This is a genomic window from Halomonas sp. H33-56 (assembly GCF_040147035.1).
Classification (GTDB): domain Bacteria; phylum Pseudomonadota; class Gammaproteobacteria; order Pseudomonadales; family Halomonadaceae; genus Halomonas; species Halomonas litopenaei.
Window position 1 is genome coordinate 167,565 of record NZ_JAMSHP010000001.1, and the last position, 57,671, is coordinate 225,235.

The window sequence follows — 57,671 nt, forward strand, 5'->3', positions numbered from 1 at the left end:
GGGCGACCGCCACCGCGGAGCCGGAGCTGGACCCGCCGGGGGCCCTGGGCTCGTTCTCGTTTCTGCTTTCGTGCTCGTGCTCGCTCGAGGTGGGGGGAGGGGTATGGTGCGGCGTACCGTAGTGGGGGTTGAGGCCAAGCCCCGAGTAGGCGATCTCGGTGAGGTTGGTCTTGCCGATGCAGACCATGCCCGCGCCGGCGGCGTGGTGTACCGCCTCGGCGTCGCGATCGGCCGGCGTCTTGCCCAGCACCTTGCCGCCGGCGGTGGTGGCGGTGCCGGCGATGTCGAACAGATCCTTCCAGGCCAGCGGCACGCCGTCCAGCGGCCCGCGCAGGGTGCCCGAGCGCTGACGCTCGGCACAGGCCTCGGCCTCTACCAGGGCGCGTTGTTCGGTCAGCGAGATAAAGACGGCGTCACTGTCGGCGGCCCGGGTCAGGCATTGGCGGGTCAACGAGACCGGATCGAGTTCGCCGCGTCGGATGGCCTCGCCGATGGCCAGGGCGGTGAAGGGTTGTGCAGGCATGCACGTCTCCTGTAGCGGGTGGTGGGCGCCGCCGCGGGCGGCGCCAGACGACGACTCAGCGATCCTCGCGCTTGAGCGCGGAGTCGGGGATGTCACCGGTTTCCAGGCGTTCGAAGCGTCCCTTTTCGGTGTAGACCCAGTTGCGGCCCACCGAGGTGGCGAGGAATCGGTCGTCGTAGCCGGAGGTGATCTCCTCCTGAGGATAGCGCCGCAGCACCCAGGCTTTCATCAGTACGATATAGACCACCAGGGCCGAGCCGAAGCCTACCGCGTAGGCGTACTCGAGGAAGATCAGCGCCAGGCCACCGCCGATGATCCAGGCGATGAGGCCGGCGGGGTTGAAGCCGCCGCTGAAGCGGAACTGGCCGTTGGGATCGTACAGCGCCGGAACGTTGAGGCGACGCCGACGCAGCAGGTAGTAGTCGGCCACCATGATGCCGCCCACCGCCGACAGCACGGCGCCGTAGTAGCTGAGGAAGGTGAACAGGTTGTTGAGGATCAGCCAGGGCATCGAGGCGGTGCCGATGATGCCGGCGATGACCAGGGCGACCGGGTAGCTGACCCTTGGCGCGCCGGCGTTGACGAAGGTCAGCGCCGCCGGGATCAGGTTGGCCGCGTTGTTGGTCGACCACTGGGCCAGGATCACCATCGCCAGCAGTGCGATCAGGGTGAGGCCGCCGCCCTGTCCTTGGATGACGGTGACCGGATTCCAGTCACCGGCGGCGATGAAGGACACGCCGCCGATCAGCGCGATCCAGGCCTGGGTGGCCGGCAGCGCCAGAAACTGGGCGACGAAGACGTTCTTGTTGCGCTGAAAGAAACTGCGCTCGCCACCCTTTGTCTTGAGGAAGCGGGTCAGGTTGGGGATATCCACCGCCAGCGCCGACCAGAACGCCATGTTGGCGAAGAACAGGCCGAGCGCGGCCACATTCTGGTCGCCGACGAAGGTCCAGATATTGATGCCCTGGGTCTCGGCGAGCACGTCGAGGGTGAAGTACATCCACACCGAGATGGCCACGATGCAGGGGGCGGCGATCGACGCCAGCAGCTCCACCGCGCGGATGCCCAGGGCGGTGTTGACGATCTGGACCACGGCAAACAGCACATACCACAGGATCCAGTTGTCCAGGCCCCACAGGTACTCGACGATGCCGTTCAGGGCCAGCGCACCCAGGTAGGTCTGCACGCCGAACCAGATGGCCGCCACCACCCCGCGGGATACCGCCGGCAGGTGGGTGCCCTTGAGGCCGAAGGGCGCGCGCAGGTAGACCGCGAACGACAGTCCATGTTCGGTACCGATGTCGGCGGTCAGGCTCATCACCACGCCGAGTACCAGATTGGCCAGAAAGATGATGGCGACGACCTGTATCAGCGGAAGGCCAGCGACCCCGCCGGCCCCCAGTTGGAAGGTGGCGATGATCACCGCCATGCCGATCCATAGCCAGATGAAGCCAAAAAAGCCGATGGTGCGTTGATTCAGCCAGACCGGCAGGATCGCCGCTTCCAGCAGGTGGTCGCCGCTGTCGCGGGCTGCCGCCGAAGTGGCGGGGGTGGGGGCGTCTTGTGGTGTGGCCACGGGAGCGCTCCTTGAATGTCGTTGGTTGTTGTTGGAGGCGATAGCGACGTCGGACGAAGAGATATCTCCGTTTCGCATAAATGCAGTATGGATACAAAAATCATTTTTTGGCAAGGGCCGTCCTGCGCCTTAAGCCGCATAGGGGGCGAGGACAATCTGTAATAGGCTGTTTTCCGGTAAAAAGGCTTTTTTGTGTTCGTGCAGACGGGAATGGATCTTGTGAAGTTGGCAACAAACGTCATTTCCGAGTGGCTCGAAAGGGTCCTGAAGAGGTGTCAAGATGGGCGCTTGTTGCCCGGCTGCCGGGCCTTGGATCGTGGCTGCCGGACATCGGTGGCGTGTAAGCGAGAGGTCAGGTGATTGGACGTCAGGGAGGAACGGGTGCTGAGTACGCCAGCTAGGTCGAGGCAGGAGGGCAGTCGCGCCCCCCGCTACGCGCTGATCCAGGATTCACTGCGAGAAGCCATCGAGTCGGGGCGGGTGCCGCCCAATCAGGTGTTGCTGGAAGGGCCTATCGCACGGCTGTTCGGCACCAGTCGTGGGCCGGTGCGCAAGGCGCTGGAGCTTTTGCACCAGCAGGGCCTGATCAGCCGCTTTGAAGGGCGCGGCTTTCTGGCGACACCCGATCCCGGAGCGGTGGAGCCGGCGCGGGAGGCGCTGACCCCTGAGCGTCTTGGTCTCGGCATCGATGAGTCACCGGTGGTGGATACCCGTCCGGCGGCCGAGCGCATCCACGCCGAGGTCGAGGAGGCGGTGGCCACCTGTCTGGCGTTTGGTCACTTCCGCATCGTCGAGACCAGCCTCAGCGACTACTACGGCGTCAGCCGCACCGTGGCGCGAGAGGTGCTGGGACGGCTGCGCAGCCAACGGCTGATCGAAAAGGATCGCCACTCCCATTGGCTGGCGGGGCCGCTGACCGCCCAGGCGGTGGCCGAGGACTACGAGATTCGAGTGCTGCTGGAGCCGGCGGCGCTCAAGGCCTCTGGCCCGCTGATCGAACGTGAGGAGCTCGAGCTGATGCGCGACCGGGTGCAGCGACTGATCGACCACCCCGAGCAGCAGTCTGCCGCGACCATCGCTCGACTCGAACGTGACCTGCACCAGGGTTGCCTGCGTCACTACCGCAATCGCAAGGCCGGCGAGATGATTGCCCAGAGCCAGTTGCCGGTCATCGTCAATCGCATGTTCTTCCAGACGCTGGGGGTTCCTCGGGACGAGCCCCTGTTGATGGAGCACAAGCTGGTGATCGATCACCTGCTGTTTGGCGCCTTCGACGCCGCCGCCTCGAGTCTGCAGTCCCACCTCCAGGCGGCTGCCGAGCGCACCCGCCGTCGGCTCAAGGTGCTGTCGGTATTCCCCGAACCCGACCTTCCCCCCTACCTTCAGCGTATCGTCTGACGCAAGCGCAGGGCGCAGGGCGAGCGTCGGCGCCGCCTTGCGCTCCGTCCTCGGCATGTTCCTTTGTTTCCGGTCTCTTGCCTTTTGCGGCCTTTCCTCAAGTCTAGCGGTCGGCCTGCCGCAGGCCGGTGTGCTGTCCTGCCCCCTCCTGGTCTAGAAGTAAAAAATGTCAGTTGGATACCGCGCCCATAAAAAATGACGTTTTATTCGATCGGCATTTTTGGGGCTCGTCTGTTCTCACCCATTGGTCGAAGAAGGTTTGCACTTTTGGCTGTTGCTGAAAGCCTGAATGGTCGGCCTTGTATCGCCAGTCTTGCCTATAACCTGGCTTGGGCCGCAGGTTTTGGTCATTGGCGAGCGTCGCGACGCGCTGCTCTACGCCTGAAATCTCCGTCTTGACAAAAATGACCTTTGTATCCAGTCTTCAATTGATGGCGGTCGACACAACCGCTGACGCCGCAGGACCGATGGCACGTCGGTAGTCCAGCAAGCGCACGACCGACACCAGGGCCAGCGGCGCCACCGCAAGCCCCAACAAGACCAAGCAACAAGACGAGGTGTTCAAGATGGCGAAGAAAGAGATTCTCTGTGCATTTGGTGTCGACGTGGACGCCGTGGCCGGCTGGCTCGGTTCCTACGGTGGCGAGGACTCCCCCGACGATATCTCCCGCGGCCTGTTCGCCGGCGAGGTCGGTGCACCGCGCCTGCTCAAGCTGTTCGAGCGCTACAACCTGAAGACCACCTGGTTCATTCCCGGGCACAGCATCGAGACCTTTCCCGAGCAGATGAAGGCGGTGGTCGACGCCGGTCACGAGGTCGGGGTCCACGGCTACAGCCACGAGAACCCCATCGCCATGACCCGCGAGCAGGAACGCGACGTGCTCGACTACAACATCGAGCTGGTGACCCAGCTGTCGGGCAAGCGGCCGACCGGCTATGTGGCGCCCTGGTGGGAATTCAGCCCGGTGACCAACGAGCTGCTGCTCGAGCGTGGCATCAAGTACGACCACAGCCTGATGCACAACGACTTCCACCCCTACTACGTGCGCGTCGGTGACTCCTGGACCAAGATCGACTACTCCAAGCCGGCCAAGGAGTGGATGAAGCCGCTGGTGCGTGGTGAAGAGACCGACCTGATCGAGATCCCGGCCAACTGGTACCTCGACGACCTGCCGCCGATGATGTTCATCAAGAAGTCCCCCAACAGTCATGGCTTCGTCAGCCCGCGTCAGTTGGGCGAGATGTGGCAGGACCAGTTCGACTGGGTCTACCGCGAGAACGACTACGCGGTGTTCACCATGACCATCCACCCCGACGTCTCCGGCCGTCCTCAGGTGCTGATGATGCTTGAGCGACTGATCGAGCATATGCAGAGCCACGAAGGCGTGCGTTTCTGCACCTTCGACGAGATCGCCGACGATTTCGCCAGCCGCCATCCACGCGGCTGAACGCGACGCCATCGCGCCTCCCCTGACAACCACACCACAACGATAACGAAAGAGGGTGACGTCAATGACCGAGCCAACCCAAACCGCGCCCTCCGGGGCCCGTCCCGACGCGGACGAGCCCTGGAACGCTGTCATCACCAAGAAACAGATCGGCTACGCCTCGCTGGTCTGCTTTATCGCCTGGGTGGCGTCGGTCTACGACTACACCCTGTTCGGCACCCTGTTGCCGGTCATCGCCGAAGACTTCGGCTGGACCACCGCCAAGGCCACCGCGGTCAACACTTGGGCCACCATCGGGGTGTTCCTGGTGTCGCTGGTGGTCGGCACCATGCTCGATCGCTTCGGCCGCAAGAAGACGCTGATCCTGCTGGTGATCGGCGGCGCCGTCAGTTCCGGCCTGTCCGGTATCGCCATCGGTGCCGCTTCCATGGTGATCATTCGCGCCTTCTCCGGCTTTGCGGTCTCCGAAGAGGTGGTCAACGCCGTCTATCTCAATGAGATCTACAAGAAGGCCAAGGGCCGCGGCTTCATGTACAGCCTGGTGCAGAGTGGCTGGCCGGTCGGTGCCCTGCTGGCCGCCGGCATGACCTCGCTGCTGCTGCCGATCGTCGGCTGGCGCGGCAGCTTCTTCGTCGCCGCCTGCGCCTCGATCATCGTCATCGTGATGGCGGTCCGGCTGCCCGAGTCGCCGGTCTTCGCCGCGATCAAGGAGGTCGAGCGGCGGCGCAAGGCGGGTGACGCCGAGGGTGCCGCCCAGCTTGCCGCCGAGCACGACGTCGAGGTCAACACCGGCAGCAACCTGGGCCTCAAGGGCGTGTTCACGCCGGAACTGCGTCGTCACACCATCTCGCTGTCGCTGGTCTGGCTGTTCAGCTGGATGGCGATCCAGGTGTTCGCGGTGCTGGGCACCACGGTGCTGGTGGAGGCCAAGGGCGTCAGCTTCGAAAGCTCGCTGTACGTGCTGATCCTGGCCAACGCGGTGGGCTTTGTCGGTTACCTCAGCCACGGCTGGCTGGGCGATCGCATCGGTCGGCGCAACACCGTGCTGATGGGCTTTCTGCTCGGCGGCGTCGCCAGCATCCTGATGCTGCTTGGCCCGGCCAGCGACGGTTTCGTCTACCTGATGTACGCCGTCACCCTGTTCTTCCTGCTCGGTCCGTTCGCCGCCATCCTGTTCTACATGGGTGAATCCTTCCCGCCCCATGTGCGCGGCACCGGGGCCAACGTGGCCCACGTCATGGCGCCGGTGGGGGCCATCGTCGGCTCCGGTCTGGTGTCGGTGCTGCTGACCGCGGGTGTCAGCATGACCTGGTCGGCGATCCTGGCGGGCTCGCTGCCGCTGGTGCTCAGTGGACTTTTGATGTTCGGCACCCGTCATGTGGACCATCGTGAACACGACACCCTCGAGGAGGCGGTGGCATGAGTGCTCTGACACGCGACGATGGCCTGGCCGGCAAGGTCGCCATCATCTCCGGTGCCGCCAGTGGCATCGGCCAGGCGCTGGCGGTCAGCTACGCCAGGGCAGGCGCCAAGGTGGTTGCCGGCTACTACCCCGGTGACCCCCATGACGTCGAGGCGACCGTCTCGGCGGTTGCCGATGCCGGCGGCGAGTGTGTGGCGGTGGCGCTGGACGTGCGCGATGGCGCCCAGTGTGACGCCCTGGCCCAGGCCGCCATCGACCGCTTCGGCAGGCTCGATATCGCGGTGGCTGGCGCCGGCATCCTGCGTCAGGCAGCGCTCGAAGATCTGACCGACGACGCCTGGAACGACATGCTGTCGGTGGACCTGACCGGCGTGATGCGGATATTTCGCAGCGCGGCGCGGGTGATGACGGGGCCTGGCGCCATGGTCGCGGTGTCGTCCATCGCCGGCGGCGTCTATGGCTGGGACGAGCACGCCCACTACGCCACCGCCAAGAGCGGGCTGATGGGCCTGGTCAGGTCGCTGGCGGTGGAGCTTGCCCCTCGGGGCATCCGCGTCAATACCTTGATCCCCGGGCTGATCGAGACCCCGCAGTCACTGGACCCGGTCAACTCCCTGGGCCCGGATGGCCTTGCCGCCGCAGGCAAGGTGATCCCCGCCGGCCGGGTCGGCCACGCCGATGAGGTCGCTCGCACGATACGTTTTCTGACCAGTGACGACGCCTCCTACGTGACCGGCCAGCAACTGATCGTGGACGGCGGCTTGACCGTGCGCTGGCCGAGCTGAGGCCAGCCGTCAAGGCGCCGGCCAAGGCGCATCCAAGCCAGCGACGCGAGGCGAGGGCGGCGGCCCTCGCCTCGTGCCCCCAGCGAGTGGAGAGAATCCCATGTCACAGAAACTTCAGGGCAAGGTTGCCCTGGTGGTGGGCGGCGCCAGCGGTATCGGCCGTGCCATCGCCAACCTGTTCCACGCCGAAGGTGCCACCGTTGCGGTGGCCGACCTCAACGCCGATGCCTGTGATCAGGTGGCCCGCGCGCTGCGCGCCCGGGTCAGCACCCATCGCGTCGATGTTTCCGACGAAGCCTCGGTGAAGGCCATGGTCGATGAGGTGATCAGCACCCACCAGGTGATCGACGTGCTGGTCAACAGCGCCGGCATCCTCGACGAGACGCCGTTTCTCGAGATGACCAGCGAGACCTTCGACCGCATGATCGGCATCAACCTGCGCGGGGTCTTTCTGGTCAGCCGCGCGGTGGCCCCGCATATGGTCGAGCGCAAGGCCGGGCGGATCATCAATGTTGCCTCGCAGCTGGCGCTCAAGGGCGGCATGGGGCTGTCCCACTACTGCGCCGCCAAGGCCGGCGTGCTGGGGCTGACCAAGTCCATGGCGCGGGAGCTGGCACCCTTCAACGTGCTGACCAATGCCATCGCGCCTGGCCCCATCCTGACCCCGATGCTCGAGGGACTGAGCCCGGAATGGATCGCCGACAAGGAGGCGGAATTGCCGCTCGGACGCTTCGGCAGGGCCGAGGAAGTGGCGCCTTCGGCGCTGATGCTGGCGGCGTCTCCGGATGGTGATCTGTACCTGGGCCAGACCCTTGGTCCCAATAGCGGCGACGTGATGTAGCGGCCAGACAGGAGTCCGTGAATGCTCACCCTGCTGCTGGTCAAGTGGCTGTCCACCGCCCTGGTAGTGATCGGCGTGTCGGTGGCGGTGGTGCGCCTGGGGCCACGCCTGGGCGGGGTGCTGGCCGGCACCCCGATCGTGCTGGGGCCCGGCTACTTCTTCATGCTGGGCGAGCAGCCCGGCGCCTTCGTTGCCGAGGCGGCGCTGGGCTCGCTGCACGCGATGTTCGCGACCCTGGCGTTCTGTCTGGCGTATGTGCTGCTGGCGGGGCGACAGGGCGCGCTGGCGGCTGTCGCCCTGGCCGCCGTGCTATGGCTGCCGGTGGCGGCGCTGGCTGCCGTCTTGCCAGGCGGCACGGGTCTCGCGCTGGTGCTGTTCATCGCTTGCCTGGCCCTGGCGATGCGGCTGATGCGCGCGCTGGGCTTGTCGCGGACGGCGGTGTCGGCGCCGCTAGTCTGGGCCGACCTGCTGATACGCGGCACCCTGGCCGGGGGCATCGTGTGTCTGGCGACCGTGGTGCTGGCGGATATCGCCCCGGCGCTGTCCGGCGTCGCCCTGAGCTTTCCCATCGGCATGCTGACCATCGCCCTGACCCTGCACCAGCGCTACGGCGCCGAGGTCGCTCGGGCCACCCTGGCCGACACCCAGCTTGGCATGCTCAGCCTGGTGGCCTTCAGCGCCGTCCTTGCGGCAACCGCCGCCCATCTTTCCCCCGTGCTGTCCTTTGGCCTCGCCCTGGCTGCCTCGCTGGGCACCAGTAGCGCCCTGTGGGCGTGGCAGAGGCGTCTGCACAGCCCGCGTCACGCGTGAGACCGGAAGGGGGGCGCGCGCCCCGCCCGGGCTCTTGTCGGGCCTTGCTCCAGGCAAGGTGCGATGAACCAAAAAAAGCCCCGCCGTAGCGGGGAAATGCCTCACGAATATCGCTACTGCGCTACTGCGGCCCAGCCGCCGCTGTCGACCGAGGCGAAGATGGCGTCGATCACCCTGAGATTGGCAATGGAATCCTCCAGCCCATAGAGCCCGACCTCCTCACCGCGCAGGGCGCGGCAGAAACGACTGACCTCCTGTTCGTACTGGTCCATGGGCGGGAAGGTTTCCGTCTTGGGGTCGCTCTGATAGAGGTCGAAGACGTTGTCGTGAACCACCCGGGTCGGGCGCTCGACCGGAGCGATAAAGGGCTCTGGCAGATCGATGGCACCTTGGCTGCCGACGATGTGCAGGTGCTGGGCGGCACTGGTGGCGGTGGAGACCATCAGGCTGGCGTGGCGCCCCTCGCCGTAGTCGAGCAGCACGCTGGCGACGACGTCCACGCCATGTTCCGGGTCGCGGCTTGCGTGGGCCATCACCCGCCGGGGTTCGCAGCCAAAGGCGAAGCGAGTCGCCATGGCCGCGTAGCAGCCGACATCATAGAGCGCGCCACCGCCGAACTCCGGGCGCATGCGGTAGTTGCCGGGGTCGTCGAGACCGAAGGTGAGCATGGCCTGAACCATGCGGATGTCGCCATAGGCGCCGGCCTTGATGCGCTCCTTGACCGCCAGCCAGCGCGGCTGGTGGCGCACCATGAAGGCCTCGCAGAACAACAGTCCCGGCGGCACCCTGAGGCTCGCCGCCTGTTCGGCGGTAAGCGCCAGGGGCTTTTCGCACAGAACGTGCTTGCCCTTGTCCAGCGCCTTCTGGGCCAGCTCGATATGCAGATGGTTGGGCAGCGGGATGTAGACTGCCTCCACCTCCGGGTCGTCGATCACCGCTTCGTAGCTTGCGTAGGCGCGCGGAATATCCATCTCGTCGGCAAACGCCTGGGCCGATTCCTGGTTGCGTGACCCCACCGCCAGAACCTCGGCGTGGGCGCTCGCCCGCATCGCCGGTATCAGCTTGATGCGCGCAATATTGGCGGTGGAGAGGATGCCCCAGCGTACCGGTGCGTCGATCATGGTCGGGTTCCTTGCGGTCAGGGTGTGAGTTGTGCGGATGAGCGCTGCTGGGGGGCGGGCACCGATACCCAGCGACGCTCCTGGCAGGAGACGTCGATGGCGGTGAGGATATTCTGGTTGTGGCGGCCGAAGGCGAAGTCGGGGAAGCAGCCGGCAGATGAGGCGATGCCCTGGACCAGGTCGTGGACCTCGATCACCTTGACGTCGAAGTAGCCGATGCCGCCACCACCGTAGTCGAACGGAAAGAAGGCGCGGAACTGCGGCACCTGGGAGCCCGCCAGCAGGGTCTTGAAGCCGCGATCCTCACGCCGGTCGGCGTAGCGGAAGAGCTTGAGCTCGTTGAAGCGCTCGCCGTCCATCACCAGGGTGCCCTCGCTGCCGCTGACCTCCCAGCCGATGCCGAAGACCTTGCCGGCGGCCACCCGAGAGCTTTCGATCACGCCGCCGGCACCACTGGCGAAACGCACCAGCGCCTGGGTCTGGTCGTCGTTCTCGACCTCGCGACGCTCGGCGCCTGCTGTCGCCTTGCTGGCGTAGCCAGCGCCCTCGCCGGCTCCATCCACCACGGGCCGGGTCGCAAACAGGATCTGGCTCTGGGCGCAGACCTCCTCGATATCGCCCATCAGGAACTGGGCGACGCTGATGGTGTGGGCGCCCAGGTCGCCCAGTGACCCGGTGCCGGCCTGCTGGCGCGAACAGCGCCAGGACCAGGGCAGCTCGGGATCGTTGAAGAAGCCCTGGTCCAAGGTGCCGCGAAAGCGTATCGGTGTGCCGATGGCACCCTCGTCGATCAGTCGCCTGGCGAGCAGGGCCGCCGGCGTCTTGATGTTGTTGAAGGCGACCATGGTCTTGACCCCGCGGGCGCGGGCCGCCTCGGCCATCTTCGCCGCCTGGTCATCGTTCATGGCCAGGGGCTTTTCGCAGTAGACGTGCTTGCCATGGTCGATGGCGGCCATCGCCATGTCGAAGTGCAGGGCGTTGGGCGAGGTGATGTCCACCACTTCCACCTGCGGGTCGGCGACCAGCTCCCGCCAGTCGCCGTAGGCGCGCTCGACGTCCAGCCGTTCGGCGGCGGCCCTGGCGGCCTGATCGCCCTGGTCGGCGATGGCGACCAGGCGAGGACGCAGCGGTAGATCATGGTAGAGCGTGCGGGCACGGCGGTAGGCATCGGCGTGGGCCTGACCCATGAAGCCGCTACCGATCAGGCCAATGTTGAGCGCCTTGGGCATTCGCTTGTCTCCGCTGGTGGGTCACGTCGCCCGGGGATGGTGAGGCTGGTCGAGCCGGGCGATCACCGGCGTGGCCTAGTTGGCGTTGGGCAGCTCGTAGTCGGGCTTTTCGCTGGGCATGCAGGCGCGCAGCAGTTCCACCGAGCGCACCACGCCCTCCCGGCGCGACAGGTTGATATCCTCGTGCTCGATGCTCAGCACGCCGTCCTGGTAGCCCCCGGCCTGCAGCCAGTAGCAGAAGTCCTTCCACCACTCGAGTTTCTGGCCGTACCCTAGGGTCACGTAGGACCAGCCGCGATCACGGAAATCGCCCATTGGCTGATTGTCCAGACGGGAGGTCAGGCCCACCGCCGCCGGGTTGAGCGCGGTGTCCTTGGCGTGAACATGGTAGATGTGGCGGGCGTAGCGCTGGACCACCTCGATGGGATCGGCGCCCATCCACAGAAGGTGGCTGGGATCGAAGTTGAGGCCGACGATGTCGCCGATCTCGCCATGCAGGCGCAGGAAGCCCGGCAGGTTGTAGACCAGCTGGTTGCCATGCATCTCCAGACATAGTTCACGAATGCCTTCGCCGCGGGCGTGGTCGGCCAGCTTGCGCCAGTAGGGCAGCGCGACCTCGTTCCACTGGTAGTCGAGCATCTGGGCGGTTTCCGGTGGCCAGGCGGCGGTCACCCAGTTGGGGAAACGGTCATCCGGGCCACCGCCAGGCAGGCCTGACATCAGATTGACCCGGGGCACCTCGAAGTGACGGGACAGCGCGATGGCCTGCTCGACCACCCTGTGCTGGCGCTCACCATCGGTGGGATGCAGCGAGTTGCCGTTGGCGTTGAAGGCGGAAATCGTGACGCCATGGTGGGCGAGCCTGGCCTTGAGGTCCTGGCGTGCGGCTTCGCTGTCGAGCAGTGCTGCGGCGTCGAGGTGGGGCGAGTCCGACCAGTTGCCGATGGAAAATTCCACGCACTCGATGCCCTGTTCGGCGCAGAAGGCGAGCAGGTCGTCCAGTGACATATTGGCCAGGCTGTCGGTGACGAGGCCGATTTTCATGTGATGCTCCTGTCAAGCGAACCCGCCCATGAAGGGCGGGCGAGGTGTGGATGATCAGTACCGACAAGGCCTGCTCGGTGAGTCGCCGGCCTTGCCATGGTGGCGGATGGCCATTGGGTGAGGTGGCCGCTTAGCGATAGCCCTGCTGAGTCAGCTCGATGACCTGTTCGGCGTTTTCCTGGGTGATGAAGTTTGGCCCGGTCTGGATATTGTTGGTGGGCTTGAGGCCGTAGCGGTTGTACAGCGCCAGCGAGATGATCGGCAGGTAGCCCTGAAGGTACTGCTGCTGATCCATGGCGAACAGCATCTCGCCATCGCGAACCGCTTCCAGCGTCTCGGCGGACAGGTCGAAGGTGGCGAAGGCGATCTGGCCCATGGCGCCCTGGCTGCGGAATTCGTTGATCAGCGGGTCGGTGGCCAGCGATCCCAGGCTCAGCACGCCGTCGGTGTCCGGGCTCGAGTTGAGGTGGGCAAGCACGGCATTGGTGATGGCGGTGGGATCCTGGGTGGTGGAGATCTGTTCGGCACTGCCGTCGAAGGCGTCGGTAAAGCCCTTGCAGCGGGCGTCAAGCTGCGACTGGCCGGGGGCGAAGTTGATACAGATGGGGCTCTCGACGCCGGCTTCCTTCATGCGCTCACCGGCCATCTTGCCCGCGCGGTACTCGCTCTGACCGACATAGTTGAGTGCGCCGATCTCACCGGCGATCTCTTCGCCGGTGTTGAGCACCACCACCGGAATGCCGGCGGCGATGGCCTCGCGCACCGGCTCGGCGAAGGCGCTGGCATCGGGCATGGTCAGCGCCAGGCCATCGGGTTGGGTGGCAATCGCCTGCTCGATCATCCTCAGCATCTGGGAGGTGTCGTACTGGGCCGGAGAGTTATAGAGAAGCTCCACTCCCATCTCCTCGGCGGCATCCTCGAAACCGCGCTTGAGAACGTTGCCGAAGGGGTCCGCCGCGACGATATGGGTGATCGCCACGAACTTCAGCGGGTCGGCGTCCTGGGCAACGGCCGCCTGGCTCGCCGACAGCGCCATGGCGCCAGCGACCAGGGCGCCGGTGATGGCTCTGGAGAACGGATTGGGGCGCTTGATCCCGGTGTGTGTTGCGCTGGTCTTGTCGGTGGTCTTGCTCATGGCTGTACTCCGATTGTTGTTGGTGTTGCGGGTGATCGTGCTCAGGGGTGTCACGTTGATGCAGCGATTCAGGCGCGTCGGTCCTGCGCCATCCGGTCGAGTGCCCGGTCCAGGCGGTCGGCGTCCCAGTCTTCGTCCAGGGCCTGTGTCAGCAACTCGCATTGGCTCTGGGGGGCCAACCCGCCCTGGGGTGGGGTGCGATCAAGATTGGCCGGGAACGGGTAGGCCTCGGCCAGGGCGGTCACACCTGCGCGGATCGCCGCTGTCCAGCCATCGCGCTGGAAGCGGGCCTTTAGCGCGGGAAAGCCGGCGCGCACCAGGCGTGTGTTGTCGACGCTCTCCATGGCACGGCCAAAGGCCGAGGAGATCTGCAGCAGGTTGGCCATGCGCCGCAGGTCCTGGCTGTCGTTGTCGCCAGCGGCGTGAAACAGCGCCGGGTTGAAGAACAGGCCGTCGCCCCTGGTCAGCGGAAGCTGAACGCGATGGCGGGCGAACACTTGCTGGAAGGCCGGGTCGCGGTAGGCCAGATAGCCTTCGGGGTAGCGCTGGGAGTGAGGCAACAACTGGGTTGGCCCGCTTTCCAGCGGCATGTCGTCGTGGGCCACGGCGCCCTGCAGCGTCAGGTGTTGTGAGGCGACCTGCAATGACAGCGGGTAGCCCAGCGCCTGTGCCTCGCTCAGAAAACCCAGGTGATAGTCGCGATGAGGCAACTGAGCGCGCCCGCCCGGTTTAACCACATTGACCTGGGAGGTGATCTGGTAGCCCGGGCCAAGCCAGGCTTCGGCCACCAGCGCCAGCACCGGGTTGGCGTAGTAGTCGACGAAACCGTCCGGGTCGGCCTCGCCGTGCTTCTGGAAGGCATTCCACAGGCGATCATTGGCACCCGGCGCAGCAAAATGGTCGCCCTGCTGGCCGTGTCCCCGTTCAGCTTCGATCAGCGCAAGAAAGCTCTCGCTGGCGCGGTCCACCGTGGTCCGCTCCATCATTCCGGTGATCGCCAGCACCCCGGGACCGTCCAGCAGGCAGTGATGCCACTCGTCAAGCAGCGTGCGCCGCCGCTGCGGGTCGGCGAGACAGTCAAGGGCATGGCTTGCGCGGTAGAGCGGGATGCCGGAGACGATGCGCTCGGCCTGGGGCAGTTCTTCGGCATTGGTCGTCGATTGGACCAGGGCCTCGAAGGCGGCCACATCAAGCTGGGTTCGATCGATGAAATGCTCCATCGTCTGTCCTCCTCAGTCAGGCCAGCGCATGGCGGCGGGCGGCTGCGGCGCGCTGTCGTGACAGCCCAGCACGCTCTGGTCCATGTCGACGATGGTCCCGGTCATCATTCCCGAGGCGTCGCTGGCCAGGAAGGCCACCGCGCTGGCGACCTCTTCCGGTTCCAGCAGGCGCCCCATGGGCTGCGTGCGGGCGGCCGCTTCCAGCCAGTTATCCTCGGCACCGTGGGTATCCGTCTGGATGCGGTGTTCGCCCGGGGTGTTCATCCAGCCGATGTTGAGGCCATTGACGCGGATGCGATTGCGCAGCAGCGAGTAGGCGGCGTTGCGGGTCAGGGTGGCCAGCGCCCCCTTGCTGCCGCTGTAGGCGCAGATGAAGGGCTGGCCGCCGTGGCCGGACATGCTGAGGATATTGACCACGCGGCCTTCGATACCGTCGCGGATCATTCGCCGCGCAGCTTCCTGCATCAGGAAGAAGGGCGCCTTGGTGTTGACCGCGAACAGTCGGTCGTAGGCGGCCTCGTCGGTGTCGAGCAGGGTGCCGCGCTCGGTGTTGCCGGCGCAGTTGATCAGCATGTCGATGCGCCCGAAGGCCTCATCGGCCTGGGCCACCAGCCGGCGGCAGTCGTCGACCCGGGTCATGTCGGTGGGCACGAACAGCACCTTGGCGTCCTCACCTAGACCCTCGAGCTCGCGAGCCAGGGCCTCGCCCTTGTCCCGCTGGCGCCCGCAGATGACCAGGCCGGACAGGCCACGACCCAGCAGGTGGCGAGCCACCGCCTCGCCCAGTCCCTGGGTGGAACCGGTGACGATGGCCACCTGACCTTTGAATGAACGATCTTGCATAGTAACTCTCCCTGTTCAGGCCGCCTGGCCGTTGCCATCGGCGCGCTGAAATTCGGCAAGCTCAGCGTCCAGGCTCTCGAGCTCGGCGCCACCGGCCATCATGTTGAGCACTTCCTCACGGCTGACCTCGTCCTTGCGGAAGGTACCGAAGCTGGAGCCGCGCTTGAGGATGGTGAAGGCGTCACCCACCGGATAGGCGTGGTGCACGTTGTGGGTGATGAAGATGACCGCCAGACCATCGGCGCGGGCCTTGGCGATGTAGCGCAGCACCACCGAGGCCTGCTTGACCCCGAGCGCCGAGGTGGGCTCGTCGAGGATCAGCACCTTGGCACCGAAGTACACCGCCCGGGCGATGGCCACGCACTGGCGCTCGCCACCGGAAAGGGTTCCGACCGGCTGAGCCGGATCGCGCACATCGATACCGATCTTGGCCATCTCTTCCTTGGCGACGCGATCGGCGAACGTCCAGTCGACGCGACGGGTCGGTCCCCAGCCCCTGGTGGGCTCGCGGCCCATGAAGAAGTTCCGGGTGATCGACATCAGCGGGATCATCGCCAGATCCTGGAAGACCGTGGCGATGCCGGCGTCGAGGGCATCCGAGGGCGAGCTGAAGTGGGCCTCCTTGCCGTCGACCAGGAACTCGCCGTGGGTCGGTACGTGGACCCCCGAGAGGGTCTTGATCAGGGTCGACTTGCCGGCGCCGTTGTCACCGAGCAGGCACATGACCTCGCCGGAGTGAACCTTCATGGAGATGCCGCTCAGGGCGATCACGCTGCCGAAGTGCTTGGCTACGTCGCGCATTTCGATCATCGGGACGGGAGCGTTCATTACTTGGCCTCCAGCGCCTTGCGACGCACGTAGTTGTTGAACAGCACCGCGATCAGCAGCATCGCGCCGAGGAATACCTGGAACCAGTCGGTGTTGACGCCGGTATAGAAGATGCCCATCTGCACCATGCCGAAGATCAGCGCACCGAAGCTGGCGCCGATGGCGGAGCCATAGCCACCGGTGAGCAGGGCGCCGCCGATGACCACCGCGATGATCGCCTCGAGCTCCTTGAGGATGCCGCGGATGGAGTCGGCCGAGCCGGTGTCCATCACCTGCAGGGCGGCGAACACGCAGGCGGCGAAGGCGGTGAACATGAACAGCACGATCTTGACCAGATTGACCGGGACACCGACGTTGCGTGCCGCTTCCTTGTCGCCGCCGCAGGCGAAGATCCAGTTGCCGAAGCGGGTGAACAGCAACACCCAGGTGGCCAGCGCGGTCAGGCCGAGCCACCACACGATGGAGACCGGGATGCCGCTGACGGTGGGATTGCCGGCGAAGTTGGTACCGATCACGCCGATCTCGGACAGCCAGAGGAAGAAGCCCTCGCCGACCTCGCCGCTGAATAGCGCCGCGAACCAGTCGTTGCCGATGACGTCATGGACCCCGCCGATCTGAGTGCGATCCGCCATCAGGCGGGGAATGCCGATAGCCACCCCGCGCAGGATGAACAGAAAGCCCAGGGTGACAATAAAGGAAGGCAGTCCGGTCTTGACCACCAGCCAGCCGTTCAAGGCGCCGATCGCCAGGGCGCAGCCGAAGGCGAAGGACAGCGCCGCCCAGATGGGCCAGCCGTACTGCACCGCAGGGATAGCGATCAACATGCCGGCGAAGCCGATCATCGAACCGATCGACAGGTCGAACTCGCCACCGATCATCAACAGCGCCGCCGCTACGGCCAGGATGCCGAGCTGGGCAGAGACTTCGAGGAAGTTGATCACCCCGGCGCCGGAGAACATGCCGGTGCCCGAGGCAACCAGGGCGAAGAACACGATGACCAGCAGGGCGCCGGCGACGGAGCCGAACTCCGGTCGGTGCAGGGCTTTCTTCAGCGGACTGACGTGGGCAAGACGCTCGTCCTTATCTTGGCTGGTGGGAGAGGCGGTGGTGCTCATGGTGACTCCTTGTGAGGGTCGTCTTGTTGTAGGGGCGGAGACGTCCGCAGTGTTGATGGACGTGTTTCGAACTCGCGGACGGATGTTTCGATTCGTCGTGTTATGAAATGTAGATTCCAAGGGAGAAATTAACAATTCAAAAATTCTATACTTTGGTCTATGCGGAATGTTTGTTCCTTTTTGCGTAGGCTGGGCAACAGGCTTGGGGGCTGCCGGGGTCTCACTGTCGATCGACGATTGATCGTGGTAATCCCGTTCGCCTGAAAGCCACCAAGGCATACCCCTTCGCGGCAATGCACATGGATACAAGGAGCAGAGGATGAAACTGGCATTGATCGGAGCAGGAAGGATCGGCAGGGTGCACGCACTGTCCATCGCCGCCCATCCCGAGGTCACGTTGGCGGCGGTAGTGGATGCCTACCCCGAGGCCGCCGAGACCCTGGCGCGGGACTTCGGCTCCCGGGCTCGGGACATCGATGACGTGTTCGAGGACCCTGAGATCGACGCCGTGCTGATCGCTTCCAGCACCGCGACCCATATCGACTACCTGGAGCGCGCCGCATCGGCAGGCAAGGCAATGCTGTGCGAGAAGCCCATCGCCCTGGACCTGGCGGCTTCACGGGCGACCGCCGAGCGCGTGGCGCAAAGCCTCTGCGCCTTGGCCTTCAATCGTCGCCATGACCCGCAGTTCTCGGCGCTCAAGGATCAATTGGGGCAGGGCCGCATCGGCAAGCTGGAGACGCTGGCGATCACCAGTCGCGACCCCGAGCCGCCGCCCCTCGAGTACGTCAAGGGTTCCGGTGGGCTGTTCCGCGACATGATGATCCACGACTTCGACATGGCCCGCTGGCTGCTCGATGAGCCCATCGTCAGCGTCTACGCCAGCGGCAGTTGTCTGGTGGACCCGGCCATCGGCGAGGCCGGGGATGTGGACAGCGCGGTGGTGGTGATGAAGACCGCCTCGGGGCGCTTGTGCACCATCAGCAATTCTCGGCGTGCGGTATACGGCTACGACCAGCGCATCGAGGCCTTCGGCAGTGACGGCATGTTGCAGGCCCAGAACGAGTGCGACACCCGACTCAAGTTCGTCGGCAAGCAGGGCCAACTGGAGGACGCGCCGCGCTGGTTCTTTCTCGAGCGCTACGCCGAGGCCTATCGCCGAGAGCTCGACGACTTCTACCAGAGCTGGCGGGAAGGCCGCGCGCCCCGCGCCGGCATCACGGACGGTGTCGAAGCGTTGCGGTTGGCCGAGGCGGCGGATATCTCACGTCGCGAGGGGCGCACGGTCTACGTCGAGGAGGTGTGAGCCCCGGGGCTCTGGGCTTGTGACTCAATCTTTTCCAGCAAAGCGATGAGAGTCACGCACCACCAGCCGGCCTGGGAGCAGCGTTGGGTCACCTGGGATACGTCGATCGAGCAGGTGTGTGATGGCGCTGTCCACCACCGCATCGAGGTTCGGCTGGTAGCTGGTCAGACGGTAGCGCGGTGAGGCGGCCAGCTCGATATCGTCGAAGCCGACGATCGCCAGCTGTCCGTCGAGGCCGGCCTGGTGCAGGGCATCGAGGGCGCCGATGGCAAGGATGTCGTTTTCGCAGAACAGCGCATCCAGGCGCTGTGCCGCCGGTGTCCTTTGCAGGTAGTCGTGCATCGCCTGATACCCCAGGGCGTGGCGATAATCCGTGGCAGCCAGCGTGGCTGCCAGGGTCAGGCCGTGATCCTCAAGCGTCTGGCGATAGCCGTCGAGACGGGGCAGTCGTGATCTGCCGCTGTCGGGGCCGGCCAGATAGCCCAGCCGTCGATGACCTTCGCCGAGCAGCAGCCGGGCGATTTCGGCGCCAGCCGCATGCTCCTGAATTGCCACGATCTGCACCCCGTCCACCTCGGTGGTGCGAAACAGCTGCACCAGTGGCACGTGCTGGCGCTCGGTGGCAAAGCGCACGATGTCCTCGCTCAGCACCGTGCCGAGAAACAACAGCCCGTCGACCTGGAAGCGCTCGGCGATATCGAGCAGCTCACCCGAGCGCACCGGTGGCGAAATATTCAAGAGTATCGACAGCTGGCCCCGCTGTTGCAGCGCCAGGGTGGCGGCATTCAGCATCGCCTGGGTATGCGGGTTGGCGAATTGATCGACGACGACGCCGATCAGTTGAGTGCGTCTTGTGGTCAGGCTTCGTGCCAGCAGGTTGGGGCGATAGCCCAGGGCTTCGGCGGCCTCCATCACGCGCTGTCGGGCATTCTCTGAGATCGAGGCGCCGGGAGTGAAGGCCCGCGACACCGTCCACTTGGAGACACCGGCCCGTTCGGCCACCTGGGCGGAGGTCACCTTGCGACCTTGGTCGCGATCGGAACGAATATTCATCGATGCTCCTTGACGGAATTTTTCATTCCATACTAGGCTCGTGCTGGCCTGTTTGCAACCGGTTGCATCGGGTCGGGTGACGGTGTTGACCCTATTGCGATTTTTGCATAAGCCGTCGCCGGAAGAGCCCTTTGTACCCGCGCCGCCGCCTATGCGTCCACCCGAGCAACGGCGAAACCACACAGCCATATGACAAGGACAATGCCATGAAGCTCTCCATCTGTACCGATGTGATGGCGGACCTCAGCTTTACCGAGATGCTCGACAAGTGCGTGGCGCTCGGGGTGGAAGGTATCGAGATGACCGGTGGTGGCTGGTCGCCGGCGCCGCATTTTCGTGCCGACGAACTGCTCGCCGATAGAAGCCTGCTGGCCTCACGCCTGAAGGAGATCGACGCCCGGGGACTGAAGATCGCCGCCTTGAACTGTTCCGGCAATCCGCTCGACCCGGGGAAACTCGGCGAGCGCCACCGAGGTGAGATCGAACAGACCATCCGGCTCGCCGGTGAGATCGGGGTCAAGCGCATCGTCACCATGTCGGGCCTGCCGGCGGCGGCGCCGGGGGACAGCGTGCCCAATTGGCTCGTCTACACCAAGAGCTGGCCCGATGAGATGCCCGAGCGCGATCGGTACCAGTGGGAAGACTGCGCCTTTCCCTACTGGCACGGCCTGGTGAGGCTGGCCGATGAGGTCGGTGTCGAGCGATTCGCGCTGGAAAATTTTTCGGCGATGCTGGTGTGGAACCCCCAGACCCTGTTTCGCCTGCGTAACGAGATCGGGCCCAAGGTCGGCATGAACCTGGACCCGTCGCACCTGTTCTGGATGGGGGCCTGCCCGATCGCCGCGGCCAGGGCGCTGGGCGATGCCATCCACCACTGCCACGGCAAGGATACCCGCATCGAGCGGGGGCTGGCCGATGTCAACGGTCTGCTCGAGCTCGCCGAGGTCACCGACGTCGCCAATCGCGCCTGGAACTATGTGGCGGTGGGGGCGGGACATGACCTTCAGTGGTGGAAGGAGTTCTTCTCGGTGGTGCGGATGCAGGGCTACAACGACTGGGTCAGCCTCGAGATGGAGGACTTCACCATGTCCTCCGAGGCCGGTATCCAGTCGTCGATCGATGCGCTGAAGCAGACCATCAGTCGTTAGCGATATGAATAGGCTGGTCAAGGCTGCTGCCAAGATGGCCTGTCCGCGGCTGACGGAAAAGGGAAGCGATGCACCATAAAAAAGCCCCGCCGGTGGCGGGGCAAAGAGAGAGACGTTCCTTGGTCCGCCGATGACGCCAGCCCTTACCTGGGCTGCCGGAATCGGCGGAGTTTGTACGGTTACTGTTGCTGCACGATCCACTCGTGTTCAGGGTCGTTCTTGAACTTCCATTCGCGCTTGGGACCGGCCATCACGTTGAGGTAGTAAAGCTCGTAGCCGTGAGGTGCACCCACCGGGTGGTAGCCCCGAGGCACCATCACGCAGCAGCCATTGTCTACCGCCATGGTCTCGTCCAGCGAGCGGTCATCGGTGTAGACCCGCTGAAAGGCGAAGCCCTGGCTCGGATTCAGCCGGTGGTAGTAGGTTTCCTCGAGGATCGACTCCTCGGGCAGATTGTCGACGTCGTGCTTGTGGGGCGGATAGCTCGACCAGTTGCCTGGCGGTGTGTAGACCTCGACCACCAGCAGGCCGTCGGCGGGTTCGGTCTCCGGCAGGATGTCGTGGATATGCCGAGTGTTGGTGCCGCCGCCGCGGGTGGAGCACTTGACCTGCTGTGGCGCGATCAGCCTGGCCTTGTGGTTGCCGTGGCCCGGTGCGCTGCACACCGCGATCTCGAGATCGGTCAGTGCCTCGACCTCGAAGTCCGCTCCATCGGGCAGGTAGACCGAGTAGGGTGGCACCTTGTCGAAGATGTCCATGCGCTCGCCGATGTCCTCCCAGCGTTCGCCGGCGCCGGCGACGGTGGCACGTCCGCTCAACAGCACCAGGCAGTGTTCGCGAGAGCCGGTCTCGCCGCTCAGACGCTGACCCTTTTGCAGCCGGTGGACACGAAAGCCGACGTGGTCCCAGCCAGCGGATTGCGGGGTGACTTCCAGCACCTTGCCGTCGGCGTCGGGGCTCTGGGGGCGTACAAGAAGCGATGTCATGGACAGGATCTCCTGTTGATGGCCTGCCCGGTCGCGCAGGGCGCGGGGCGTGGGCGGGCCAGGGTGTCGAGGGGCGAGCTGGCGGCTAGCCCGAGGCAGGGGCCTCGGGAGACGAGCCCTTGTCGGCGGCGCTGTCCTGGCGCACGCCCAGGGCGATGGCCATGCTCTGGGCCAGGCACAGGGTGGCGGTGAGGCCGCGGAAGCTCTTCACTTCCGCTTCCTGTACCACCAGGGTCACGTCGGCGACGCGGGCCAGCGGGCTCAGGGTGGAATCGGTGATGGCAACCACCGGCACGCCTTTATCACGGGTCTGTTCGGCTACTTCGCGGGTTTCCGAGGCGTAGGGCGAGAAGCTCACCGCCAGCAGGGCGTCGCGGGGGCCGATGGCCCGTGCCTGTTCCTGATGCATACCGCCCAGGGCATTGATCAAGAAGCAGCGCTTGTCGACGTGGTTGAGTGCGTACTGCAGGTAGCTTGCCACCGGGAAGGTGCGGCGCATGCCCATCAGGTGCACCGCCTCGGCGCCTTCCAGAAGGTCCAGCGCGCTCTCCAGCTGACGCGGGTCGGTACGCCCCGGGAGTTGCTCGAGCATTTCCCGGTTGGCGTCGGCAAATTCCCACAGCAGTTGAGAGCCGCTGGGGGTTTCACCGGTGGCGGAGCGCACCGCGTGGATGCGCTCTGAGTAGTTGGGCAACTCATCCACCAGGCGCGAGCGAAACAGCTTCTGCATGTCCGAGAAGCCCTTGAACCCAAGGCTGTTGGCAAAGCGAATCAGCGTGGACGGCGTGACGCCCGCCTGCTCGGCCAGCCTCGCCACGGTGGAAAAGGCTACTTCCTGCGGGTGATCGAGCAGAAAACGCGCCGTCTGCTGCAGGCGACGGCTGAGGTCGGGGTACTGCTCGGTGATCTGCGCTTCCAGCGCGCTGAAATCCTGAGGTAGCTCTGCCATGGCGGTTCACTCGGTTGCAGGGTGTTGCCCAGCGTTGGCCGTCGTCTGGGATCACCCTAGTCAATTGGGAATAAAAATTCCATTTATGCTTTAGTATAGAACGTTCGGATGGAACGTTTCATTCAGTGCCAAGGCTATCATTGTTCCCCTGGAGGAGGGGGGGGCGCCTTGTACTTTGGTCGACAAGTTGCGGCCACGCCGTCGGTCTTCGTGGGCTAGAAGCCGAGCCCAGATGATTGATTAGCGGGAAAAAGCCACAATCAGCTGTATGCCAAGGCACCAGAGGAGGAAACATTCCCTCTATTTGATCTTGGGAATTTTTGTTCTAAAGTGCGACCTAACCGGTTGCAAACAGTTCTGACGTGACGTTTCCGGCACCTTCTTCTCGGCTCAGGGAGCGCCCCATGCCATCTCGATCACTGCACTTTGCCCTTAACCATATGGTCTGTCCTCGCTACTCCATCGAGCAGCTGATGCGCCTGGCCGCCGAGCTCGGCATCGACGCGGTGGAGCTGCGCAACGATGTCGGCGACAACAGCCTGGCGACCCTCGAGCAGGCCGTTGCCGCCGGAGAGCTGGCCCGGGAGCTGGGTCTGAGCGTGCTCAGCGTCAATGCGCTGTATCCGTTCAATGTGTGGGACAAGGAGCGCGCCGTTCAGGCCGAGCACCTGGCCGAACGGGCAGCGGCGGCGGGCGCCCGGGGTCTGGTGCTGTGTCCGCTGGTCGCCGCGCCCGACGAGGCACCAACAGCCACCGATGTGGTCAAGGCGCTGGTGGAGCTGGGGGCAATCCTGGATCGTCACGGGCTCGTGGGGTTCGTCGAGCCACTGGGCTTTCCTGACTCGTCGTTGCGACTCAAGGCTGACGCTTTGGCCGCCATCGACGAGGCCGTCGCCATCCTGGGGCCATCGGAGCCGGCGCGCTTTTCGCTGGTGCACGACACCTTTCACCATCGAGGGGCCGGTGAAGCGGCACTGTTCGCCGCGCGCACCGGCCTGGTTCACCTGTCCGGCGTCGAGGATCCGACGCTGACCTTCGACGCCATGCTCGACGGCAACCGGGTGCTGGTGGGTGAGGGCGATCGTCTCGACAACGTCGAACAGGTGCGTCGCCTGCTCGCCGATGGTTATCGCGGCTACCTGTCCTTCGAGCCCTTCGCCGAGTCGGTACACGAGCTGCAGGATCCGGCGGATGCCCTCGCGCGCAGCATTGACGTCATCCGCGATGGTGTGGCCTGAATCGCCGCTGTGACCGCCACATCCATCGCGGTTGACCACGCGGCGATCCCCCCGTGTCGTGCTGAACGCCACCCACCTGGTTCGGTGACAACGTCCTGAACCTGAGCGTGAACAATGATAAGGAGACTTCCATGAAAATCGCCCTCGACCCCTTCATGCATCGCCACGTGCCCCTGGAAAAGCTGCCGCGCCTGGCCAAGGACCTGGGATACGACTATCTCGAGCTGTCGCCCCGGGATGACTTCTTCGACTGGTTCGTCCACCCCCGGGTGTTCCCGTCCCGCCTGCGCTCCTTCAAGCAGGCGCTCAAGGACAGCGAGGTCGAGATCGCCTCGCTGCTGCCGATGTTCCGCTGGGCCAGTCCCCACGAGGACGAGCGCCAGGCGGCGGTGAAGTACTGGAAGAAGGCCATCGAGGTGGCGGTGGAAATGGGGGTGGACACCATGAACTCCGAGTTCGGTCGTGGCCCGCACCCCGAGCGTGGCAGTTGCTCAGCCTGCTGCCATGGCGGCGCCACCACCGAATCCAGCGAGGCCGCCTGGTGGCGCTCGATGGAGGAGCTGGTACCGATCTTCGAGCGCGAAGGCATCCAGCTCAACGTCGAGCCACACCCGGATGACTTTGTCGAGACGCTGCACCCGGCGGTGGACATGATTCGTACCATCGACTCGGACAACGTGAAGTTTCTCTACTGCGCACCCCATACCTTCCACTTTGGCGATGACATGGCGCAGATGATCCGTGACAGCGCCCCGGTGCTGGCCCACGTCCACGTGGCGGATACCTTCAATCACAAGGGATCGTCGGGGCTGCGCTACATCATCAATCCGCCGGGCTCCACCGCCCGCATCCACCAGCATCTGGATATCGGCCAGGGCGAGATCGACTGGGATCTGTTCTTCAAGACGCTGGCCGAGATCGGCTTCGACGGCATCATGACCGCCTGTGTGTTCGCCTGGGAAGAGCGCGCCGAAGACTCCTCGCGCTTTATGCGCCAGGAGATCCAGCGCTACGTCGATACCTACTTCAACCTACGCTGAGGCTCGTCCTGGCCGCGCTACCTCCACGCCCTGTCCGGCGCCACCGGGTGGGGCGACTTGCCCCCCGGGAGCGTGACGGCAGGCTCCCGTGCTTCCCGGACACTGCTACGACCAAAGATGAACTGAATCGGTTGTTCCAGAGATTGAACGAGTGGAATATCAGTTCTATCATGGATTCAAATAGAACGAACAATCCAAAGTCGTCGGGACGCCCGTCACGGGCAGAGCACGGCTTATCGTGACCACACCAGGGTGACGCCATGACCACCAACAAGACGCTGGACCTAATCTGCCTGGGCCGAGCGGCCGTGGATTTCTACGGCGAACAGATCGGCAGCCGGCTTGAGGACATGTCGTCCTTCAACAAGTACCTCGGCGGCTCGTCGGCCAATATTGCCTACGGTACCGCTCGCATGGGGCTGAAGTCTGCCATGTTGACGCGGGTCGGCGACGAGCACATGGGGCGCTTCGTACGCGAGGAACTGGCCCGGGTGGGCGTGGACGTCAGTCAGGTCATCACCGACCAGGAACGACTCACCGGTCTGGTGATCCTGGGCATCAAGGATCAGGACACCTTTCCGCTGATCTTCTATCGCGACAATTGCGCCGACATGGCGATCAGTGCCGATGACATGGATCCCGAGTTCATCGCCTCCAGTCGGGCGCTGTTGATCACCGGTACCCATTTCTCCACCGACGGCACCTATCAGGCCAGCAAGACCGCCATCGAATACGCCAAGGCGGCCGGCACCAAGGTGATTCTCGATATCGACTATCGTCCGGTGCTGTGGGGCCTGACCTCGCTGGGTGACGGCGAGACCCGCTTTATCTCCGATGATGGTGTCAGCGCCCACCTGCAGACCATTCTGCCGGACCTGGACCTGGTGGTCGGCACCGAGGAAGAGGTCCACATCGCCGGTGGCAGCACCGACACCATCACCGCGCTCAAGCGTATTCGCGAGCTGAGCGATGCCACCATCGTGCTCAAGCTGGGCGCGCAGGGCTGCACCGTGCTCGACGGTGAGATTCCCGACAGCGAGTCCGAGTTCGAGGTATTCACCGGGGTGCGTGTCGAGGTGCTCAATGTGCTGGGTGCCGGTGACGCCTTCCTCAGCGGTTTTCTGCGCGGCTGGCTCAACGGTGAAAGTCATGAGCAAAGCTGTGCCTACGCCAACGCCTGCGGGGCCCTGGTGGTCTCCCGCCACGGCTGTGCCCCGGCGATTCCCAGCAGCGAGGAACTCGACGACTACCTGAGTCGCGCCGAGGATATCCCGCGTCCCGACCTGGACACGCGGCTCAACCACCTGCACCGGGTCACCACCCAGCGTAGCCCGACGCAGTGGTCGGATCTGTGCGTGCTGGCCTTCGACCATCGCAAGCAATTCTACGACATGGCCCGGGAGGTTGGCGCCGACCCCGGAAGGATCAAGACGTTGAAACGGCTGCTGGTGCAGGCGGCGGAGCAGGGCGCCGGACATATCGGTGACAGCCAGATGGGCGTGCTGATCGACGACACCTACGGTCAGGATGCACTCAATGACGTGACCGGGCGCGGCTGGTGGATTGGCCGCCCGGTAGAGCTGCCGAGCTCGCGTCCCATCGAGCTGGAAGGCGGGCGCAATATCGGTGCCCGACTGGCCGCCTGGCCTCGCGAGCACATCGTCAAGTGCCTGGTGTTCTACCACCCGGAGGACCAGCTCGACCTGCGCCGCACCCAGGAGCGCCAGGTGGTGGAGCTGTATGACGCCTGCCTCCGGACCGGGCACGAGCTGCTGCTCGAGATCATTCCGCCCAAGGATCAGCAAAGCGATGACGATACCTTTCTCAACGCCATGCAGCGCTTTTACAACCTCGGCGTCTATCCCGACTGGTGGAAGCTGCCGCCGCAGACCCCCGCGGCCTGGGAGCGCATCAGCGTGCTGCTGGCGCGACGCGCCCCTCACTGTCGCGGCGTGGTGATGCTGGGGCTCGATGCGCCCCTCGAGACGCTCAAGAAGGGCTTCATGGACAGCGCCGGGTTCGACGTGTGCAAGGGCTTCGCGGTGGGGCGCTCGATCTTTGCCGAGCCCAGCCGTCGCTGGCTCGCCGGCGAGGCCGACGACCAGGCGCTGATCGACGATGTCGTCGCCAATTACCGCGAACTGGTGGACTGCTGGAAAGAACGCCAGAGCGTCTGAACGAGAATGAGCGAAATGGGGGTGAGCGTGGTAGCGCTCCCAGACCATGACCAAGATAACGATAATCCGGGTCCCCTCAGGACCCGGCAGCCATCTCCGAGAGCATTGCCATGTCCACGATTCGACTGACCATGTCCCAGGCGGTGATCCGCTACATGCAGGCCCAGAAGGTGAACGTCGCCGGCCAGATCAAGCCGCTGTTTCCCGGCGTCTGGGCGATCTTCGGCCACGGCAACGTGGCCGGCCTCGGCGAGGCGCTGTATCAGGCCCGTGAGACGCTGCCGACCTACCGCGCCCACAACGAGCAGGCCATGTGCCACGCCGCCATTGCCTTCACCAAGACGCTCAATCGGCGCCAAGTGATGGCCTGTACCGCCTCCGCCGGTCCTGGTTCGGTGAACATGGTAACCGCGGCGGCGGTGGCCCACGTCAATCGACTGCCGCTACTGCTGCTGCCGGGCGACACCTTCGCCACGCGCAAGCCCGATCCGGTGCTGCAGCAGGTCGAGAACTTCCACGACCACACCCTGACCTCCAACGACTGCTTCAAGCCGGTGAGTCGCTTCTTCGATCGCATCACCCGGCCGGAGCAACTGCTGACGTCGCTGCCCCAGGCGATGCGAGTGCTGACTGACCCGGTGGAGTGTGGTCCGGTGACCCTGGCGCTGCCCCAGGACATCCAGACCGAGGCCTACGACTATCCCGAGCATTTCTTTGCCGAGAAGGTACACCACCTGCGCCGTCAGGCCGCCGACCCGCGCGAGCTCGACGATGCCATCGCCTTGATCCGCTCGGCCGAGCGACCGCTGCTGGTGGCCGGTGGCGGCGTCCACTACGCCGAGGCGCTGGCTGAGCTCGACGCCTTCGTCAGCCGCTACCAGGTGCCAGTGACCGAGACCCAGGCGGGCAAGGGCGCGCTGCCCTGGGACCATGCCAGCAACGTCGGCACCCTGGGTGTGACCGGTTCAGCCGCCGCCAACAGCCTGGCCCAGGAAGCGGATCTGATCATCGCCGTGGGCACCCGGCTTGGCGATTTCGCCTCTGGCTCCCGGGCGCTGATCAACCCCGAGGCGAAGATACTGTGTCTCAACGTGGCCTCCTTCGATGCGGTCAAGCACTACGCCCAGCCGCTGGTGGGCGATGCCCGCCTGAGCCTTGTCAGCCTGAAGGACGGGCTCGAGCAGGGCACCGCCCCGTGGCGGCCGGCCTCGTCCTGGAGCGAGCGGGCGGCCGCGCTGCGCGATGACTGGAATGCCACCGTGGAACGGGTGACCCAGGATCGCGGCACCGGGCTGCCCTGTGACGCCGAGGTGGTGGGGGCGGTCAACCGCGCCGCCGGCGAACGCGACATCGTGGTGTGTGCCGCGGGGGGCCTGCCGGGCGAGCTGCAGAAACTGTGGCGTACTCGCTTCGATCGCGGCTACCACATGGAATACGGCTACTCCTGCATGGGCTATGAACTGGCCGGAGGCCTCGGCACCAAGATGGCGCTGCCCGATTCAGAGGTGTTCGTGATGGTCGGTGACGGCTCCTACCTGATGATGAACTCGGAGATCGCCACCTCGGTAATGCTGGGGCACAAGATCATCGCGGTGGTGCTCGACAATCGTGGCTATGGCTGCATCCATCGACTTCAGCAATTCTGCGGCGGCCCCGGCTTCAACAACCGGCTGGAGGACTGCCTGAGCGTCGAGGCCGGCGCGCCCAAGACCGACTTCGCCGCCCACGCCGCCGCCCTGGGCGCCAATAGCGAGAAGGTCGCCAATATCGCTGAGCTTGAGCAGGCCCTCGAGCGCGCCAAGGCGTCCGACATCAGCTATGTGATCGCCATCGACACCGATGGCCTCAACGACACCAAGGAAGGTGGTGCCTGGTGGGACGTGGCGGTGCCTGAAGTCTCGCCGCGTCAGGAAGTGGTGGACGCCCGCGAGCGCTATCAGTCCCACAAGGCGCGTCAGGCCAGAAATCTCTAGGCCCGAGTCCGCTCTGCCACAACAACCAAATATTCCAGGCGCGCCGGCGCCTGGAGCACCGAACGCCGGAGGACGCCATGAGCATAAGACTGGGCATCAACCCCCTGACCTGGACCAACGATGACCTGCCCTCGCTGGGCGGAGACACCCCGCTGGAGACCTGCCTCGCCGAGGGACGAGAGGCCGGTTTCGACGGCTTCGAGCTGGGCCACAAGTTCCCCCGCGACGCTGCCACCCTGGGGCCGATCCTCGAGCGTCACCAACTGTCGCTGGTGTCAGGCTGGTACAGCGCCGAGCTTTTGACCCGCAGCGCCGAGGAGGAGATCGCAGCGCTGACGCCCCATCTGGAACTGCTCAAGGCGCTCGGCGCCAGGGTCATGGTGTTCTGCGAGGTCTCGCGCTGCGTGCATGGACAGATGGGGGTACCGCTGAGCCATCGCCCCACCATGAGCGACGAGGAATGGACGCTGTTTACCGAGCGCCTTGACCAGGTGGCCGAACACTGCCAGCGCGAGGGCGTGCAGATCGCCTATCACCACCATCTGGGAACGCTGGTGGAATCCGAGGCCGACATCGACCGGCTGATGGCGGCCACCGGACCGGCGCTGGGCCTGCTGCTGGACACCGGCCACCTGGTGGCTGCCGGTGGCGATCCGTTCGGCGTGCTCGAGCGTCACGCTGCACGCGTCAACCATGTGCACTGCAAGGATATCCGTGCCGAGGTGCTGGCCGATGTGCGCAACCGCAACCGGAGCTTCCTGGAAGGGGTACTGGACGGCATGTTCACCGTGCCCGGTGATGGCTTCATCGACTATGGCCGGTTGTTCCAGGGGCTGGTCGCGCACGACTACCAGGGCTGGGTGGTGGTGGAGGCCGAGCAGGATCCCGCCGTGGCCCATCCACTGACCTATGCCCGCAAGGGCTATGACCATCTTGCACGCTGCTGCGACGAGGCCGGGCTGGCCCTGGCCTCGTGACAGCGACCCCCGTGCCGATGTCTTCAGTCATCTGTTCGATAACTCTTTGTATCAGGAGCACCGCATGACCATTCTGGGCAACTTTATCGCCGGCCAGCCCCAGGCCAGCCACAGTGGCCGCACTGCCGAGGTCTTCGACCCGGCCAGCGGCGAGGTGACACGTCAGGTAGCACTGTCCAGCGCCGACGAGACCCGTGACGCCATCCGCGTCGCCGACGAAGCCTTCCCCGGCTGGGCCAAAATGTCACCGCTCAAGCGTTCACGCATTCTGTTCAAGTTCAAGGCGCTGGTGGAAGAGCACGCCGACGAGATCGCGCGGCTGATTTCCTCCGAGCACGGCAAGGTGTTCTCCGACGCCAAGGGCGAGCTGACACGCGGGCTCGAGGTGGTGGAATTCGCCTGCGGCATACCGCACCTGCAGAAGGGCGAACATTCCCTCAACGTCGGCACCGGTGTCGACAGCTTCTCGCTGATGCAGCCGCTGGGCGTGTGCGCCGGCATCTCACCGTTCAACTTCCCGGCCATGGTACCGATGTGGATGTTCCCGGTGGCGCTGGCCTGTGGCAACACCTTCGTGATGAAGCCATCGGAGAAGGATCCGTCCACGCCGATGCGTCTGGCCGAGCTGCTCAAGCAAGCCGGCCTGCCGGACGGCGTGTTTAACGTGGTCAATGGCGACAAGGAGAGCGTGGACGTGCTGCTCACCGATGAGCGGGTGCAGGCGGTCAGCTTCGTCGGCTCGACGCCCATCGCCGAATACATCTACGCCACGGCGTCTGCCCACGGCAAGCGGGTTCAGGCGCTGGGCGGCGCCAAGAACCACATGGTGGTGATGCCCGATGCCGACCTCGACCAGGCGGTGGATGCGTTGATGGGCGCGGCCTACGGCAGCGCCGGCGAGCGCTGCATGGCGATCTCGGTGGCGGTGCCGGTGGGCGAGGAGACCGCCGAGCGGTTGCGCGCCAAGCTGGTCGAACGGCTGCAGACGCTGAGCGTCGGCCCCGGCATCAAGGAGGGGCCCGACCACGACATGGGGCCGCTGGTCACCCGCGCTCACCTGGACAAGGTGGTCGGCTATATCCAGGCCGGCGTCGACGAGGGCGCCGAGCTGGTGGTGGACGGACGCGAGGCGACTATCGACAACGCCGGCAATGGCTTCTTCGTCGGGGGTTCGCTGTTCGACCACGTCACGCCGGGCATGCGCATCCACCGCGAGGAAATCTTTGGCCCGGTGCTGGCGATCGCCCGCGTCGACAGCTTCGAAGACGCCCTGGCCATGGTCAACGACCACGAATACGGCAATGGTACCGCCATCTTTACCCGTGACGGCGCCGCCGCTCGCCAGTACTGCGAGCGCATTCAGGTCGGCATGGTCGGCGTCAACGTGCCGATCCCGGTGCCCATGGCCTTTCACAGCTTTGGCGGCTGGAAGCGCTCGCTGTTCGGCCCGCTGCATATGCATGGCCCCGACGGCGTGCGCTTCTACACCCGCATGAAGACCATCACCCAGCGCTGGCCCAGCGAGGTACGTGATAGCGGCGGTCACTTCACCATGCCGACGCTGTAGCTGTAGCTGTGGTCCTGTGACTGCGTATGACGCCGTAGCGGTGCGTGTGTCGCCTTGGCGATGCATCAAGCGTCCCGCTTCGGCGTTGGTGCCCTGTCCCGTCGGCGATGCTGCGGCGTACCGGGGGCGGATGCTATCCGGTTGCGCCGTTTCACGCTTGCCAAGGCGCCGAATCCGGCGCCTTCTTTTTGGCTATCGCGGCAGGTGTTGAAGCGTGGGACTGGAGCGAGTGGTTAAGGCGGATAGATGATGTTTGTGTGCGCCAATTCAGTTAAAGGTGTCGTCATGGATTACGTTATTTACAATTTTGTCGGATCAGGCGTTCGAGTCGACTAAAGTATAGAACGTTTGGTTTTTTGTTTTTTCTTTCGGAATGTATGTTTCATTTGGTGCGGGCCGTGGAAAAGCATGGACCGCCGAGGTTGGAGTCCTGACCGTTTGCAACCGGTCACAAGGGCCATCGATCCTCCAATAACAAGTGGACAACGTTATGAGCACAGAAGCGGCAGGGGCGCAGGCGACCGCGACAGCGGACGACAACGCCCAGAGCGAAGAGCTCGAATATCAACGCATTCCCCCCAGCCGGCAGTTGAGCGGCAAGTACTTTCTCGGGGCCTACTCCGGTGAGCACGTGGCCGGCACCGAATTCGTCATCGGCGCAGCGCTGGTCACCTTAGGTGTTTCCACCGGTGATCTGATCTGGGGCCTGATTCTCGGTAATTTCATGGCGGTGCTGTCCTGGGCCTGGATCTGCAGTCCGGTGGCTACCCGCACCCGCATGACGGTGTACTGGTTCCTGGCCCGGCTTGCCGGCAAGAAGATCTCCACCGTCTACAACATCCTCAATGGTGTCTTCTACGCCGTCATTGCCGGCGCCATGATCACGGTCTCGGCCTCGGCCTTCCGGGTGCTGACCGATATTCCGCCCCAGGTGGGACTCTATCCCACCAGTGCCAGCTTCGTGATCCTGGCGCTGCTGGTCGGCGCCTTTACCGTCTGGCTGACCCTCAAGGGCTTCAAGCGCATCGCCAACTTTTCCACCGTATGCGCGCCCTGGATGGCGATCATGTTCCTGGTCAGCGGTATCCTGTCGATCCCCATCGTCACCCACCTGGGCGCCGAGCAAGGCATCGATGGCCTGGGCAATGTGCTCGGTGCACTGGTGTGGACCGGCGTTACTCCCGAAGGCGAGCCTGGCATCAACATGTGGGTCATCGCCGCCTGGGCCTGGGGCATCAACCTGCCGATGCACCTCGGCATGAGCGACATGAGCATCCTGCGCTTCGCGCGCAAGTCCTCCTACGGCTACTTTTCGGCCTCTGGCATGTACATCGGCCACTTCATGGCCTGGGTCTGTGCGGGCATCCTTGGCGCCACCTCGGCGATGCTGCTCAAGGAAGCCATGGTCGATCTTGATCCGGGCGCCATCGCCTTCCGTCTGCTCGGCGCCATGGGGCTGGTGGCGGTAGTGATCGCCGGCTGGACCACTTCGATCCCCAGCCTCTATCGCTCTGGGCTCGCATTCCAGGCGGTGTTCCATCGTCACAAGCCGTTCAACGTTGCCCTGGTGGTGGGGGCTGCCACCACGGTCGTCGCCTGCTTCCCGTTCGTCTTCGGTTCGCTGCTCAACGTCCTGTCCTACTTCGTGATGATGATGGCCCCCATCGGCGCGATCATCGCCGCCGAGCATTTCCTGCTGCCGCGCCTGTCGATCCGCCCGCTGTGGCGCGAACATCAGGGGCTCGAGGACAATCGTCCGGCCATGCTGACCTGGGCCATCGGGGTGATCCTCGGCGTCGTGCTCATTGCCCTGCCCCAGGTGCATCTGTTTGTCGTGTTTCTCCCGGTGTGGACCCTGAGCTTTCTGCTCTACCCGCTGCTGTGCCGCCGGATGGGCGCGAACACCGAGTCCGGTATCGACTATTACGAAGAGGCCTATGGCCCGGTGGATCCGCCGGAACTGCCCGGCGAGTCGCCCCAGGCGCAGCCCGCGGTCAATCGTCGTGATCCGCTGTACCTGATCTCGTTTGCCTGCCTGGTGATCATCATCCTGGCGGCACTGTGGTCATGGACCGGTGACAACGCCGCTGTCGTCGACTACGTGGAAACCTTCAAGTGGCTGGTGATTCCGCTGTCGCTGGTGTACTTCGTGTGCGCTTCGATCTGGATTCATCGTCGTCGCCCGGCGGCGGCGCTTGCCGCAGACGATCCCCATGTGTGATGACCCCAACCCTCAACAAGGCTAAGTGACATGGCCGCCCGAGCGATCGGGCGGCCACGCCACCTGGCTCTGGCACCAGCGCCGCGACGCTGGTAGAGCCTTGACGCTGCCCACACGACGTTTTCGACCCATACGAGGGCAGCAGGTGCGATTTCAACAAGTGGTCAATAACAGAAAGGAGCCAGACATGACGCTATCTATCGGCATCATCGGTACCGGAGCCATCGGCAAGGAACATATGCGCCGGCTGAACCATACCCTCAAGGGTGCGAGGGTGGTGGCCGCCAGTGATGTCGGCCTCGAGCAGGCGCAGGCCGCCATCGACGAGGTCGGCATCGAGGCCAGGGCCTATGCCAGCGGCCACGACGTCATCAACGCCGCCGAGGTCGACGCCGTGGTGGTGACCTCCTGGGGACCGACCCACGAGGAATTCGTACTGGCCGCCATCGAGGCGGGCAAGCCGGTATTCTGCGAAAAGCCACTGGCCACCACCGCCGAGGGCTGCCTGCGTATCGTCGAGGCCGAGATTGCCTCGGGTCGTGCGCTGGTCCAGGTAGGCTTCATGCGCCGTTTCGACTGGGCATACCGCCAGCTGAAGGCGCTGCTCGACGAGGGTGGCATCGGCCAGCCGCTGATCGCCAAGTGCGCGCATCGCAATGCCCAGGCCAACTTCTCCGGCGATGCGGGCCTGATCGATTCCTGCGTCCACGAGTTCGACGTGATGCGCTGGCTGCTGGAGGACGACTACGTCAGCGCCCAGGTCATCCAGCCGCGGGTTTCCAGCCTGGTGGAGGGTGATCTGCAGGACCCCTCGCTGATCATCCTGCGCACCCGCAAGGGCATGGTCATCACCATCGAGAGCTTCCTCAACTGCCAGTACGGCTATGACATTCGCTGCGAACTGGTGGGGGAGAGCGGCGTTGCCGATCTGCCGCAACCGGCGAGCGTGCCGCTGCGTCACAGCGCACGGGATTCTCTGGGCGTGATCACCCACTGGAAGGACCGCTTTATCGACGCCTTCGATGTGGAGTTTCAGGAGTGGGTCGATGCCACCGCCAAGGGCGAGCGGCATGGCCCTACCGCCTGGGATGGCTATGTGGCGGCGGTGACCAGTGACGCCTGCGTCAAGGCGCGGCATTCGCAGCAGGTCGAGCCGATCGCGTTGGCCGAGCGTCCCGCCTTCTACCGCTGAAACTGGTGTCACGCTGCCTGCCCTGATAGCGCGGGCGTCTGACATCATTGGCCACGGGCGTCGCTATGCTCGGCGCCCGCGACTTTTTCTTGGGGCCACGAGTGTCTTGGCGCCGTGGCACGAATCACGCCAGTCGAATATGCTGTTGGCCGGCCATTCCCGCCAGATCCTGAAGCCTGGCGGGAGCATAAGCAAAACGAGGCACTGGCCACGCCCGCTGTCGACTGGAGACCCCCTCAATGCGTCATCTTCGAAGCCGTGGCCTCAAGGCCCTGACGGCTGTGCTCGCCGGTAGCGTCGTGCTGACCGCCGCAAGCGCCCACGCCCAGACCCGCCTGACCTACAAGTCCGCCTCCGCCGGCACCGCCTACTACCAGATGGGAGTGGAGCTGTCCGAGGCGATCAAGGCCGGCACCGAGGGTGACATGACCCTGACCCTGGAAGAGAGCCAGGGCTCGGTGCAGAACGTCATGGAGGTGATGGCGCGTCCCGGCAACTACGTCTTCACCTCACCGCCCGGCCTGGTGACCCGCGCCCGCGAGGGTACCGGCCCGTTCGAGAGTCGCAACCATCCGCGCTTGCAGGACATTCGTGCACTCTTCCCGATTCCCTCGCTGACCATGCACTTCGTGGTGGCGGGCGAGCAGGACACCCTCGGCATCGATGAACTGGCCGGCAAGCACCTGCTGATCGGCCAGGGCTCCTTCGGTGCCCGCGAGGCCGCACGCTATCTCGAGCTATTCGAGCTCGCCGACCAGGTCGAGGTCGACGATGCCGACGTGGGCAGCGCCCCCGACGCGCTCAAGAACGGCCAGATCGACGCTTTTGCCACCGCCAGCTCCTTCCCGGCACCCAACGTGATCGAGACCGCCGCGAGCCATGATGTCGGCCTGGTGTCGTTCACCGAAGCACAGGTCGAGGCCACCGGCGCCGCCCCCCAGACCATCCCCGCCGGCACCTACGCGGGCATCGACGAGGACGTGCTGACCACCTCGCTGCCGGTGGTGGCCTACACCACCAGCGCGATGGACGAGGACACCGCCTACACCCTGACCAAGACCTTCTGGGAGCGCCGCGAGGCCATGGCCGAGACCTCGCCCTGGTGGCAGGCGATCTCGCCGCAGATGCTGACCAACCTCGAGGGTCCGCTGCACCCCGGCGCCCTGCGCTACTACGACGAGGTCGACGTGAAGGTGCCCGAGGCCCTGCGCTGAGACGATCCTGTCCAGGCCTCCGCCCGGCGGGCCCCAGTGGGCCCGCTCCGTTTCATCGATGATGTGCTGAATTCATGAACTCAAGCGACGCTTCTTCGTCGGCCGCAGCGGCCGACGCGCGTGACCCTGTTCGTTCGCCGTGGCCGGGTGGCCCGTTTTGGATCGCGCTCGGTGCCCTGTCGGTGGTGTTTCACCTGGGATTGATCTTCCACGGCCTGACGCCGGCGCTGATCAGTCGGCCACTGCATATGGCGCTGGTGTTGCCCTGGGTGCTGGTGTTTTCCGCCCGCACGCCGTGGCAGCGCATCAGTGGCCTGGGGCTGACCGCCCTCGGTATCGCCGCCTGCGGTTATATCGCCTTGAACGAGGACGCCCTGAGCGGCCAGTACGGCTTTATCGACACCCCCCTGCAGATGGCGGTGGGCTTGCTGCTGATTGTGGTGGCGCTGGAGGCCGCCCGGCGTGCCATCGGCTGGCCGCTGCCGCTGGTGACCGCGATCGCGCTGGGCTATGCGGCCCTGGGCCAGTACGTGCCCGGCGAGTTTGGTCATCCTGGCCTGCCCATGGCCAGCCTGGTCGGTTCGCTGACCATCGCCGAGGGCGGGCTGTGGGGCAAGCTGACCGGGGTCAGTGTCTCGGTGGTGGCGATCTTCGTGATCTTCGGTGCGGTGCTCAACGCGGGCGAGGCGGGGCGTGGCTTCATGAACCTGGCCGGCGCCGCGGCGGGCCGCCTGACCGGTGGTGGTGCCAAGGTATCGGTGATCTCCAGTGCGCTGATGGGCTCGATCTCGGGCTCGGCGTCGGCCAACGTGGCCTCCACTGGAGCCATCACCATCCCGTCCATGGCGCGACTCGGCTATCCACGCTCGCTGGCGGCGGCGGTGGAAGCGGTGGCCTCGTCCGGGGGCCAGATCATGCCGCCGCTGATGGGCGCCGGGGCCTTCGTCATGGTCGAGCTGACCGGCACCCCCTACACCGAGATCATGGCCGCGGCGCTGCTGCCGGCCTTTCTCTACTTCGCCACGGTGTGGCTCGGCATCAACGCCTTCGCCACCCGTTTCGATCTCAAGCCGGTGGCCGCCGAGGACCGCCCGGCAGCGCGCGAGGTGATCACCACCGCACTGTTCTTCGCGGTGCCCTTTGCGATCCTGCTCGAGCGCATCTTCCACGCCGGCAATACCCCCCAGTACGCCGCCAGCGTGGCGATCTTCGCAGGCCTTGCGCTGTTGGCCATGAACGCCGAGCTGAAGGTGTCGGGGGCGGAGTTCCGCGCCCGCCTGGCCCAGGCAGCGCTGACCGCCGGGCGCCAGATCGCGGTCATCGGCGCGATCATCCTGTGCGCCTCCCTGGTCATCGGGGTGCTGTCGCTGACCGGGCTCGGGGTCAAGGTTACCTCGGCGATCCTGTCGCTGTCCGGTGGGCAGCTGTGGCCGGCGCTGCTGCTTACCGCTCTGGCCTGCCTGGTGCTGGGCATGGAGGTGCCGACTACCGCCGCCTACGTCATCTGCGTCTCGGTGGCGGGGCCGGCGCTGACCGAACTGGGCCTGCCGCTACTGACCGCCCACCTGTTCGTGTTCTGGTTCGCGCTGCTGTCCACTATTACCCCGCCGGTGTGCGGTGCGGTGTTCATCGCCGCCGGCATGGCCGACGAAAACTGGCTGAAGGTGGCGGGCAAGGCCATGGCGCTGGGGGTCGGGCTCTACGTCATTCCGCTGGCGATGGTCGCGCACCCGGCGCTGCTCGACCTTGGCTCCGGCGTCTTCGCTGCCCTGGCCACCACCCTGGGCGTGCTGATCGGCCTCGGCCTTGTTTCCTACGGGCTGATCGGGCGTTTCGCCTGGTGGCTAAGGGCTGCCCTGGTGGCGCTCGGGCTCGGTGTCATCTTCGTGCCCTGGCCAGTGTAAAGGCGTGGCGGCAAGTGTCGCGTCGTTCCGTGAGGTTTAGCCTCGATCCGCGCGACGACTCGTCTCCCTGAAGTGCTCCACCATGGCGTCGTTGGCGCCCAGCATCGGCCCCTGCTCCCTGTCCGGGAACAGGGGCCGATTGGCGTAAAGGATCCAGGTATCCAGGGCGGGGCCCAGTGGCTGGATCACCCGCAGCCGGTCGGGATGACGCTCGATGGCGTCCTCGGCGACGATGGCGGCGTCGGCCTGGCCGTCCAGCAGATGCTCGAGGGCGGCGACTATAGTGGGGGCGTCGTGTTCCGCGAAGGCCGAAAGGTCGGTGTAGTGGCGGGTGGCGGGCTGTCGCAGCACGCTTTTCGGCTGGGCCACGTCAGCGCGGGCTACCAGCGCCAGCGGGCGGCTGGGGGCGATGAAGGCGTCCACCGGAAAGGCGCGATGCATGAAGCGCCCGACGCAGTCGGCGTGGCTGGGGTGGGCGCTGACCTGCAGCACATAGTCGTAGCCTCCGGCGACCAGCTTTTCGAAGGCGCCGATGAAGTCATCCACCAGGCTGATCCGGGGCTCGATGTCGGTGAGGTCAGGCTCCTTGAGCCTGCGATCGTCGAGATAGCGGGCGAGCACCAGGGCGTGGTTGCTGTCCTCGGGGCCGAGGGTGGCGAAGTGCATGGCGGTCTTCCCCTGTGGTGTGGTGCGTGGATAGCGATGGATGGATGCGGAGCAAGGAGTCGTTCGGGGTGACGGGGCGCGTCGGGCTCTCCCTGTCGCAGGAACCTTGTAGGCGAAAGCTTGCTGTCGGGCAACTCTGGTCGCACTGTCAGGGCGCTTCGTCTCTGGCAGAATAGCCCTCCTACCGGGCAAGCGATCAAGGAATCCCAATGGCTCACCTGTTGCGCATCGTGATGATCCACGGCCACCTCGAGGGGGTGGTCGAGCTGGACGTCGACGGCCATACCAACATCTGCGGCACCAACGCCTCGGGCAAGACCACGCTGCAGCGTCTGGTCCCGGTGTTCTACGGTGAGCTGCCCAACAAGGTGGTGCCCAAGACCCGCAAGAAGTTCGACGCCTTCTACCTGCCCAACCGCAACAGCTACCTGATCTATGAGTACCGCCGCGAGGCGGGCAACGTCTGCCAGGCGGTGCTGACCCGCAAGAGCGACGGTGGCGTCGAGTATCGCTTTGTCGGTGCGCCCTACCAGCCCGGGCACTATCTGGTGGAGAGCGAGGCCGGGGTGGCGGCGCTGGACTACAGCGACTGGGCCAGCCAGCTGCGTCGTGAGGGAATTCCGGTGTCGCCCAAGCTGGGTGCCACCTCGGAGTTTCGTTCGGTGATCCAGAACGACTTCACCCACCAGCAGGGCAACCGCAAGGAAAGCCTGCGTCTTCGCCAGATGGCTGCCCAGTTCAGCCTGGTCAAGCCGGAGCATCGCATCCGCCATATGGAGAAGCTGATCAGCGCGGTGCACGCCAAGGAGGGCAAGATGGATACCCTCAAGACCATGCTGGCGGCGATCTTCGAGGAGGACGGTGTCGAACTGCCGGTGACCCGCATCCGCAATACCAAGGCACGGGAGTGGATCGCCCAGATGCGCCAGTCCAAGCGACTGGAGCCGCTGGAGCGATCGCTTGGCAAGCTCGATGAGCTCGATCAGGAGATCGCCGAGCGCGAGACGACCCTGTGGCAGTTGAAGCCCCAGCTCGAGGCCGACCGCCACCGCGCCGAGCGCACCCTGGCCGACGCCGAGGCCGAGATCGGCAACCGCCAGCGTGAGTTCCAGGAGCGTGAAGCCGCCTACGAACAGGCCCGCGACGCCCTCAACGACCGCTTGAGCGAGATGACCAGCGAGCTGGAGCAGACCCAGCGCGAGCTTTCTGACCTGCAGGCGACCTTCGAGGCCTACGAGGAGGCCGACATGCCGGCGCTGGAGCGTGACGTCCAGGCGCTGCCCCAGTGGCGCGACCAGAGCCAGCAGCTGCGCGAGCACCTGGCGGTGATGCAGAACGCCTTCCAGGAAAGCCAGTCACGCCTTGAAGGACGCCTGCGTGAGCTGGGCGATGAGCTGGCCCGCCAGACCGAGGAGACCCAGGCGCGCATCGACGAGCTGGGCGAGACCCGCGAAGAGCTGCGTGACCAGCAGTGGCGTCAGGAAAGCGAGCTCGAACAGCGCTACCAGCAGCAGCGCCAGGAGCTCGACGAGAGCTACCGTGAGCGCCTGGAAAGCGGCGTCGAGCGGCTGGCCGAGCTTAAGGCCCAGTTGGCCGCCAGCGCTGCCAGCGCCGAGGAAATCCAGGAGGCGGAGCTGGCCCAGGCTCGCCTCGACCAGGCCCAGACCGACCGCGAGGCGGCGAGCGAGACGCTGGGGGCGCTGCGTGAGGAGCTCGACACCCTCAAGCGCGCCCGCGATCAGGCCGAAAAGGAACTCAATGATGCCCGCCATCAGCTCGCCAGGGCCGAAGCTCACACCTATGGCCTGCACCAGCAACGTGACCCGGCCCAGGGCACCCTGCGCCACTTCCTGCGCTTCCATCGTCCCGGCTGGGAGCAGCGTCTGGGCAAGGTGATCGCGCCGGAGCTGCTGGAGCGCCGCGACCTGTCGCCCCGTGTCGGCGAGCAGGACCACGACGAGCTGTTCGGGGTGAGCCTGGATCTGGCCGCGGTCGAGGTGCCCGAGTACGCCCAGGAGGAGGCCAGTCTGCTGGCCGCCATCGAGCAGGCCGAGGCCGCCGAGGTGCGTGCCGAGAGCGCGGTGCAGGCCGCCGAGCGCCAGATGAAGGCGGCCAATGAGCGGGTACAGTCCGCCGAGGAAGCGGTGCGCCGTGCGCGTATGGAGCTCAAGCGCGCCGAGTCCGAGGTCGACTACGCCCGCGACGCGCGTAGCCAGCTGCAGGAGCGTCACGCCCGCCAGCAGAAGGCGCGGCGTCAGGGCCTGGAGGAGGCGCTGGCCGCCCAGCGCGCCAGCCACGATGGGCTAAAGGAGGAGAAGCGCGCCGCCCTGGATACCCTGGCCAAGACCCACCAGGCGCAGATGCTGGAGGTGAAGGCCGACGGCCAGAGCCGCCTCGACGGCGTCGACGACCAGATCCGCCAGTTGAAGCAGTACCAGAGCGACCAGAAGAGCGAGCATCAGCGCCAGCGCCAGGAGCTCGAGGCCGCCTTCGACCGTGAACTGCAGGAGCAGGGCGTGGACCTGGCCTCGCTGAAGGACACCAAGGCGCGACTGGCCTCGCTGGACGAGCGTATCCGGCTGACCGCTTCGCGCCAGGAGCAGCTGGAAGACTATCGCCGCTTCATGCGCCTGGACTGGGGCCAGCGCAAGCCCGAGCTGGTCGACAAGGAAACCCGGCTGGTACGTGACAAGGAGGGTGCCGAGCGCGAACGCGAGCAGCGCAAGGCCGAATTCCAGTCCGACCGTGCCGGCCACCAGCAGGCGCTGGGCGAACTGAAGGCCCGACGCAGCGCCGAGGCCGAGGTGATCGATGCCTTGAAGCCACTGCTGGTGCAGGTCGAGCAACTGCCGCTGGACCCCTCGCCGGCGCCCCGGCACGATGCCCCCGGCGACGTCCACGAGCGCATCGAGCGCACCCGCCAGGCGCTGTCGGAGCGTGGGCGCGAGATGGACGCCCTGCGCAAGGGCTGCGAGCAGGTCGAAAGCGAGCTGATCAAGGGCGCCAGCACCGGCTTTGTCGATACCATGAGCGCCGAGCGCGCCAAGCTGCGCGAGGATGACGCCGCCGACGGTGCCGAGCCCAGCCCGCGCCGGCTGCTGCCGCTGCTGCGCGGGATGCTCAAGCTGCTCGAGGACCAGCAGCAGCAGCTGGTCCAGCAGGGGCGCAATCTCGGCGCCGATCTGGACAAGTTCTTTACCGTCTTTCGTGACCTCAACCGGCGCATCAGTGCCCAGAGTCGGCGGCTGTCCGAAGAGGTCGCCGACGACCTGCGCCTGGAGGGCATCACCAAGGCCGAAGTGCGCATTCAGTCGACCATCGACGAGCTGGGCTTCTGGGAGCCGCTCAAGCGCTTCGCCCAGGACTATCGCGACTGGCAGGAGACCGGCGGACTGCCGGGGGACGACTACCTCAACGCCCTGGCCGACGTGGTCGACCTGCTGCGCAGCGACCAGCAGTACAGCTTCGAGAGCCTGCTGCGGCTGGAATTGCACCTCAACGAGGGCGGCACTGACCTTGTGATCAAGAACGATCGCCAGCTGCTCGAATCCTCGAGCCACGGCATGGCCTACCTGATCCTGTGCAAGTTCCTGCTGGCCTTTACCCGACTGCTGCGCGGTCAGGCCGAGATCAGCGTGCACTGGCCCATCGACGAGATCGGCACCCTGGCCTACCACAACGTCGAGAAGCTGTTCGAGGCCTGCGACAGCAACCATATTCACATCGTCGGCGCCTTCCCCAATCCGGAGTCCGACGTGCTGCTGCTGTTCCACAACCGCTACCTGATCGACCGTGACGCCGCCCAGCCGGGCCGGCGCCGGCTCAAGCGCATCGAACCGCGGTTGAGCAAGCTGGCTCAGCGTCTCAAGCAGCGCAGCGCCGAGGAGGTCACCCAATGATCGAACATGGTCCCCTGCTCGAACGGCTGCTGGCCGGCGAGTTCATCTGTGCCATCAGCGACGAGAGCGCCTTTCGCAAGCTCCAGGACGAGGAGGTGCGTGAGCAGATCGACATCTACCTGCGCCCGCTCAACCGCCGCCTGGCCACCAACGAGGATCGCAGCGTCCACTTTCTGGCCTGGCGTCAGCTCAACGAAGACGCCCGCGAGCAGCTGTCGCGCCAGCTCGGCGAGACCGTCAACAGCCTGCTGCCGCTGCTTGAATGGCTGCAGCTGGTGCAGGAGGCGCTGGGCCAGGACTCCCTGGCGGCCCCCGGTGACGTGCTCAAGCCCGCCGAGTTCAGCGCCAAGTGCGAGGACAACCAGAGCCTGCGCGAGCGCCTGGAGCGGCTGGCCACCGATCCCTTCTTCGGCTCCCAGAGCGAGCAGCTCGACGCCCAGATGAAGCAGGTGTTCAAGCGTCTGAAGGAGCACGGCTACCTGCTGCAGCCCCACGCCGACCGCCAGGTCTTTCTGGTGACCGCCAAGATCGACTATCTGGTGGAGCTGGTGCGCTTTATCCGCGACGAGGAGAACCTGCCGGTGGATGACGAGGCACCGGCCCGCCAGGAGACGCTGCTATGAGCGAGGAACACTCGCTCGAGAGCCGGCTGGTCGCCACCGGCACCGAGCGGTTGTCGCTGCTGGGGCGCTACGCCGACGTGCTGATGCAGGGCTATACCCGCGACGAGGTGCCGCTGGAGACCCTCACCGAAGGCGCCCTGCGCAAGCTGTTGGCGGCGCGGATTCTGTGGCGGCCCGACGAGCACGGCGCGGTCAAGCTGACCCCCAAGGTGCGCGAGCTGATTGCCGAGATGCTGGCCGACGAGACCCGCCGCCACGTCAACGCCGACGTCGGCGAGACCCTGGAGCAGATTCGCAACCTGGTGCAGAGCTACCGCGAGGCGGTCAGCCTGGGCGAGCACTGGCAGCAGGGGCCGCTGATGCTGCGTCTGCGCCAGGAGGTGGACGACCTCAACGGCCGCTTCGCCGACGCCATCGACAGCCTGTGGCAGCGGCTCAACAGTGACTTCGGCTTCGTCAGCCGACTCAACGATAAGATCCGCGAGAACGACCGCGCCCAGAAGCAGATCGTGCGCCTGCTCGACGGCATGGCGCTGATCGACTTCGACGAGCTGATCGATCTGGTCGGCAGCGACGGCGCCCTGCGCAAGCTGCTGATCAGCCAGCTGCAGCAGCAGTTGAGCCAGCACTACACCAACCTGCGCGAGGTCCAGGGAAGACTGATCGAGCTGATGGCGCGCTTTCGCCAGCAGCAGAAGCAGAGCCGGCTGGTGGCCGGCATGGCCGCCTTCCTGCGTGAGCATCCGGGCTTTGTGCCGGGCAACTACACCCGGCGCAGCGAGGTGCCGGAGCTGTTCAACCACGCAAGCCCGCTGCACGCCGCCGCCGCCCCGGCGCTGGATCACCATCGCGACACCGAGGTGCTCACGGGGCTGCTGCACCAGTTGCCGGTGGCGGTCCACCGGCCGGAACAGGCCGAGGTGGCAGGCCCTGCCATGGTCGAGGCGCAGAGCATGGTGGAGGCCCGCCAGCAGGCGCTCAAGCAGGACGTCGAGCGCTTCTACCTGGACGTGGTCGACCAGCAGGCGCCCGCCGCTGGCGCCTCGTCGGGCACCAGCGCTCTGGCGTACCTGAGCGAGAGCGAGCTCGAGTGGGACCCGGAGATCTGGCTGTTTCAGGTCATCGCCGAGTACCAGGGCCTGCCCCGCGAGGAGCAGCGAGCCTTTCGGCTGATCCCCGACGAGAGCCCGGCCGGGCCCTTCAACGACGTCCAGCTGATCCACGACGTCAGCCTGGCGCTGGTGGTCTAGGCGTGGCGGAAGGGGCATTGAAGCCGACCGACTACGCGGTGCTTTCGCGTATCGCCCGGGAGCTAAAAGCTGCCCGAATGGTGGAGCGCAAGCGCTCGCTGAAGGCGATCGTAGCGATCGAGGCGTTCTGCGACGCGCAGGACATCAGACTCGATGACTATCGCCGGGGGGCTACGCTGCGCTTTGACCGGCGCCTGCTTGAAGCCATCGACTCCACGCTTCAGGAGCTGGGCCACCGGCCCATCGACGCCACCACCCGTGGGCGCTCCACCCGTGAGCAGGCTGCGCACGGCTTTGACGAGGACAAGGCCAATCGCGCAGCACCCCGCCAGTCCAGGGTGCTGGTCAGCGCCCCGGCCTCGACAACGCCGGCATGGCTTGCCACCACCCCGCGAGAGATTCGCGACCTGGACTGGCGCGACCTCAGCCTGGACGCCTTCGACGCACTGGTGCAGGTAGAAAATCTGGACAGCTTCTATGAGCTGGATGGCACCCTGGGAGCGCTGGGCGAGCTCGTCGCCCCGCTGGTGGTCTATCGTGGCGACACCCTCTACCGCCAGGGGTTTGATGCCCTGGCGGCGGCCTGGGGCGAGCGCTTTCGTGATCAGCGCCCGCATCTGTATCTCGGGGACTTCGACGCTGCCGGTATCGCCATCGCCCTGGCGAGCGGCGCCAGCCACCTGCTGCTGCCGTCGCTTGCGACCCTTGCCGATAAGGCCAGCGGGTTGCACCAGCCCGCCGAGCAGATGCCACACCAGGCAGCGCTCAGGCGCCATCGCGAGGGCCTGAGCGCCGCCCACCCCTTGCACGACTACCTCGCGCTGATCCTCGATCAGCAGCGCGGCCTGCGCCAGCAGTGGTTTGCTGGCCCCCTCGAGGCCGTGGCGCTGCGCTGAGTCATTTCCCTAAAGCTGGCGCCGCCAGCGATTCTCGATGGTGTCGAGTTCCGCCGGGCCGTACAGCGCCTTGGGGTGGCCGCCGTAGTGCGCCCATAGCTGGTCGCCGAAGTCGAAGTGCCACCATTCGCTGGGCAGGTTGGTGAAGCCCTGGGCGGCCATGGTGTGGTAGAGCAGGCGACGATTGTCGCGGACCTCGCGTTCGGTCGCGTCGGGGGCCTCCTTGGCTTCGTAGAAGGCCGTGTGGGAGGCCGGTATCGCCTCGTCGAACAGCGTACCCATGGGCAGCGGCAGGCCGTCTTCGTCGCACAGGGTCACGTCGACCGCGCCACCGCTCAAGTGCGGGCTGGGGCCGGTCGGGCTGGTGCTCGGCTCTGCGACGAACTCCCGGGTGCGCTCGAGCAGTTCATCCTCGCCGATGTCGGGGTGATTGCCGCGAATCGCCTCCATCAAGGTCTCGAACAGGTACTGCTGGACCCGCCAGGGACGCCAGCCGTCGAGCACGATCAAACCGACGCCCTGGGGCAGCGAGCGGGCCGCGGCAAGCACCCGGCGGTAGACGCCTTCGCGCACGTAGCACTCGTTGATCGCCCCGGGGATGCCGAGGCGGGCGTAGGCCGGAAATACCTTCACCGGCGCCGGTGCCAGGCTCATCGGCACCAGCGGCTCGTCGAGCCCCTGGATGGCAATCTGGCGTAGCTGCGACCAGGCTGGTTCCGACGCGAGGGGGATCGGTGTGTGGCGCGGATCGCGGCAGGCATCACGAGAAGAGCGATCTTGGGTCATGGTTGCCTCATCCCAGGGTGGTCGGGAGCCACAGGGTCAGTGACGGCACCAGGATCAGTGCCACCAGGACCAGCAGGGCGATGACCACGAAGGGCCAGATGGTGCGAAACAGCGCGGTGATCTCCAGCCGGCTGACGGCGGCGGCGACAAAGACGCAGGCGCCCATGGGCGGCGTGATCAGCGCGATGGTGATATTGAGGGTGATGATGATGCCGAGATGGACCGGATCGATACCCGCCATCATCGCCACCGGGGCAAAGATCGGCGTCAGCAGCATCAGTGCCGAGACCTCCTCCATGAACATCCCGGTGATGAAGGTGATCAGGCTCAGCAGCAACAGGATGACTACCGGGTTGTCGACGTAGGGGGTCAGCAGTTCGACGAACTGATTCGGCACCTGGGCGTAGGACAACAGCCAGCTCACCGTGCTGGAAGCGGCCATGATCACGAAGATCGCCGCTGTCAGGCGGGTGGTGTCCACGCAGGCCCGCCATAGCCCGGCCAGGCTCAGGTTGCCGGCAAGCACGCCGTAGAGCGCCACATAGGCGACGGTCAGCGCGCCCGACTCGGTCGGCGTGACCAGGCCCATGACGATGCCGGCGACAATCAGGAAGGGCGCCATCAGCGCGGGCAGCGCCCCCAGGGCGGCGATGCCCAGCTGGCGTGCCCCGGGCCAACCGTCGCCCCTGGGCAGGCCCTTGCGCCTGGCGTAGACGGCGTTCATGCCCATGAAGGCGGCGCCCAGCAGCAGCCCGGGGATGACGCCTGCCAGAAACAGGTCACCCACCGAGGTATTGGTCAGCGAGGCGTACAGAATCATGAAGATGCTGGGCGGGATGATCGGCCCGATCAGCGAGCTGCCGGCGGTGAGGCCGGCGGCAAAGGCGGTGGAGTAGCCTTCCTTGCGCATGGCCGGTACCAGCAGCGAGCCCAGCGCCGAGGTGTCGGCGACCGCCGAGCCGTTGACGCCGGCGAAGAACACGCTGGAGACCACATTGACGTGGCCCATGCCGCCACGCAGGTGGCCCACCAGCAGACGCGCCAGGGCCATCAGTCGGTCGGTCAGTTTCGAGGCGTTCATCAGGTTGCCGGCGAGGATGAACAGCGGGATGGCCATCAGCGAGAAGGCGTCGATGCCGCCGAAGAACTGCTGGGGCATCATGCGCGGGATCATCGACAGGTCGACGAAGGCAAAACCGACCACCGCGGTGGCCAGCAGCGAGATGAACAGTGGCAGGCCGAGCAGCACGTGGACGATAAACACCGCCAGCATGGCGAGGGTCATGAGTGCGGCTCCTCGGTGTCCAGGGTGGGCAGCGGGTGGGGCCCGTGGCACAGCGCCATCAGCGCCAGCAGGGCGAAGCCGATAGGCACGGACATCACCGGTACCGCGCGGCTGATGCCAAGCCCCTGGCTCTGGAAGATGGCCACCGACTGGGCGTACTGGAAGCTGAACCAGGCACCGCCGATGGCCAGCACCAGGGTCAACAGCCACTGGTACCAGGACAGCAGCCTGCTGGCCAGGCGCGGAATCAGCCGCTCGATCAGGGCGACACGCATATGGCCGCCCTCGATCCAGACGCTGCCAAGCGCCAGCATCACCGCGCCGATGATCAGGTAGCGGGCCAGCTCATCGGTCCAGATCGGCGCGCCGCCGGCCAGGTAGCGCGCGAGCACGCCGTAGAGCATGGCGAGCAAGTCGATCACCAGCAGAGCGCTGGCGACCCATAGCGATAGTCGCCGCAGGGCCATCAGCGGCGGAGAGTGGGCAAGTGACCAGGACATGGGCAAAGGCTTCCACGGCAGGGGTGAAGATCGGCGGAGCGCCCTCGGGCAGCATCCAATCGAGGATTATCCGGAGATCGAGGCTTTCCAGCGACCGGGCTTTAGTTAAAAGTCCCAGTGTAGAGGGGCTCAAGGCAGCCGCGCTCTGGGCAGCGCCTGGTTGACGGGTATGGCCACCAGGCGCTTGCTTGGGCTGTCTGGCTCAGGCCCGTCAGGGCCTGAGCACGGCCTAGCGGTTATTCGCTGCTGAGCTCGACGCCAGCGTCATCCAGGGCCATGTCGATGTAGCGCTGCTCGATGTTCTGGTCCTTGAGCCACTCCAGATAGGCCGGCTGGCCCTGCTGGCGGAAGGCCTCGAGCTGCTCGGCGCTGGGACGGATGACCTCCATGCCCTGCTCCTCGAGGTAGGCGATGCGCTCGTCGACCTTGGCCTGATTGTGCTCACGGGCCAGCTGGTTGGCCTCGGCCACCGCCTCGCGGAAGGCCGCCTGGGTCTCTTCATCCCAGCCGTTGATCATGCTGGCGTTGCCCACCAGGAACTGGTCGGAGTACTGGATGTTGGCCAGCGTCAGGTAGTCCTGCACCTCGTACAGGCTGCCCAGGATGATGTACATCGGCGGGTTCATCTGGCCGTCGGCGACGCCGGTTTTCAGCGCCATGTAGACCTCGGTCCAGGGGATCGGGGTGCCGGAGGCGCCAAAGGCTTCGTACAGGGCCACCTGACTCGGGTCCATGGCGCGGAAGCGCAGGCCCTCGAAGTCGGCCGGCTCGGCGATCGGTGTCTTGTCGTTGGTGAAGGCAAGGAAGCCGCCTTCCTCGACCACCGCCAGCAGCTCAAGCCCGGCGCGGCCCTCGAGATCGTCCTTCACCGCCTGCCAGTAGGCGCCTTCGTCGAAGAAGGTGCGGGCGTCATCGAAATCCTTGAACAGGAAGGGGATGGCGCTGACGAACACCTCGGGGACGATGGGCGACATGCCGGCGAAGGAGGCGATGTTCAGGCTCGGCGAGGCCATGGTCTGCTCCATGCGCTCCTGCTCTTCACCCAGCATGCTGTTGGGGTAGAGCTTGAGCTCGAGCTCACCGCCGGTCTTTTCTTCCACCAGTTCCTTGAGGTTGGTGGCGAAGACGTGGACGGCGTTCTTGTCCGGATCGGGGGCGCCGTTGTAGCTCAGGTTGACGGTGGTGGCGGCCAGCGCCGAAGCGGCCGACAGGCTCAGCGCCGCGGCGGTGGACAGGGCGGCGACCAGGGGAAGGGGACGAAACAGGCTCATGGGACTCTCCGGTGTTGTCGTGTTGTTGTAAAACGGCATCGTTGCAAGTCGATATCGAGACTAGGCGTTGTCGCGTTGACTAATCAAACCCTATGGCGTTGATCTTCAGGCAACGCCTCAGTAGCGGCAAGCTGCCGTGACGCGGGGGGCGTCATCCTGAAAGAAGCGCATGCCTCGTCTGAGATGGGACAGGCACGCCTCGGCGGCCACCGAGAGCGGGCGATCCTGGCGGCTGACGATCTGGGCGCGGGCACCATTGAGCACCGGATGGGCCAGCGGCAACACCCGGATCAGCCCCTGCTCGATATCGTCGGCAACGGTCAGTTCCGGCATGAAGGTGACACCGATCCCGGAGCGCACGAAGTTCTTCAGCACCGCCACCGAATTGGTGTGCAGCCGTGAGGTCAGATGCAGGCGTTCCTGGTGGGCCACCTGGTCGACCATCTGGCGCATGCCGAAGGGGTTGTCCATCAGCGCCAGCGGCCAGTCGCTGATTTCGTAGAGGGTCAGCGGCGTCTGGCGCCGCGTCAGCGGGTGGTCGGCGGGTACGATCAGGTCCAGCGGGTGGCGGCGCTCGACATGGCAATGCAGCGTCGGGTCCACCGGTGGGGCATACAGCAGCGCCAGGTCCACCTCGCGATCGCGGATCAGGGCCATGGCCTCGTTGACGCCGGCCATCACCACCACGATGTCGATGCCCGGGTGGGCGGTCATGAAGGTCTGCAGCGGGGCGTTGATCAGATCGGCGATGAAGCCTTCGCCCACCGCCAGACGGACTTCCCCGCTGTTCAGGCTCTGCAGGGCGTTGAGGCGTGACAGGGTGGCGCTCTCGGCGTCGCACTGGGCACGATGGTGGTCGACCAGCAGGCGTCCGGCTTCGGTCAGCGAGACGCCGTCGGGGTGGCGGGTCAGCAGGGGCGTCGCCAGTTCTTCTTCCTGGCGGCGGATCAGTCGGCTGATGGCCGAGACGTCCACATTGAGGTGGACGGCGGCGCCACGCAGCGACCCACGGCGCTGCACTTCACACAGATAGGCCAGGGCACGGCCGTTGAGCATCGGAATTCCTTGGTCGTGGTGGGGCGGTGTCTGTCATTGTCCTGCAAGTGGCTTGGCGGCGCAGGCGGAGAGTGGCAGACTCATCAGGCCCAAAAGGCATAGATCAATAACCATAACGCAAAAAAGGAATCTCACGGATGCGATCGTTTTCCCGCCCCCTGCTGCTTGGCGCCCTGATCGGGCTTTCCGCCCTTGCTTCCACCACCGTTCAGGCGGATGAGCCACTCAAGCTGGGGGTGGATATCCCGTTCGAGCCCTTCGAGTATCGTCTTCCCGATGGCACCCTTGCCGGTTTCGAGGTGGAACTCGGGGAAGAGGTGTGCCGGCGCATCCAGCGTCAGTGCGAGTGGGTCGAGCAGAGCTGGGATGGCATCATCCCGGGGCTGATGGCGCGCAAGTACGACGCCATCATGTCATCGATGGCGATCACCGAGGAGCGCAGACAGCAGGTGCTGTTCTCCGAACCCTACTATTCCAACCCCAGCGTGTGGGTGACCCTGCGTGACCAGCAGATCGACCCCGACGATCGCGACAGCCTCGAAGGCCTGACGGTGGGCGTGCAGCGCGGCACCATCCGCGACCGCTTCATCACCGACACCTATGGCGACATCATGGAGGTTCGTCGCTACGCCACCGCCGAGGACCTGGCGCTGGACGTCAAGACCGGACGCCTGGACAGCGCCTTCATGTACTACCCGCTGGCGCTGGCCAATCTGCAGGTGGACGAGGCCGACAGCGAGGTGGTGGTCAGCTCCGAGTTGATCCGTGAGCCCAAGTCGTACTTCGGCCATGGTGTGGCGGTGGCCTTCCGTCCCCGCGACAAGGAGCTCGCCGAGCAGTTCAACCAGGCCCTGGCCGAGATCAAGGAAGACGGCACCTACGACGAGCTGATGCACAAGTACGTGGACTACGACATCAAGATCTGAGGATGGTCTGGCCTGGCCGGACCCTCGCCAGGCCCAGTAAGCGATTTTGCTACCGGTAGTTGGAACACGAAAAGGGCGGCCATTGGCCGCCCTTTTTGTTGCGCTAGCTGGGCTTATGTCGCTGCCAGAGGCGTATCCGGGTCCGCGCGGTGCTCAGGCCCCGGTTTCGGCCTTGGCGCCGGGCTCGAGTATCTCCCGGGCCAGGTTGCGTCCGGCCTGGGTCAGGTGCAGACGCTCGCCCTCCTGGACGACCAGATGGCGCTGGCGCGAGCGCTCCACCACCCGCTCGGCACGGGCGGGGTCCCACATCAGGTGATCACGCAGCGCCATGGTGACGTTTTCTACCGCCTTCTCCGGGCCGTCCTCGTGGTGATAGAGGTGCACCATCAGGGTACGGCTCTCGTTCAGCTCGCGCTGGCGGCGACGTTCGAGCCATTGAGCGAAGACGCCGTAGCGCGGGCCGAGGAGGAAGGCCAGGGCGAGGAAGACGCCGGTCATCACCGCCATCATTCCGCCGATGGAGACGTCCCAGGCCACCGCCAGGTAGTAGCCCGAGACGCTGGAGGCGGCGGCGATCAGCGAGGCGTAGACGAAGATCTTCCACAGCCGGTCGGTGAGCAGGTAGGCCGCCGAGGGCGGCACGATGACAAAGGCCACGAACAGCACCGCCCCCACAGCGTCGAAGGCGGCCACCGCGGTGCCGCTGGTCAACAGCAGCAGCACATAGAACAGCGCGGTAGGAGCGAAGCCCAGCGCCTTGGCCAGGGCGCTGTCGAAGGTGGCGAGCTTCAGCTCCTTGTAGAAGGCCGCCACGAAGGCCAGGTTCAGCGCCGTCATGGCCCCCATGGAGACCAGCGCCCGGGGCACCTCGACACCGCCGATAGGCAGGGTGTCGAGCCACACGAAGCCGATCTCGCCGAGCAGCACGGTGTGGGCATCGATGTGCACGTCGCTGGCGTAGAGGTTGATCAGCAGGACCCCGAGGGAAAACAGCACCGGGAACACCAGACCGATGGCGGCGTCCTTCTTGACCTTCTGCGTCGACACCAGCAGCTCGGTAAGAAACACCGTGAAGATGCCGGTGAGCGCCGCACCGATGATCTGCAGCGGGCCGCTGGCCTGGTGGGTCAGCAACCACACCACCACGATGCCGAAGACGATGGAATGTCCGATGGCGTCGGACAGCATGCTGGTGCCGCGCAGTACCAGAAAGGTCCCGACCAGGCTGGAGGCGATGCCGACGAGGGCGCCGACCAGCATGATCATCAGCGGAATATTGTTGAACAGCGATGCCATCATGCGCGGCCTCCCCGGCCAAGGTCATCGAGAATGCGCTCGGCCTCGCGACAGCCTTCCGGCGTCAGTACCCAGCGCTTGTGGTCACCGGGTTCGTGGGACGGCGGCGTCTGCTGGGTGATCAGGCCACGGGCGGTCAAGCGCTCCAGCGCGCGCCGGCTGTCGGTGCCCAGGTAGGCGTCCACCATGCGTTTCTCGGAGCGATACTGGCGATCGGCGTGGTGGCTGGCGAGCTGGTAGAGGGTGGTGAGCACCCGCTGGTGACGTAGCTGGCGCCGATCACGCTGAAGCTTGAGGATTTCCCACACAAAGCCCCGGCGAGGCGCAAACAGCAGCGATACCAGCACCACGCTGGACAGGCTCAGGATGATCAGCGGCCCGGTGGCGAGCCCCGGGCCGAGGGCACTGATCAAGGCGCCGGTGACGCCACCGACGATACCGAACAGCGCCGACAGCATGACCATGGTCTCCAGCTTGTTGGCCCACTGACGCGCCGCCACCGCCGGGGCGATGACCATGGCAGCCATCAGCACCACGCCGACCATCTGCAGGCCGACCACCACGGCCAGGGCGATCATCACCGTCATCAAGGCCTCGAGCAGTGTGACCGGCAGGCCCTGGGTGGCAGCGAATTCGGCGTCGAAGGACACCAGCTTGAATTCCTTCCACAGCCCGCCGACCAGCACCAGCGCCACGCCGCTGACGCCGGCCATGATCCACAGGTCGCTGCGCAGGGTGGCGGCGGCCTGGCCGAACAGGAAGGCGTCGAGCCCCCCCTGGGATGCGTTGCCGGTGCCCTGGATATAGGTCAACAGCACCACCCCTATGGCGAAGAACACGCTGAGCGAGATGCCAAGGGCGGCGTCGGTCTTGAGCCGGCTCATGCGGGTCAGCAGCAGCATCACCAGCGCCGCCAAGGAGCCTGTGAACAGCGCGCCGGCAAGGATGCTGCCCATCTCGCGGCCCCCGGCGATGATGAAGCCCAGGCAGACACCGGGTAGCGCCGCGTGGGACAGGGTATCGCCGAGCAGGCTCTGCTTGCGCAGCACCGCGAAACAGCCGAGCACGCCGCTGACCAGACCCAGCATCGCCGCGCCCATCACCACGTTCTGCAGGGTGTAGTCGCCGAGCAGGGCGTTCAGGCTCATCTCGGCACCTCTTCACGACTTTCCTGCGTGCGCGTCTCGGGTCGCTGGCCGGCGAGCTCGCGCTCGGCGGGAATGACGCCGGTGACATCGTCGAGCAGGGCGATCTGGCCGCCGTAGGCGCGGCGCAGGTTGTCGGCGGTATAGACGTCGTTGACCGGCCCCTGGGCGATCACTCGCACGTTGAGCATCAGCATCCAGTCGAAGTAGCTGCGCACCGTCTGCAGGTCGTGGTGGACCACGATCACCGTCTTGCCCTGGTCCCGCAGCCTGCGCAGGATGTCGACGATGGCGCGTTCGGTGGTGGCGTCGACGCCTGCCATGGGCTCATCGAGGAAGTAGACGTCGGCCTTCTGGACCAGCGCCCGGGCCAGGAACACCCGCTGCTGCTGGCCGCCGGACAACTGGCTGATCTGGCGATCGGCAAAGCCGTCCATGCCGACCATCTCCAGCGCCTGCATGGCCTCGTGTCGCTCGCGGCGGCCGGGCCGCCTGAGCCAGCCCAGCCGGCCGTAGAGGCCCATGCCGACCACGTCCTGTGCGGTGGTGGGAAAGTCCCAGTCCACCGTGGAGCGCTGGGGCACGTAGCCGACCCGCCGCCGCGCCTGGCGGTAGGGGCGCCCATGCAGGGTGACGTGGCCGGCGACGCTGGGCACCAGGCCGAGGATGCTCTTGATCAAGGTGCTCTTGCCGGCGCCGTTGGGGCCGACGATGGCGGCCATGACACCGGGCGGTACGTCGAAATCGATGTCCCACAGCACCGGCTTGCCATGGTAGCTGACCGTCAGGTCCTCCACGTGGAGGGCCAGGTCGGGTTCGTGGAGCTGCTCGCTCATGGTGTGGCTCCTGTCGACCTCGCGGTGGCGTTCAAGCGCTGCGGGGTGGTGGTGTTCACTGGTCGGCGTCCTGGCTGGCGGAGGCGATCTGCGCCGCGAGGGCCTCAGGCAAGGGAGCGGGCTGACCGCCCAGGGCGCTGACGATATGCTCGGTGTTGCTCTTGAGCATGCCGATGTAGGTGCCCTCCAGGGTGCCCTTGGCGCCCATGGCGTCGGAATAGAGCTGCCCGCCGATCTCGACCCGGTGGTCCTGATCGGCGGCGGCGTCGATCACCGCCTGGACGGTGCGCGGATTGATGGTGCTCTCGACGAACATGGCGGGAACGCCACGCTCGACCACCAGCTCGGCCATGCGGCGAATATCGGCCACGCCGGTCTCGGTGGCGGTGGATAGCCCCTGGATGCCGGCCACCTCGATGCCGTAGGCGCGTCCGTAGTAGCCGAAGGCGTCGTGGGCGGTCACCAGGATGCGCTGCTCGGCCGGGACGCTGTCGATGCTGGCCTGAATCCAGTCATCGAGTTCGGCCAGTGACGCCTGGTAGGCCTCGGCGCGCTGCTGCATGGCCTCGGCACAGTGCGGACGTTGCTCTCCCAGCAGTTCCGCGATGACCGGAACGTTCCGGGCCCAGAGTCCTGCATCCATCCACAGGTGGGGGTCGACGCCATAGGCGTCCTGGGTGTGGATAAGTTGGTCGTCGCCGACGGCCTGCTCACTTACCGCAGCGGTGGGCTTGATCCGGGAGAATCGATCGAACACCTTGCCGAGCTGGCCCTCCAGTGAAAAGCCGCTGTAGAGGATCAGCTCGGCCTGATCGAGATCGTGCACGTCGCGGGCGCTGGCCTGGTACAGGTGGGGATCGATCCCCGGCCCCATCATGGTGTTGACCGCGACACAGTCGCCGCCCACCTGCTCGACCAGGTCACCGAGCATGCCGACGGTGACGACCACATCCAGCGGTGCCTGCGTCTTCACGGCGTCGGATTGGGCGTGAACCTGGGTGGTGGTCAGAGCGGCCAGCGAGGCCAGGGTCAGCAGGGCCGAAGCCGGGGCTGAACGACGCATGAACAGGGCTCCTCGGGGCAAGGACGACGCGCAAGCAGCACCGAAGTGCCATTTGGCTATCATTTATAGACGTGGCTAAGTTTTGGCGCCTAAGGCCCCTCGCGTCAAGCGTGAAGCGCTAATCGAGGTGATCGAGTCAGGCTATTCGCGCGTTGGAGCGCACCAACAGGCCCTGTTGCCTGGAGGTGGCCGGGGCTGGCTGAGGGCTGGCAGAGGGCTGGCATAGTGTTGGCAGAGCGGCGCACGAAGCCTGATGGGCTCCGGCGATGGCGTCAGCCTTTCAGAAAGCGTTCGAAGGCGGCTAGGGTCTCGGCGCTGACATGGTGCTCGATGCCTTCGGCGTCGACCCGCGCGGTTTCGGGATTGATGCCCAGCTTGATCAGGAAGGCTTCGACGATCTGGTGTCGTTCGCGGCTGGCATCGGCCAGGGCCTTGCCCTTGTCGGTCAGGAAGATGCCGCGATAGGGGCGCTTGATGATCAGGCCCTCGTCATCGAGACGCTTGAGCATCTTGGCGACGGTGGGCTGGGCGACGCCCAGGCGGCGGGCGATATCGGTCTGGCGCGCTTCACCGCCGTCGGTGATCAGATCCGAGATCAGCTCGACGTAGTCTTCGATCAGTTCGGTGCGGCGGGCGTCCCGTGCCTTGCGAAACCCCTCGACGTGGCTTTCCGGGGAAATCAGCGATGCGCGTTCGTCGTGGTTGAGGGGGTCGTTCATGGGGGATGGAGTCGCCTCGGGTCAGGGTGTCCATCTTGCCAATTGGTGGCAGTAATGCAAGTTCAGCAAAGGTGATACCTCACGCAGAGGCGTTCCGCGGGAAGGGGGGTAGCGGAGTTGCGACCTTCCTGCATACGCCCATGTCAGGGCAAAACCTCAGCCCTGAAGCAGTGGTATCGCCGATCCATCCACCGGCAGTCGGCGGCGCGACGACAGGGCCAGGAATTGATGGAGGGGAAGGGGCTTCGAGTACAGATAACCCTGGAATGAACGACAGCCCAGCTCCAGCAGCCGCTTTTGCTGCTCCACGGTTTCGACGCCCTCGGCGATGACGCCGAGTTGCAGGGTCTGGGCGAGGGCGATGATGGTCTGGGCGATGGGAGCCGCAGTGGGGTCATCGGTCAGATCGCGGACGAAGGCCACATCGATCTTCAGGCTGTCCAGCGGGAGGCGCTTGAGGTAGGCCAGAGAAGAATATCCGGTACCGAAGTCATCGATGGCGAAGCGCACCCCGAGGGTGCGCAGGTGGGTCAGGGTATCGATGACCGGATAGGCCTCACCCAACATCAAGGACTCGGTGAGCTCCAGGGTCAGCTGGCTTGCAGGCGCCCCGGTATCCGTCAGGGCCCTCTCCACGCCGGTGACGAAGTCGGCGCGCTGGAATTCCCGGGCGCTGACGTTGACCGACAGGGTCCAGGCGCTTCTGTGGGGGTCGTGTTGCCAGTCGGCCAGCAGCTCACAGGTCTTGCGCAGCACCCAGTTGCCCAGTTCGATGATCTGGCCGGTGTCCTCGGCCAGGCTGATGAAGGCATTCGGCGAGACCAGCCCCAGCTCCGGATGCTCCCAGCGCAGCAGTACCTCTGCGCCGGTAATCGTGCCCTGGTGATCGACCTGAGGCTGCAGGTACTGGCGCAATTGCTCGCCGACCACCGCGTCCTTGAGCTGTCGCTCGAGCCTGAGTCGAGCATTCAGGCGCTCGACCATGCTGGCTTCAAAGGCGCAAGGACGCTGGGCGGCCTCGCTCTTGCTCTCGAGCAGGGCCAGGCCAGCGCGCTTCAGCAGTTCGCTGACGCCGAGGTCACCGCCACGAAACAAGAGGTAGCCGCCGCTGACGCGGCAGCTGTGGCGCTCGCCGGCCAGCGAATAGTCGCCGTTCAAGGATTCCAGTAC

48 protein-coding genes (2 of these 48 cut by a window edge) are annotated in these 57,671 nt (G+C 65.6%); 23 read left to right on the plus strand and 25 right to left on the minus strand.

Going from position 1 to position 57,671, the window contains the following annotated elements:
* Positions 1-523: the beginning of an amidase family protein gene (locus NFH98_RS00795; RefSeq protein ID WP_348827408.1), read on the minus strand. It extends 863 nt beyond the left edge of the window; only the first 523 of its 1,386 coding nucleotides appear in the window; the start codon lies at positions 521-523; the stop codon falls past the left edge of the window.
* Between the two features lie 55 nt (positions 524-578).
* Positions 579-2,099, minus strand: a complete 1,521-nt coding sequence (locus tag NFH98_RS00800; RefSeq protein WP_231498543.1) for an NCS1 family transporter — start codon at positions 2,097-2,099, stop codon at positions 579-581.
* 381 nt (positions 2,100-2,480) lie between these two features.
* Between NFH98_RS00800 and NFH98_RS00805 the strand changes: the two genes are divergently transcribed.
* The 6 genes from NFH98_RS00805 to NFH98_RS00830 all read left to right on the plus strand — a co-directional run bounded on the left by NFH98_RS00805 (position 2,481) and on the right by NFH98_RS00830 (position 8,804).
* On the plus strand, positions 2,481-3,497 hold the full coding sequence (locus NFH98_RS00805; RefSeq protein ID WP_348827409.1) for a GntR family transcriptional regulator: 1,017 nt from the start codon (positions 2,481-2,483) through the stop codon (positions 3,495-3,497).
* A 566-nt stretch (positions 3,498-4,063) separates the two neighbouring features.
* Positions 4,064-4,945: a polysaccharide deacetylase family protein gene (locus NFH98_RS00810; RefSeq protein ID WP_045993136.1), complete on the plus strand. Its 882-nt coding sequence runs from the start codon at positions 4,064-4,066 to the stop codon at positions 4,943-4,945.
* Between the two features lie 64 nt (positions 4,946-5,009).
* Positions 5,010-6,368 carry an MFS transporter gene (locus NFH98_RS00815; RefSeq protein ID WP_108449503.1) on the plus strand — a complete coding sequence of 453 codons (1,359 nt, stop codon included), beginning with the start codon at positions 5,010-5,012 and terminating at the stop codon, positions 6,366-6,368.
* Positions 6,365-7,153 carry an SDR family NAD(P)-dependent oxidoreductase gene (locus tag NFH98_RS00820; RefSeq protein WP_045993138.1) on the plus strand — a complete coding sequence of 263 codons (789 nt, stop codon included), beginning with the start codon at positions 6,365-6,367 and terminating at the stop codon, positions 7,151-7,153. Before NFH98_RS00815 ends, NFH98_RS00820 begins: the two co-directional genes overlap by 4 nt.
* Before the next feature lie 100 nt (positions 7,154-7,253).
* Positions 7,254-7,994: an SDR family NAD(P)-dependent oxidoreductase gene (locus NFH98_RS00825; protein ID WP_045993139.1), complete on the plus strand. Its 741-nt coding sequence runs from the start codon at positions 7,254-7,256 to the stop codon at positions 7,992-7,994.
* 21 nt (positions 7,995-8,015) lie between these two features.
* Positions 8,016-8,804, plus strand: coding sequence for a hypothetical protein (locus tag NFH98_RS00830; RefSeq protein WP_287163567.1), 789 nt, complete (start codon positions 8,016-8,018; stop codon positions 8,802-8,804).
* A gap of 113 nt (positions 8,805-8,917) precedes the next feature.
* On the opposite strand, the gene NFH98_RS00835 is transcribed toward NFH98_RS00830, so the two are convergent.
* From NFH98_RS00835 to NFH98_RS00870, 8 genes are all read right to left on the minus strand, one after another.
* A complete protein-coding gene (locus NFH98_RS00835) occupies positions 8,918-9,925 on the minus strand; it encodes a Gfo/Idh/MocA family protein (RefSeq protein ID WP_348827410.1) in 1,008 nt (335 codons plus the stop codon).
* A 17-nt stretch (positions 9,926-9,942) separates the two neighbouring features.
* Complete coding sequence (locus NFH98_RS00840; protein ID WP_349622101.1) at positions 9,943-11,154, minus strand: Gfo/Idh/MocA family protein; 1,212 nt, start codon at positions 11,152-11,154, stop codon at positions 9,943-9,945.
* 75 nt (positions 11,155-11,229) lie between these two features.
* A complete protein-coding gene (locus NFH98_RS00845) occupies positions 11,230-12,198 on the minus strand; it encodes a sugar phosphate isomerase/epimerase family protein (protein ID WP_045993143.1) in 969 nt (322 codons plus the stop codon).
* Positions 12,199-12,328: 130 nt separating this feature from the next.
* Entirely contained in the window at positions 12,329-13,333 is a 1,005-nt protein-coding gene (locus tag NFH98_RS00850) for a sugar ABC transporter substrate-binding protein (RefSeq protein ID WP_124805062.1), read from the minus strand.
* A gap of 68 nt (positions 13,334-13,401) precedes the next feature.
* A complete protein-coding gene (locus NFH98_RS00855) occupies positions 13,402-14,553 on the minus strand; it encodes a phytanoyl-CoA dioxygenase family protein (RefSeq protein WP_348827411.1) in 1,152 nt (383 codons plus the stop codon).
* Positions 14,554-14,565: 12 nt separating this feature from the next.
* A complete protein-coding gene (locus NFH98_RS00860; protein WP_349622102.1) occupies positions 14,566-15,396 on the minus strand; it encodes an SDR family oxidoreductase in 831 nt (276 codons plus the stop codon).
* Between the two features lie 15 nt (positions 15,397-15,411).
* Positions 15,412-16,224 (minus strand): ATP-binding cassette domain-containing protein, encoded by an 813-nt coding sequence (locus tag NFH98_RS00865; protein ID WP_045993146.1) that lies wholly within the window; start codon positions 16,222-16,224, stop codon positions 15,412-15,414.
* Entirely contained in the window at positions 16,224-17,339 is a 1,116-nt protein-coding gene (locus NFH98_RS00870; RefSeq protein ID WP_045993147.1) for an ABC transporter permease, read from the minus strand. The genes NFH98_RS00865 and NFH98_RS00870 overlap by 1 nt, the downstream gene beginning before the upstream one ends.
* A gap of 319 nt (positions 17,340-17,658) precedes the next feature.
* Between NFH98_RS00870 and iolG the strand changes: the two genes are divergently transcribed.
* Entirely contained in the window at positions 17,659-18,645 is a 987-nt protein-coding gene (gene iolG / locus NFH98_RS00875; protein WP_349622103.1) for an inositol 2-dehydrogenase, read from the plus strand.
* Positions 18,646-18,669: 24 nt separating this feature from the next.
* Here iolG and NFH98_RS00880 read toward each other — a convergent pair whose 3' ends face one another.
* A complete protein-coding gene (locus tag NFH98_RS00880; protein ID WP_045993149.1) occupies positions 18,670-19,698 on the minus strand; it encodes a LacI family DNA-binding transcriptional regulator in 1,029 nt (342 codons plus the stop codon).
* Between the two features lie 206 nt (positions 19,699-19,904).
* Here NFH98_RS00880 and NFH98_RS00885 point away from each other — a divergent pair, with 206 nt between their 5' ends.
* Complete coding sequence (locus NFH98_RS00885; protein ID WP_349622104.1) at positions 19,905-20,846, plus strand: sugar phosphate isomerase/epimerase family protein; 942 nt, start codon at positions 19,905-19,907, stop codon at positions 20,844-20,846.
* Between the two features lie 179 nt (positions 20,847-21,025).
* On the opposite strand, the gene iolB is transcribed toward NFH98_RS00885, so the two are convergent.
* Both iolB and NFH98_RS00895 read right to left on the minus strand, forming a co-directional pair.
* The gene (gene iolB / locus NFH98_RS00890; protein ID WP_045993151.1) at positions 21,026-21,832 is read right to left on the minus strand and encodes a 5-deoxy-glucuronate isomerase; all 807 of its coding nucleotides are present in this window, start codon (positions 21,830-21,832) and stop codon (positions 21,026-21,028) included.
* A gap of 85 nt (positions 21,833-21,917) precedes the next feature.
* Positions 21,918-22,781 carry a MurR/RpiR family transcriptional regulator gene (locus NFH98_RS00895; RefSeq protein WP_045993152.1) on the minus strand — a complete coding sequence of 288 codons (864 nt, stop codon included), beginning with the start codon at positions 22,779-22,781 and terminating at the stop codon, positions 21,918-21,920.
* A 404-nt stretch (positions 22,782-23,185) separates the two neighbouring features.
* Here NFH98_RS00895 and NFH98_RS00900 point away from each other — a divergent pair, with 404 nt between their 5' ends.
* The 10 genes from NFH98_RS00900 (at position 23,186) to NFH98_RS00945 (ending at position 38,284) form a co-directional block, all read left to right on the plus strand.
* Complete coding sequence (locus tag NFH98_RS00900) at positions 23,186-24,019, plus strand: TIM barrel protein (protein ID WP_349622105.1); 834 nt, start codon at positions 23,186-23,188, stop codon at positions 24,017-24,019.
* A gap of 131 nt (positions 24,020-24,150) precedes the next feature.
* A complete protein-coding gene (locus NFH98_RS00905) occupies positions 24,151-25,059 on the plus strand; it encodes a sugar phosphate isomerase/epimerase family protein (RefSeq protein ID WP_349622106.1) in 909 nt (302 codons plus the stop codon).
* A gap of 260 nt (positions 25,060-25,319) precedes the next feature.
* Complete coding sequence (locus NFH98_RS00910) at positions 25,320-27,236, plus strand: bifunctional 5-dehydro-2-deoxygluconokinase/5-dehydro-2-deoxyphosphogluconate aldolase (RefSeq protein ID WP_108449516.1); 1,917 nt, start codon at positions 25,320-25,322, stop codon at positions 27,234-27,236.
* A 110-nt stretch (positions 27,237-27,346) separates the two neighbouring features.
* Entirely contained in the window at positions 27,347-29,209 is a 1,863-nt protein-coding gene (gene iolD, locus NFH98_RS00915; protein WP_348815155.1) for a 3D-(3,5/4)-trihydroxycyclohexane-1,2-dione acylhydrolase (decyclizing), read from the plus strand.
* A 77-nt stretch (positions 29,210-29,286) separates the two neighbouring features.
* A complete protein-coding gene (gene iolE, locus NFH98_RS00920) occupies positions 29,287-30,186 on the plus strand; it encodes a myo-inosose-2 dehydratase (RefSeq protein ID WP_045993157.1) in 900 nt (299 codons plus the stop codon).
* 64 nt (positions 30,187-30,250) lie between these two features.
* The gene (locus NFH98_RS00925) at positions 30,251-31,753 is read left to right on the plus strand and encodes a CoA-acylating methylmalonate-semialdehyde dehydrogenase (RefSeq protein WP_045993158.1); all 1,503 of its coding nucleotides are present in this window, start codon (positions 30,251-30,253) and stop codon (positions 31,751-31,753) included.
* A 490-nt stretch (positions 31,754-32,243) separates the two neighbouring features.
* Positions 32,244-33,974 carry a purine-cytosine permease family protein gene (locus tag NFH98_RS00930; protein WP_108131839.1) on the plus strand — a complete coding sequence of 577 codons (1,731 nt, stop codon included), beginning with the start codon at positions 32,244-32,246 and terminating at the stop codon, positions 33,972-33,974.
* A 187-nt stretch (positions 33,975-34,161) separates the two neighbouring features.
* A complete protein-coding gene (locus NFH98_RS00935) occupies positions 34,162-35,166 on the plus strand; it encodes a Gfo/Idh/MocA family oxidoreductase (RefSeq protein WP_045993160.1) in 1,005 nt (334 codons plus the stop codon).
* Positions 35,167-35,405: 239 nt separating this feature from the next.
* Positions 35,406-36,380, plus strand: a complete 975-nt coding sequence (locus tag NFH98_RS00940) for a TAXI family TRAP transporter solute-binding subunit (RefSeq protein ID WP_349622107.1) — start codon at positions 35,406-35,408, stop codon at positions 36,378-36,380.
* A 74-nt stretch (positions 36,381-36,454) separates the two neighbouring features.
* Complete coding sequence (locus NFH98_RS00945; protein ID WP_349622108.1) at positions 36,455-38,284, plus strand: TRAP transporter permease; 1,830 nt, start codon at positions 36,455-36,457, stop codon at positions 38,282-38,284.
* A 36-nt stretch (positions 38,285-38,320) separates the two neighbouring features.
* On the opposite strand, the gene NFH98_RS00950 is transcribed toward NFH98_RS00945, so the two are convergent.
* A complete protein-coding gene (locus NFH98_RS00950; protein ID WP_348815159.1) occupies positions 38,321-38,950 on the minus strand; it encodes a hypothetical protein in 630 nt (209 codons plus the stop codon).
* Between the two features lie 209 nt (positions 38,951-39,159).
* On the opposite strand from NFH98_RS00950, the gene NFH98_RS00955 reads away from it, so the two are divergent.
* Genes NFH98_RS00955 through NFH98_RS00970 form a run of 4 tightly spaced genes read left to right on the plus strand, consistent with a single transcriptional unit; the run spans position 39,160 to position 45,618 of the window.
* A complete protein-coding gene (locus NFH98_RS00955; RefSeq protein WP_349622109.1) occupies positions 39,160-42,849 on the plus strand; it encodes an ATP-binding protein in 3,690 nt (1,229 codons plus the stop codon).
* On the plus strand, positions 42,846-43,472 hold the full coding sequence (locus NFH98_RS00960; protein ID WP_287163542.1) for a condensin complex protein MksE: 627 nt from the start codon (positions 42,846-42,848) through the stop codon (positions 43,470-43,472). Before NFH98_RS00955 ends, NFH98_RS00960 begins: the two co-directional genes overlap by 4 nt.
* Complete coding sequence (locus NFH98_RS00965; protein WP_348815161.1) at positions 43,469-44,722, plus strand: hypothetical protein; 1,254 nt, start codon at positions 43,469-43,471, stop codon at positions 44,720-44,722. The genes NFH98_RS00960 and NFH98_RS00965 overlap by 4 nt, the downstream gene beginning before the upstream one ends.
* A 17-nt stretch (positions 44,723-44,739) precedes the next feature.
* Positions 44,740-45,618 (plus strand): DUF7281 domain-containing protein, encoded by an 879-nt coding sequence (locus NFH98_RS00970; RefSeq protein ID WP_349622110.1) that lies wholly within the window; start codon positions 44,740-44,742, stop codon positions 45,616-45,618.
* Positions 45,619-45,627: 9 nt separating this feature from the next.
* On the opposite strand, the gene NFH98_RS00975 is transcribed toward NFH98_RS00970, so the two are convergent.
* The 5 genes from NFH98_RS00975 to NFH98_RS00995 all read right to left on the minus strand — a co-directional run bounded on the left by NFH98_RS00975 (position 45,628) and on the right by NFH98_RS00995 (position 50,516).
* Positions 45,628-46,404, minus strand: coding sequence for a M15 family metallopeptidase (locus NFH98_RS00975; RefSeq protein ID WP_348827419.1), 777 nt, complete (start codon positions 46,402-46,404; stop codon positions 45,628-45,630).
* 7 nt (positions 46,405-46,411) lie between these two features.
* On the minus strand, positions 46,412-47,689 hold the full coding sequence (locus NFH98_RS00980) for a TRAP transporter large permease (protein ID WP_108131832.1): 1,278 nt from the start codon (positions 47,687-47,689) through the stop codon (positions 46,412-46,414).
* Complete coding sequence (locus tag NFH98_RS00985) at positions 47,686-48,189, minus strand: TRAP transporter small permease (RefSeq protein WP_045993166.1); 504 nt, start codon at positions 48,187-48,189, stop codon at positions 47,686-47,688. The genes NFH98_RS00980 and NFH98_RS00985 overlap by 4 nt, the downstream gene beginning before the upstream one ends.
* Before the next feature lie 236 nt (positions 48,190-48,425).
* Positions 48,426-49,460 (minus strand): TRAP transporter substrate-binding protein DctP, encoded by a 1,035-nt coding sequence (dctP, locus tag NFH98_RS00990; RefSeq protein ID WP_222568077.1) that lies wholly within the window; start codon positions 49,458-49,460, stop codon positions 48,426-48,428.
* Between the two features lie 117 nt (positions 49,461-49,577).
* Complete coding sequence (locus NFH98_RS00995) at positions 49,578-50,516, minus strand: LysR family transcriptional regulator (RefSeq protein ID WP_222568078.1); 939 nt, start codon at positions 50,514-50,516, stop codon at positions 49,578-49,580.
* 137 nt (positions 50,517-50,653) lie between these two features.
* Between NFH98_RS00995 and NFH98_RS01000 the strand changes: the two genes are divergently transcribed.
* Positions 50,654-51,442 carry a transporter substrate-binding domain-containing protein gene (locus NFH98_RS01000; RefSeq protein ID WP_045993169.1) on the plus strand — a complete coding sequence of 263 codons (789 nt, stop codon included), beginning with the start codon at positions 50,654-50,656 and terminating at the stop codon, positions 51,440-51,442.
* Between the two features lie 153 nt (positions 51,443-51,595).
* Here the strand turns inward: NFH98_RS01000 and NFH98_RS01005 are convergent, their stop codons facing one another.
* From NFH98_RS01005 to NFH98_RS01030, 6 genes are all read right to left on the minus strand, one after another.
* On the minus strand, positions 51,596-52,741 hold the full coding sequence (locus tag NFH98_RS01005) for a metal ABC transporter permease (RefSeq protein ID WP_213227384.1): 1,146 nt from the start codon (positions 52,739-52,741) through the stop codon (positions 51,596-51,598).
* Positions 52,738-53,886 carry a metal ABC transporter permease gene (locus tag NFH98_RS01010; RefSeq protein ID WP_222568080.1) on the minus strand — a complete coding sequence of 383 codons (1,149 nt, stop codon included), beginning with the start codon at positions 53,884-53,886 and terminating at the stop codon, positions 52,738-52,740. The genes NFH98_RS01005 and NFH98_RS01010 overlap by 4 nt, the downstream gene beginning before the upstream one ends.
* Positions 53,883-54,719, minus strand: a complete 837-nt coding sequence (locus NFH98_RS01015) for a metal ABC transporter ATP-binding protein (RefSeq protein ID WP_108131829.1) — start codon at positions 54,717-54,719, stop codon at positions 53,883-53,885. Before NFH98_RS01015 ends, NFH98_RS01010 begins: the two co-directional genes overlap by 4 nt.
* Positions 54,720-54,774: 55 nt before the next feature.
* Positions 54,775-55,782, minus strand: coding sequence for a metal ABC transporter solute-binding protein, Zn/Mn family (locus NFH98_RS01020; protein ID WP_348827420.1), 1,008 nt, complete (start codon positions 55,780-55,782; stop codon positions 54,775-54,777).
* A gap of 272 nt (positions 55,783-56,054) precedes the next feature.
* Entirely contained in the window at positions 56,055-56,501 is a 447-nt protein-coding gene (gene mntR / locus NFH98_RS01025; protein WP_108131827.1) for a manganese-binding transcriptional regulator MntR, read from the minus strand.
* Positions 56,502-56,657: 156 nt separating this feature from the next.
* Positions 56,658-57,671 carry the end of a bifunctional diguanylate cyclase/phosphodiesterase gene (locus NFH98_RS01030; protein WP_222516180.1) on the minus strand. It continues 1,506 nt past the right edge of the window, so 1,014 of the gene's 2,520 nt are visible here — the last part of the coding sequence; its start codon lies off the right edge, out of view; the stop codon is at positions 56,658-56,660.

Bases quoted from the DNA above. Each gene is read 5' to 3' on its own strand.
- NFH98_RS00810 (WP_045993136.1), top strand. From the start codon at position 4,064: ATGGCGAAGAAAGAGATTCTCTGTGCATTTGGTGTCGACGTGGACGCC.
- NFH98_RS00815 (WP_108449503.1), top strand. From the start codon at position 5,010: ATGACCGAGCCAACCCAAACCGCGCCCTCCGGGGCCCGTCCCGACGCG.
- NFH98_RS00820 (WP_045993138.1), top strand. From the start codon at position 6,365: ATGAGTGCTCTGACACGCGACGATGGCCTGGCCGGCAAGGTCGCCATC.
- NFH98_RS00825 (WP_045993139.1), top strand. From the start codon at position 7,254: ATGTCACAGAAACTTCAGGGCAAGGTTGCCCTGGTGGTGGGCGGCGCC.
- NFH98_RS00830 (WP_287163567.1), top strand. From the start codon at position 8,016: ATGCTCACCCTGCTGCTGGTCAAGTGGCTGTCCACCGCCCTGGTAGTG.
- NFH98_RS00835 (WP_348827410.1), bottom strand. From the start codon at position 9,925: ATGATCGACGCACCGGTACGCTGGGGCATCCTCTCCACCGCCAATATT.
- NFH98_RS00840 (WP_349622101.1), bottom strand. From the start codon at position 11,154: ATGCCCAAGGCGCTCAACATTGGCCTGATCGGTAGCGGCTTCATGGGT.
- NFH98_RS00845 (WP_045993143.1), bottom strand. From the start codon at position 12,198: ATGAAAATCGGCCTCGTCACCGACAGCCTGGCCAATATGTCACTGGAC.
- NFH98_RS00850 (WP_124805062.1), bottom strand. From the start codon at position 13,333: ATGAGCAAGACCACCGACAAGACCAGCGCAACACACACCGGGATCAAG.
- NFH98_RS00855 (WP_348827411.1), bottom strand. From the start codon at position 14,553: ATGGAGCATTTCATCGATCGAACCCAGCTTGATGTGGCCGCCTTCGAG.
- NFH98_RS00860 (WP_349622102.1), bottom strand. From the start codon at position 15,396: ATGCAAGATCGTTCATTCAAAGGTCAGGTGGCCATCGTCACCGGTTCC.
- NFH98_RS00865 (WP_045993146.1), bottom strand. From the start codon at position 16,224: ATGAACGCTCCCGTCCCGATGATCGAAATGCGCGACGTAGCCAAGCAC.
- NFH98_RS00870 (WP_045993147.1), bottom strand. From the start codon at position 17,339: ATGAGCACCACCGCCTCTCCCACCAGCCAAGATAAGGACGAGCGTCTT.
- iolG (WP_349622103.1), top strand. From the start codon at position 17,659: ATGAAACTGGCATTGATCGGAGCAGGAAGGATCGGCAGGGTGCACGCA.
- NFH98_RS00880 (WP_045993149.1), bottom strand. From the start codon at position 19,698: ATGAATATTCGTTCCGATCGCGACCAAGGTCGCAAGGTGACCTCCGCC.
- NFH98_RS00885 (WP_349622104.1), top strand. From the start codon at position 19,905: ATGAAGCTCTCCATCTGTACCGATGTGATGGCGGACCTCAGCTTTACC.
- iolB (WP_045993151.1), bottom strand. From the start codon at position 21,832: ATGACATCGCTTCTTGTACGCCCCCAGAGCCCCGACGCCGACGGCAAG.
- NFH98_RS00895 (WP_045993152.1), bottom strand. From the start codon at position 22,781: ATGGCAGAGCTACCTCAGGATTTCAGCGCGCTGGAAGCGCAGATCACC.
- NFH98_RS00900 (WP_349622105.1), top strand. From the start codon at position 23,186: ATGCCATCTCGATCACTGCACTTTGCCCTTAACCATATGGTCTGTCCT.
- NFH98_RS00905 (WP_349622106.1), top strand. From the start codon at position 24,151: ATGAAAATCGCCCTCGACCCCTTCATGCATCGCCACGTGCCCCTGGAA.
- NFH98_RS00910 (WP_108449516.1), top strand. From the start codon at position 25,320: ATGACCACCAACAAGACGCTGGACCTAATCTGCCTGGGCCGAGCGGCC.
- iolD (WP_348815155.1), top strand. From the start codon at position 27,347: ATGTCCACGATTCGACTGACCATGTCCCAGGCGGTGATCCGCTACATG.
- iolE (WP_045993157.1), top strand. From the start codon at position 29,287: ATGAGCATAAGACTGGGCATCAACCCCCTGACCTGGACCAACGATGAC.
- NFH98_RS00925 (WP_045993158.1), top strand. From the start codon at position 30,251: ATGACCATTCTGGGCAACTTTATCGCCGGCCAGCCCCAGGCCAGCCAC.
- NFH98_RS00930 (WP_108131839.1), top strand. From the start codon at position 32,244: ATGAGCACAGAAGCGGCAGGGGCGCAGGCGACCGCGACAGCGGACGAC.
- NFH98_RS00935 (WP_045993160.1), top strand. From the start codon at position 34,162: ATGACGCTATCTATCGGCATCATCGGTACCGGAGCCATCGGCAAGGAA.
- NFH98_RS00940 (WP_349622107.1), top strand. From the start codon at position 35,406: ATGCGTCATCTTCGAAGCCGTGGCCTCAAGGCCCTGACGGCTGTGCTC.
- NFH98_RS00945 (WP_349622108.1), top strand. From the start codon at position 36,455: ATGAACTCAAGCGACGCTTCTTCGTCGGCCGCAGCGGCCGACGCGCGT.
- NFH98_RS00950 (WP_348815159.1), bottom strand. From the start codon at position 38,950: ATGCACTTCGCCACCCTCGGCCCCGAGGACAGCAACCACGCCCTGGTG.
- NFH98_RS00955 (WP_349622109.1), top strand. From the start codon at position 39,160: ATGGCTCACCTGTTGCGCATCGTGATGATCCACGGCCACCTCGAGGGG.
- NFH98_RS00960 (WP_287163542.1), top strand. From the start codon at position 42,846: ATGATCGAACATGGTCCCCTGCTCGAACGGCTGCTGGCCGGCGAGTTC.
- NFH98_RS00965 (WP_348815161.1), top strand. From the start codon at position 43,469: ATGAGCGAGGAACACTCGCTCGAGAGCCGGCTGGTCGCCACCGGCACC.
- NFH98_RS00975 (WP_348827419.1), bottom strand. From the start codon at position 46,404: ATGACCCAAGATCGCTCTTCTCGTGATGCCTGCCGCGATCCGCGCCAC.
- NFH98_RS00980 (WP_108131832.1), bottom strand. From the start codon at position 47,689: ATGACCCTCGCCATGCTGGCGGTGTTTATCGTCCACGTGCTGCTCGGC.
- NFH98_RS00985 (WP_045993166.1), bottom strand. From the start codon at position 48,189: ATGTCCTGGTCACTTGCCCACTCTCCGCCGCTGATGGCCCTGCGGCGA.
- dctP (WP_222568077.1), bottom strand. From the start codon at position 49,460: ATGAGCCTGTTTCGTCCCCTTCCCCTGGTCGCCGCCCTGTCCACCGCC.
- NFH98_RS00995 (WP_222568078.1), bottom strand. From the start codon at position 50,516: ATGCTCAACGGCCGTGCCCTGGCCTATCTGTGTGAAGTGCAGCGCCGT.
- NFH98_RS01000 (WP_045993169.1), top strand. From the start codon at position 50,654: ATGCGATCGTTTTCCCGCCCCCTGCTGCTTGGCGCCCTGATCGGGCTT.
- NFH98_RS01005 (WP_213227384.1), bottom strand. From the start codon at position 52,741: ATGATGGCATCGCTGTTCAACAATATTCCGCTGATGATCATGCTGGTC.
- NFH98_RS01010 (WP_222568080.1), bottom strand. From the start codon at position 53,886: ATGAGCCTGAACGCCCTGCTCGGCGACTACACCCTGCAGAACGTGGTG.
- NFH98_RS01015 (WP_108131829.1), bottom strand. From the start codon at position 54,719: ATGAGCGAGCAGCTCCACGAACCCGACCTGGCCCTCCACGTGGAGGAC.
- NFH98_RS01020 (WP_348827420.1), bottom strand. From the start codon at position 55,782: ATGCGTCGTTCAGCCCCGGCTTCGGCCCTGCTGACCCTGGCCTCGCTG.
- mntR (WP_108131827.1), bottom strand. From the start codon at position 56,501: ATGAACGACCCCCTCAACCACGACGAACGCGCATCGCTGATTTCCCCG.